The 56,649-nt window shown below is 66.5% G+C and carries 54 protein-coding genes (2 of these 54 only partly in view); 25 read left to right on the top strand and 29 right to left on the bottom strand.

All coding sequences use genetic code 11. From position 1 onward, the window contains the following. From EL337_RS28495 to EL337_RS28475, 5 genes are all read right to left on the bottom strand, one after another. Positions 1-516 carry the 5' portion of an amino acid ABC transporter ATP-binding protein gene (locus EL337_RS28495; RefSeq protein ID WP_048631500.1) on the bottom strand. The gene continues 225 nt to the left of window position 1, outside the view, so the window shows 516 of its 741 coding nt (coding positions 1-516); its start codon is at positions 514-516; its stop codon lies off the left edge, out of view. Next, a complete protein-coding gene (locus EL337_RS28490; RefSeq protein ID WP_048631592.1) occupies positions 516-2,282 on the bottom strand; it encodes an ABC transporter substrate-binding protein/permease in 1,767 nt (588 codons plus the stop codon). The genes EL337_RS28495 and EL337_RS28490 overlap by 1 nt, the downstream gene beginning before the upstream one ends. A 99-nt stretch (positions 2,283-2,381) precedes the next feature. Continuing rightward, positions 2,382-3,041, bottom strand: a complete 660-nt coding sequence (locus tag EL337_RS28485; RefSeq protein ID WP_048631499.1) for a GntR family transcriptional regulator — start codon at positions 3,039-3,041, stop codon at positions 2,382-2,384. 56 nt (positions 3,042-3,097) lie between these two features. Beyond that, a complete protein-coding gene (locus EL337_RS28480; RefSeq protein ID WP_048631591.1) occupies positions 3,098-3,892 on the bottom strand; it encodes an LLM class F420-dependent oxidoreductase in 795 nt (264 codons plus the stop codon). An 82-nt stretch (positions 3,893-3,974) separates the two neighbouring features. Next, positions 3,975-6,047, bottom strand: a complete 2,073-nt coding sequence (locus EL337_RS28475; RefSeq protein ID WP_048631498.1) for a PhoX family protein — start codon at positions 6,045-6,047, stop codon at positions 3,975-3,977. Between the two features lie 242 nt (positions 6,048-6,289). Here EL337_RS28475 and EL337_RS28470 point away from each other — a divergent pair, with 242 nt between their 5' ends. Both EL337_RS28470 and EL337_RS28870 read left to right on the top strand, forming a co-directional pair. Beyond that, on the top strand, positions 6,290-9,520 hold the full coding sequence (locus tag EL337_RS28470) for an Ig-like domain-containing protein (protein ID WP_048631497.1): 3,231 nt from the start codon (positions 6,290-6,292) through the stop codon (positions 9,518-9,520). A gap of 265 nt (positions 9,521-9,785) precedes the next feature. After that, the gene (locus EL337_RS28870) at positions 9,786-11,636 is read left to right on the top strand and encodes an Ig-like domain-containing protein (protein ID WP_048631496.1); all 1,851 of its coding nucleotides are present in this window, start codon (positions 9,786-9,788) and stop codon (positions 11,634-11,636) included. On the opposite strand, the gene EL337_RS28455 is transcribed toward EL337_RS28870, so the two are convergent. Continuing rightward, a complete protein-coding gene (locus EL337_RS28455; protein WP_048631495.1) occupies positions 11,626-12,522 on the bottom strand; it encodes an Rv0045c family esterase in 897 nt (298 codons plus the stop codon). The genes EL337_RS28870 and EL337_RS28455 overlap by 11 nt on opposite strands. A 26-nt stretch (positions 12,523-12,548) precedes the next feature. Here EL337_RS28455 and EL337_RS28450 point away from each other — a divergent pair, with 26 nt between their 5' ends. Continuing rightward, on the top strand, positions 12,549-13,787 hold the full coding sequence (locus EL337_RS28450; protein ID WP_048631494.1) for an enhanced intracellular survival protein Eis: 1,239 nt from the start codon (positions 12,549-12,551) through the stop codon (positions 13,785-13,787). Here EL337_RS28450 and EL337_RS28445 read toward each other — a convergent pair. Beyond that, complete coding sequence (locus EL337_RS28445; protein ID WP_048631493.1) at positions 13,775-14,401, bottom strand: TetR/AcrR family transcriptional regulator; 627 nt, start codon at positions 14,399-14,401, stop codon at positions 13,775-13,777. The genes EL337_RS28450 and EL337_RS28445 overlap by 13 nt on opposite strands. A gap of 97 nt (positions 14,402-14,498) precedes the next feature. Here EL337_RS28445 and EL337_RS28440 point away from each other — a divergent pair, with 97 nt between their 5' ends. Further along, positions 14,499-15,242, top strand: a complete 744-nt coding sequence (locus EL337_RS28440; RefSeq protein ID WP_048631492.1) for an SDR family NAD(P)-dependent oxidoreductase — start codon at positions 14,499-14,501, stop codon at positions 15,240-15,242. A gap of 88 nt (positions 15,243-15,330) precedes the next feature. After that, a complete protein-coding gene (locus EL337_RS28435) occupies positions 15,331-16,257 on the top strand; it encodes an alpha/beta hydrolase (protein ID WP_197724159.1) in 927 nt (308 codons plus the stop codon). 30 nt (positions 16,258-16,287) lie between these two features. Here the strand turns inward: EL337_RS28435 and EL337_RS28430 are convergent, their stop codons facing one another. The 4 genes from EL337_RS28430 to EL337_RS28415 all read right to left on the bottom strand — a co-directional run bounded on the left by EL337_RS28430 (position 16,288) and on the right by EL337_RS28415 (position 19,620). Continuing rightward, on the bottom strand, positions 16,288-16,812 hold the full coding sequence (locus EL337_RS28430) for a hypothetical protein (protein WP_109519812.1): 525 nt from the start codon (positions 16,810-16,812) through the stop codon (positions 16,288-16,290). Between the two features lie 101 nt (positions 16,813-16,913). Beyond that, entirely contained in the window at positions 16,914-18,002 is a 1,089-nt protein-coding gene (locus tag EL337_RS28425; protein ID WP_048631491.1) for an inositol-3-phosphate synthase, read from the bottom strand. A gap of 70 nt (positions 18,003-18,072) precedes the next feature. Further along, positions 18,073-18,618: a PadR family transcriptional regulator gene (locus tag EL337_RS28420; RefSeq protein WP_048631490.1), complete on the bottom strand. Its 546-nt coding sequence runs from the start codon at positions 18,616-18,618 to the stop codon at positions 18,073-18,075. Positions 18,619-18,744: 126 nt separating this feature from the next. Further along, complete coding sequence (locus tag EL337_RS28415) at positions 18,745-19,620, bottom strand: DUF1707 SHOCT-like domain-containing protein (protein ID WP_048631489.1); 876 nt, start codon at positions 19,618-19,620, stop codon at positions 18,745-18,747. 135 nt (positions 19,621-19,755) lie between these two features. Between EL337_RS28415 and EL337_RS28410 the strand changes: the two genes are divergently transcribed. From EL337_RS28410 to EL337_RS28400, 3 genes are all read left to right on the top strand, one after another. Next, positions 19,756-20,190, top strand: coding sequence for a DUF5318 domain-containing protein (locus tag EL337_RS28410; RefSeq protein ID WP_048631488.1), 435 nt, complete (start codon positions 19,756-19,758; stop codon positions 20,188-20,190). Positions 20,191-20,251: 61 nt separating this feature from the next. Then, positions 20,252-22,801, top strand: coding sequence for a transglycosylase domain-containing protein (locus EL337_RS28405; RefSeq protein ID WP_083443006.1), 2,550 nt, complete (start codon positions 20,252-20,254; stop codon positions 22,799-22,801). Positions 22,802-22,932: 131 nt separating this feature from the next. Beyond that, a complete protein-coding gene (locus EL337_RS28400; protein WP_048631588.1) occupies positions 22,933-24,495 on the top strand; it encodes a glycosyltransferase family 87 protein in 1,563 nt (520 codons plus the stop codon). Here EL337_RS28400 and EL337_RS28395 read toward each other — a convergent pair. Next, on the bottom strand, positions 24,489-25,055 hold the full coding sequence (locus EL337_RS28395; RefSeq protein ID WP_048631486.1) for a hypothetical protein: 567 nt from the start codon (positions 25,053-25,055) through the stop codon (positions 24,489-24,491). The two genes, EL337_RS28400 and EL337_RS28395, sit on opposite strands and share 7 nt — an antisense overlap. A gap of 187 nt (positions 25,056-25,242) precedes the next feature. Here EL337_RS28395 and rpsF point away from each other — a divergent pair, with 187 nt between their 5' ends. From rpsF to dnaB, 5 genes are all read left to right on the top strand, one after another. Continuing rightward, a complete protein-coding gene (rpsF, locus tag EL337_RS28390; protein WP_003931678.1) occupies positions 25,243-25,533 on the top strand; it encodes a 30S ribosomal protein S6 in 291 nt (96 codons plus the stop codon). 100 nt (positions 25,534-25,633) lie between these two features. After that, the gene (locus EL337_RS28385) at positions 25,634-26,143 is read left to right on the top strand and encodes a single-stranded DNA-binding protein (protein WP_048631485.1); all 510 of its coding nucleotides are present in this window, start codon (positions 25,634-25,636) and stop codon (positions 26,141-26,143) included. 34 nt (positions 26,144-26,177) lie between these two features. Beyond that, on the top strand, positions 26,178-26,444 hold the full coding sequence (gene rpsR / locus EL337_RS28380; RefSeq protein WP_048631484.1) for a 30S ribosomal protein S18: 267 nt from the start codon (positions 26,178-26,180) through the stop codon (positions 26,442-26,444). An 18-nt stretch (positions 26,445-26,462) separates the two neighbouring features. Further along, positions 26,463-26,918, top strand: a complete 456-nt coding sequence (rplI, locus tag EL337_RS28375; protein ID WP_048631483.1) for a 50S ribosomal protein L9 — start codon at positions 26,463-26,465, stop codon at positions 26,916-26,918. A gap of 497 nt (positions 26,919-27,415) precedes the next feature. Then, positions 27,416-30,031 (top strand): replicative DNA helicase, encoded by a 2,616-nt coding sequence (dnaB, locus tag EL337_RS28370; protein WP_083443020.1) that lies wholly within the window; start codon positions 27,416-27,418, stop codon positions 30,029-30,031. A 240-nt stretch (positions 30,032-30,271) separates the two neighbouring features. Here dnaB and EL337_RS28365 read toward each other — a convergent pair whose 3' ends face one another. The 3 genes from EL337_RS28365 to EL337_RS28355 all read right to left on the bottom strand — a co-directional run bounded on the left by EL337_RS28365 (position 30,272) and on the right by EL337_RS28355 (position 32,021). Next, complete coding sequence (locus EL337_RS28365) at positions 30,272-30,640, bottom strand: hypothetical protein (protein WP_048631482.1); 369 nt, start codon at positions 30,638-30,640, stop codon at positions 30,272-30,274. Between the two features lie 239 nt (positions 30,641-30,879). Then, positions 30,880-31,719 carry an SDR family NAD(P)-dependent oxidoreductase gene (locus tag EL337_RS28360; RefSeq protein ID WP_048631481.1) on the bottom strand — a complete coding sequence of 280 codons (840 nt, stop codon included), beginning with the start codon at positions 31,717-31,719 and terminating at the stop codon, positions 30,880-30,882. Beyond that, positions 31,716-32,021, bottom strand: a complete 306-nt coding sequence (locus EL337_RS28355) for a nuclear transport factor 2 family protein (protein ID WP_235666606.1) — start codon at positions 32,019-32,021, stop codon at positions 31,716-31,718. The genes EL337_RS28360 and EL337_RS28355 overlap by 4 nt, the downstream gene beginning before the upstream one ends. Positions 32,022-32,307: 286 nt before the next feature. Between EL337_RS28355 and EL337_RS28350 the strand changes: the two genes are divergently transcribed. Then, complete coding sequence (locus EL337_RS28350) at positions 32,308-33,135, top strand: MerR family transcriptional regulator (RefSeq protein ID WP_048631479.1); 828 nt, start codon at positions 32,308-32,310, stop codon at positions 33,133-33,135. Between the two features lie 161 nt (positions 33,136-33,296). Here EL337_RS28350 and EL337_RS28345 read toward each other — a convergent pair whose 3' ends face one another. After that, complete coding sequence (locus EL337_RS28345; RefSeq protein WP_048631478.1) at positions 33,297-33,854, bottom strand: TetR/AcrR family transcriptional regulator; 558 nt, start codon at positions 33,852-33,854, stop codon at positions 33,297-33,299. 118 nt (positions 33,855-33,972) lie between these two features. On the opposite strand from EL337_RS28345, the gene EL337_RS28340 reads away from it, so the two are divergent. The 7 genes from EL337_RS28340 (at position 33,973) to EL337_RS28310 (ending at position 41,392) form a co-directional block, all read left to right on the top strand. Continuing rightward, a complete protein-coding gene (locus EL337_RS28340) occupies positions 33,973-34,713 on the top strand; it encodes an SDR family NAD(P)-dependent oxidoreductase (RefSeq protein WP_048631477.1) in 741 nt (246 codons plus the stop codon). 74 nt (positions 34,714-34,787) lie between these two features. Then, positions 34,788-35,687 carry an aldo/keto reductase gene (locus tag EL337_RS28335; protein ID WP_048631476.1) on the top strand — a complete coding sequence of 300 codons (900 nt, stop codon included), beginning with the start codon at positions 34,788-34,790 and terminating at the stop codon, positions 35,685-35,687. A 95-nt stretch (positions 35,688-35,782) separates the two neighbouring features. Then, positions 35,783-36,724 (top strand): alpha/beta fold hydrolase, encoded by a 942-nt coding sequence (locus EL337_RS28330; RefSeq protein WP_109519810.1) that lies wholly within the window; start codon positions 35,783-35,785, stop codon positions 36,722-36,724. Between the two features lie 222 nt (positions 36,725-36,946). Beyond that, positions 36,947-37,387 (top strand): pyridoxamine 5'-phosphate oxidase family protein, encoded by a 441-nt coding sequence (locus EL337_RS28325; RefSeq protein ID WP_048631474.1) that lies wholly within the window; start codon positions 36,947-36,949, stop codon positions 37,385-37,387. Positions 37,388-37,664: 277 nt separating this feature from the next. Continuing rightward, complete coding sequence (locus tag EL337_RS28320) at positions 37,665-38,606, top strand: LLM class flavin-dependent oxidoreductase (RefSeq protein WP_053086825.1); 942 nt, start codon at positions 37,665-37,667, stop codon at positions 38,604-38,606. Positions 38,607-38,709: 103 nt separating this feature from the next. After that, positions 38,710-39,996 carry a spinster family MFS transporter gene (locus tag EL337_RS28315; protein WP_048631473.1) on the top strand — a complete coding sequence of 429 codons (1,287 nt, stop codon included), beginning with the start codon at positions 38,710-38,712 and terminating at the stop codon, positions 39,994-39,996. 142 nt (positions 39,997-40,138) lie between these two features. Further along, on the top strand, positions 40,139-41,392 hold the full coding sequence (locus EL337_RS28310) for an MgtC/SapB family protein (RefSeq protein ID WP_048631472.1): 1,254 nt from the start codon (positions 40,139-40,141) through the stop codon (positions 41,390-41,392). A 54-nt stretch (positions 41,393-41,446) separates the two neighbouring features. Here EL337_RS28310 and EL337_RS28865 read toward each other — a convergent pair whose 3' ends face one another. The 8 genes from EL337_RS28865 to EL337_RS28275 form a co-directional block, all read right to left on the bottom strand. Beyond that, the gene (locus EL337_RS28865; protein ID WP_170216944.1) at positions 41,447-41,596 is read right to left on the bottom strand and encodes a hypothetical protein; all 150 of its coding nucleotides are present in this window, start codon (positions 41,594-41,596) and stop codon (positions 41,447-41,449) included. Positions 41,597-41,715: 119 nt separating this feature from the next. Continuing rightward, positions 41,716-42,396 carry a CIA30 family protein gene (locus EL337_RS28305; RefSeq protein ID WP_048631585.1) on the bottom strand — a complete coding sequence of 227 codons (681 nt, stop codon included), beginning with the start codon at positions 42,394-42,396 and terminating at the stop codon, positions 41,716-41,718. Then, on the bottom strand, positions 42,396-42,815 hold the full coding sequence (locus tag EL337_RS28300; protein ID WP_232786755.1) for a DUF4174 domain-containing protein: 420 nt from the start codon (positions 42,813-42,815) through the stop codon (positions 42,396-42,398). Before EL337_RS28300 ends, EL337_RS28305 begins: the two co-directional genes overlap by 1 nt. Positions 42,816-42,970: 155 nt before the next feature. Next, entirely contained in the window at positions 42,971-43,885 is a 915-nt protein-coding gene (locus EL337_RS28295) for a TIGR03620 family F420-dependent LLM class oxidoreductase (protein WP_232786754.1), read from the bottom strand. 104 nt (positions 43,886-43,989) lie between these two features. Next, entirely contained in the window at positions 43,990-45,198 is a 1,209-nt protein-coding gene (locus EL337_RS28290) for a low temperature requirement protein A (protein ID WP_048631470.1), read from the bottom strand. A 336-nt stretch (positions 45,199-45,534) separates the two neighbouring features. Beyond that, positions 45,535-46,221: a class I SAM-dependent methyltransferase gene (locus EL337_RS28285; protein WP_048631469.1), complete on the bottom strand. Its 687-nt coding sequence runs from the start codon at positions 46,219-46,221 to the stop codon at positions 45,535-45,537. 112 nt (positions 46,222-46,333) lie between these two features. Next, positions 46,334-46,621: a DUF4873 domain-containing protein gene (locus tag EL337_RS28280; RefSeq protein ID WP_232786753.1), complete on the bottom strand. Its 288-nt coding sequence runs from the start codon at positions 46,619-46,621 to the stop codon at positions 46,334-46,336. Beyond that, the gene (locus tag EL337_RS28275; protein ID WP_048631468.1) at positions 46,618-47,529 is read right to left on the bottom strand and encodes an AurF N-oxygenase family protein; all 912 of its coding nucleotides are present in this window, start codon (positions 47,527-47,529) and stop codon (positions 46,618-46,620) included. The genes EL337_RS28280 and EL337_RS28275 overlap by 4 nt, the downstream gene beginning before the upstream one ends. A gap of 116 nt (positions 47,530-47,645) precedes the next feature. Between EL337_RS28275 and EL337_RS28270 the strand changes: the two genes are divergently transcribed. Next, on the top strand, positions 47,646-48,851 hold the full coding sequence (locus EL337_RS28270; protein ID WP_048631467.1) for a PucR-like N-terminal domain-containing protein: 1,206 nt from the start codon (positions 47,646-47,648) through the stop codon (positions 48,849-48,851). 22 nt (positions 48,852-48,873) lie between these two features. Here EL337_RS28270 and EL337_RS28265 read toward each other — a convergent pair whose 3' ends face one another. After that, the gene (locus EL337_RS28265) at positions 48,874-49,677 is read right to left on the bottom strand and encodes a bestrophin-like domain (RefSeq protein ID WP_048631466.1); all 804 of its coding nucleotides are present in this window, start codon (positions 49,675-49,677) and stop codon (positions 48,874-48,876) included. A gap of 183 nt (positions 49,678-49,860) precedes the next feature. Here EL337_RS28265 and EL337_RS28860 point away from each other — a divergent pair, with 183 nt between their 5' ends. Continuing rightward, complete coding sequence (locus tag EL337_RS28860; protein WP_048631465.1) at positions 49,861-50,364, top strand: nuclear transport factor 2 family protein; 504 nt, start codon at positions 49,861-49,863, stop codon at positions 50,362-50,364. 141 nt (positions 50,365-50,505) lie between these two features. Then, positions 50,506-51,576 carry an NAD(P)H-dependent amine dehydrogenase family protein gene (locus EL337_RS28255; protein ID WP_048631582.1) on the top strand — a complete coding sequence of 357 codons (1,071 nt, stop codon included), beginning with the start codon at positions 50,506-50,508 and terminating at the stop codon, positions 51,574-51,576. On the opposite strand, the gene EL337_RS28250 is transcribed toward EL337_RS28255, so the two are convergent. The 3 genes from EL337_RS28250 to EL337_RS28240 all read right to left on the bottom strand — a co-directional run bounded on the left by EL337_RS28250 (position 51,510) and on the right by EL337_RS28240 (position 53,627). After that, positions 51,510-52,025 (bottom strand): EXPERA domain-containing protein, encoded by a 516-nt coding sequence (locus EL337_RS28250; RefSeq protein WP_048631464.1) that lies wholly within the window; start codon positions 52,023-52,025, stop codon positions 51,510-51,512. The two genes, EL337_RS28255 and EL337_RS28250, sit on opposite strands and share 67 nt — an antisense overlap. After that, on the bottom strand, positions 52,022-52,702 hold the full coding sequence (locus EL337_RS28245; protein ID WP_048631581.1) for a TetR family transcriptional regulator: 681 nt from the start codon (positions 52,700-52,702) through the stop codon (positions 52,022-52,024). The genes EL337_RS28250 and EL337_RS28245 overlap by 4 nt, the downstream gene beginning before the upstream one ends. A 100-nt stretch (positions 52,703-52,802) precedes the next feature. After that, complete coding sequence (locus tag EL337_RS28240; protein ID WP_048631463.1) at positions 52,803-53,627, bottom strand: MOSC domain-containing protein; 825 nt, start codon at positions 53,625-53,627, stop codon at positions 52,803-52,805. Between the two features lie 101 nt (positions 53,628-53,728). On the opposite strand from EL337_RS28240, the gene EL337_RS28235 reads away from it, so the two are divergent. Beyond that, a complete protein-coding gene (locus tag EL337_RS28235; RefSeq protein WP_109519821.1) occupies positions 53,729-56,248 on the top strand; it encodes an excinuclease ABC subunit UvrA in 2,520 nt (839 codons plus the stop codon). Here EL337_RS28235 and EL337_RS28230 read toward each other — a convergent pair. After that, positions 56,245-56,649, bottom strand: partial view of a serine hydrolase domain-containing protein gene (locus EL337_RS28230; RefSeq protein WP_083443017.1) — the final stretch only. The gene runs 1,104 nt beyond the window's last position; only the last 405 of its 1,509 coding nucleotides appear in the window; its start codon lies off the right edge, out of view; it ends in the stop codon at positions 56,245-56,247. The two genes, EL337_RS28235 and EL337_RS28230, sit on opposite strands and share 4 nt — an antisense overlap.

The following is a 56,649-nucleotide window of genomic DNA, read 5'->3' as shown; positions in this document are numbered from 1 at the left end:
CGCCGACGTCGCTTCGTCGAAGAACATGACCTGGGGTGACATCGCCAGTGCCCGGGCGATCGCGACGCGCTGCTGCTGTCCGCCCGACAGAGTCGACGGCCGGGCATCCGCCTTGTGCCGCAGACCCACCCGGTCCAACTGGGCGAGGCCGAGGTCGCGCGCGTCGTCGGCGCTGAGGCGCTTGAGCTTGCGCGGAGCCAGCGCCACGTTGTCGAGGACGGTGCGATGCGGGAACAACTGAAAGTGCTGGAACACCATGCCGATCCGTTGCCGGAGCTGGTCGGGGTCGTCTTTGAGCACCGAACGTCCGTCCAGCAGGATGTCGCCCCGGTCGGGTTCGTACAGCCGGTTGAGCGTCCGCAGCAGGGTGGACTTTCCCGAGCCGGACGGTCCGATCACCGCGGTGCTGGATCCGGCGGCGACGTCGAGGTCGACTCCGCGCAGCACGGCGTTCTTCCCGAGGGACAGGTGAATGTCCTTGGCGGTCAGCGAAACCGCGTGCGTCTCGGTGGCCATCAGTTCATCTCCTGGGACTTGGCGAGCACCAGCGGATCTTCGTCGTCGGGACGACGTCCCCGGCGCAGCCGGGCATCGATGTAGTTCACCAGGTGGGTGAGCGGGATGGTCAGCGCCAGATAGAACAGGCCCGCGGCCACCAACGGCGACAGGTTCCCGGTCTGTGCGTTGAGGTCACGGCCCACCTGGAACAGCTCTCGCTGGTTGGCGATCAGACCGAGGAAATACACCAGCGACGACGCCTTCAACAGCGAGATGAACTGGTTCATCAGGGCGGGCAGCACCCGCCGGATACCCTGCGGGACGACCACCAGGCGCATCGATGTCGGGTAGCTGAACCCCAGCGCGCGTGAGGCTTCCAGCTGTCCGGCATCGACGCTCTGGATGCCGGACCGGAAGATCTCGCCGATGTAGGCGGCGGCCATCAGACCCAGTGCGGCGATGCCGAGAGGGAACGGGTTGTTCCCGGTGAGATGCCCGACGACGGGTCCGACACCGAGGCCGATCAGCAGGATGATGACGACCTCCGGCAGACCGCGGAAGATGTCGGTGTAGATGCGGGCCGGCCAGCGCAGCCATCGCTTCGTCGAGATCCCCGCCACCGCAAGGGCCATCCCGAGGATGATGCCGATGATGCTGGCGGCGATGGTCAGGATCAGTGTGTTCGGCAGGCCGGTCGTCAACAGGTCGGGGATGGCCTGCTTATAGAGATCCCAGTCCAGAAACGACGCGGCCAGTTGGGACAGCGTCGATCTCGGCTGTACGGGCGCCGCCGGGGCCTGGGTGCTCTGGTTCTCCTCGGCGATGGCGGTGAAGTCGGGAAGCACCGGTTCGGGGGCGGCCTTGGAGCCGGGCTTCCAGCCCGGCGGGAGCGCGCGCGGCACCCAGTCGGTGTATAGGCGCGCCCAGGTGCCGTCGGCGATGACCGCGTCCAGCCCGGTGTTGAGCGCATCGATCAGCGGCTGATTGTCGGGGGCCACCGCCCACGCGATGAAATTGTCCAGGCTGAACGTGTTTTCGATGATCTCGGCGGGGTCGCCGGGCTGGACGGTGCCCTGCGCCTGCTGCGACGGCGCCACCCAGGCATCGAGCTGCCCGGTCTTGAGGCTGGCGTAGACGGTGTTGTAGTCGGGGAACTTCACCGGCTGCAGGCCCAGGGTGTCGATGACGTAGGCCTCCTGCACGGTGCCCTGTACGACGCCGATGCGTTGACCCGCCGCCAGCGTGTCGAACCCGGTGATGGGTGAGCCCTGCGGGACGACGAGGGAGAAGTAGCCGAAGTCGTAGCCGTTGGTGAATCCGACGGTCTGACGCCGCGCATCGGTGGTGGTGATCGACGACGAACCCACGTCGAACCGCCGGGCCGCCACCTGGGCCAGCAGCCCGGAGAACTCCGTGCCCACAAAACTGATCTGGAGACCGAGCTTGTCGGCGACGGCACGCAGCAACTCGTTGTCGAAGCCGGTGAACTGGCCGGCGGAGTCGATGCAGATGCTCGGCGGCGCGTCCGACAGGGTGCCGACGGTCAACGTTCCGGGCCTGCTGAGTCCCAGAGCGTTCAGGTCCACCGAGTCCAAGGGCTCGACGGTGGCGGTGGTGTACTTGTCGGCGGCAGGACCGGTGGCGGCAGCGGCCAGGTTGGTCGGCAGGGCGCTGGCGCTCGCGATGCCGGGCGGCGCACATTGATCGGTTTGCGCACCTGCGGGTGCCGCCAGGCCCAGGGTGGCGACCATGCCCACGATCAGCGCGAGGACGAACGCCTTCATCGACGTCCTCACCACCGTCTTCGCCAGGGGACCGGGCACCTGCAAGAAGCTCATTCGAAGAAACGTAGCGCAGGCGGCGACTGCGGCGTCGCCGGCTGTTCAGTGCGACGGATGCAGCACACCGCGGCGGACCAGTTCGGTCAGCAGGATCTCGGCCATGAGCTCCGACCGCTGCAGGCACGCCGAGCGTGCGCCCTCGACATCGTTATCGCCGATTGCGGTCAGCTCAGCCTCGTAGGAAGGCAGCAACGTGTCGCGGTGCAGTGCGTAGGTCTGCCAGAAGCTGTGCGGGATGAAGGTCTGCGAGGATTCGATCGCCGCCTGCAGTCGCGGGCCGGCGTACTCGCCATTGACCGTTGCGCGGAAGCGGCGGGCGTGAGCGTCGAACTGCTTGGCGTCCCGGCCGCCCCGCATCTGCGCCACCTCCCCATCGAGCTCGGCGATCACCGTCGGGTCACTCGCGACGGCGGCGCGCCCGGACGCAAGGCCGCTGAGGAGGCCGTACAGCTCATGATGCTCGCGCACCGCTGACTCGTCGAACCGCTCCACGTAGGCGCCACGGTGATAGCGGGTCGACAGGATGCCGTCGTGCTCCAACTGGACGACCGCCTCTTGCACCGGCACCCGGCTCAGCCCGAGCTCTTGGGCAATCTCGTTGCGGTCCAAGCGATCTCCTGACCGAAGCTTACCGGTCAGCACCATATTGACCACGTGTGTGACCACGAGGTCCTTCTCCTTCACCCCGTACTTCTTGGGCATGGCGGCGCCAGTCTCTCACGGCACCGATGGCCCTCGGGGCTGTTCGGCAGCTTCGGCTACGCGTCAGCGCGCTCGTCCCGCCAGCGGCACAGCGCCTCGGCCTGCGACAGGTCGTAGTCGGGACCGTTGACGCCGACTGTCAGCATCGAGACGCCCAGTGCAGCCAAGGCTTCGGCGTTTGCGATCAGCTCGTCGGCGCTGTTGCCGTTGGCGCCGGCGGAATGTTCGATCTCGGCCGGGTCGCGGCCGACGTCGGCGCAGTGGCGGGCCAGGATCTCGGACTTGTCGGGGTAGCTGTCGGTGTCGGCGAAGGAGTGCCAGATGTGGGCGTGCTGGGCCACCAGTCGGAGCGTCTTCTTCTCGCCGCCGCCCCCGATCAGCACCGGGATGTCGCGGAGCGGCTTGGGATTCAGCGCCGCAAACCTGGTTTCGATACGCGGCATCGCGGCTGCGAGATCGTCGAGCCGGCTCCCCGCCGTGCCGAACTCGTAGCCGTACTCGTCGTAGTCCTTCTGCTTCCACCCGGATCCGATACCGAGGATCAGCCGGCCTTCGGAGATGTGATCGACGGTGCGAGCCATGTCGGCGAGCAACTCGGGGTTGCGGTAGGAGTTGCAGGTGACGAGCGCGCCGATCTCGATGCGCGACGTCTGCTCGGCCCAGGCGCCCAGCATCGTCCAGCATTCGAAGTGCGCGCCGTCGGGATCGCCGTACAGCGGGAAGAAGTGATCCCAGTTGAAGACGACGTCGACGCCCATGTCCTCGCAGCGGCGCACGGCGTCGCGGATCAGGTCGTAGCGCGGTGAGTGTTGCGGCTGCAGCTGTACGCCGATGCGCACGGGAAAGGTCATGGTGTCTACGTAACCCTCCACGAGCAGACACAAACGCGCTCACGAGCGCTCAGACGGCGCCGTCTCGTCTTCGCGCGAGCGCTCAGACGCCGATCTGCCCGCCGCTCTTCCACACCGCCACCACCGACGGCCGGGCGGTGCCGTTACCCCCCTCAGGCCATCGGGACTGCGGGCTGTCGAGGCTGTTCTCGTCGTTCTCGCCGGGATGTTGCACGCAGACCGTGACCAGGTCGTCGGTGATCACCGGGCCGCACGTCTCGGCGCCGAGCGGAACGGTCAGGAACTGTTTGGTCTCGCCCCGGTTGGGGCCGTCGAGCGCCACCGCGAACAGACCGTCGTTGCCGTCGAGTGCATTGCCGTCGGTGGAGATCCACAGGTTGCCGTGGCTGTCGAAGGCCAGGTTGTCGGGGCACGAGATCGGGCTGACCTGCGTCTTGTCGAAGCCGCCGTAGTAGGTGTCCGCGGCTTCGGGGTCACCGCAGACCAGCAGCAGGTCCCAGGTGAAGTCCGTGCCCGCGTGCTGATCGGTGATCTCGAGAATCTGCCCACTCTTGTTGTCGTTGCGCGGGTTCGGCGCATCCGGTGCGGCCTCCCCGGCAGCGCCGCGCTCGGAATTGTTGGTCAGGGCGACGTAGACCTTGCCGGTCCTGGGGTCGGCCTCGAAGTCCTCGGGCCGGTCCATCTTGGTGGCGCCGGCCTTGTCGGCGGCCATCCGGGTGAAGACCGCGGCCTCCTGGGCGGTGACGCCGTCGACCAGCGACTCCGCCTGCCCGTTCGGTCCGGAGCGCAGCAGCGGAAGCCAGGTGCCGGTGCCGGCGAATGACCCCTTCGACGGGAGCTTTCCGGAGCCGTCGATCTCGGTGGCCGGGATGTCGCTCGAGAGCTTGGCGACATACAGCGTGCCCTCGTCGAGGATCGCCATGTTGTTGGCCATCGCCGCGGCGTCCCGGCCCGGCTGGACCTTGCGGGTCGAGACGAATTTGTACATGTAGTCGAATCGTTCGTCGTCGCCGGTGTAGGCGACGACGGTGCCGTCGTCGGTGACGAAGATGTTGGCACCCTCGTGCTTGAACCGGCCCATCGCGCTGTGTTTGACCGGGGTCGAGTTCGGGTCCCACGGATTCAGTTCGACGACGTAGCCGAACCGGTTGACCTCATTGGGCGTCTTGGCCAGATCGAAGCGCGGATCGAAGGTTTCCCACCGCAATTCGGACGGCTCCAGTGAGACGCCGTAGCGGTCGTGCCGGTCCGCGTCCACCGGGCTGGGTGCGGGCGAGTCCTCCGCGGCGCCGAAGTAGGTGTGGAAGTTTTCTTCGCCTGAAAGCACTGTGCCCCAGGGGGTTACGCCACCGGCACAGTTGGCGATGGTGCCCAGCACGGTGCGGCCGTCAGGATCGGCTGCGGTGGTGACGAACTCGGTCCCTGCCGCGGGCCCGGTCAGCGTGAAGGGGGTGTCGGCGGTGATGCGGCGGTTGTACCGGCCCATCACCGGCCGCAGTCCACCTTCAGGGGTGCGCTCGACCTCGACGACGCCCATCCCCATGGCAGCGATCTCGACGTCGAACTGGTCGCGCGTCGGGGCGCCGGCCTGGTATCCGGGGAACATGAACTGCGGGGTGGCGTACTCGAAGTTGGTCACCAGCAGGAAGTGGCCGGGCTGTCCTTCGACGGGCAGCAACCCGGCGAAGTCGTTGTTGAAACCGAACTGGCCCCGCTGGGCGGCGCCGGTCTGGTTGGCGACGTCGAATGCCGGCGCGCCGGGCAACACGGGGTCACCCCAGCTGATCACGACCCCCTGGTCATAGCCGTCGGCGACGACGACGGCGTCTTCGCTGTTGGGTGCGACGGACGCGAAGTTCATCCCGGCCGGCGGCTCGGCCGGGGTGGCCGCCGACGACGTCGTCGGCGCGGGCTCGGAGGTGTTCGAGCAGGCGGCCAGCGCGGAACCGGCTCCGACCGCGAGGACGGCGACACCGCCGGCCTGCAGGATCGAGCGCCGCGACACGGCCTTGACCACGTCGCCGAAGTACTCGTTGTCACTCTTGTTCGGTGCCGGCTTGGAGCACGCGTCACCGCACTTGTGAACGCAGGTGACGTGCTGGCGCTTGGACTTTCCGTTGTGGGTGACAAGCAGATTCAGCGGCACCAGGGCCATGGCAACAGATTCCTTCCGGCATGAATCCCGGCCGCGGGCTGGGCGGCCGGACTCGCCAGAAGTTACGGCAATCGGGCAATCGGAAGGCGAGCATTGGGTGAACAGCAGCTGACGCACCTGTCGGGGATTCCTCGGCGCACCCGGCTCCCGGAAGCTAAAACTAAACTTATTCACAAATTTGCTGTGAAAACAGTCGTCGACGGTATAGCGTTCAGCAAACACTTACCAGGGGGTCAATAGGCATGCCGAAAAATCAAGATCAACTGCGTCAGAGCCGGTCTCGGCGTGCGCGTCGTTCGGATGACTTCCCGGTACGTCAGTGGCTCAAGGTGGGCGCCGCGTCGGCCGGTATGGGCGCGGCGTTGCTGGGGTTCTCCCTGATGGGTCCGTCGACCGGGACGGCGGCGGCGGACAGCACAGGGGAGTCGTCGCCCTCGGCGCAATCGACATCCTCGACCGGTGCCGAGAAGACCGCAGGCAAGACCTCGGACAGCGATGACGACTCGAGGGACGGGGCCGGAAGCGACGCGGCCGATGACGCCGACACCGATGACGCAGCCGACGAAGACGCCGACGTCGCAGACGACGACACAGACGAAGACGCCGGCGGCGACAGCGTCACCGGCACGCAAGGCAGTACCCGCCGCGACACCGTCGAGGCCGAGGACCCCGCTGAAGCCGATACCGTCACCGACGACCGCCCCGCAAAGATCAGGCTGGTGCAGGCACCGGCCGCGCCGACAGCCGCGGAGGAGGACGAGGCAGACGCGGGCGTCGACGACGAGGAGGAGGAGCCGCCCGCCGAGATCAAACAGCCGCCGGCGCCCGCGCCCCCGTCGCTGCTGCCACGCAAGACGTGGGATGACATCGTCGCCGATGTCCTCGACCGCTGGAGCGACGACACCATCTCGTGGATCAAGACGCTGCCCGCCTCCGACGACACGAAGGCCAACCTCGAGGCGACGATGTGGGCGGTGCGCCGCACCTTCTTCAACCAGGCACCGACCCTGGATCCCGTCCAGGTCGAGGGTCTGCTGGACGGCGAGATCAAGGGCAAGGTCAACGCCGACGACGCCGAAGGTGATCGGATTGTCTATCGTCTGGTCGGCAGGCCCCAGTTCGGCACGGTGGTCATCGACGACGAGGGCGAATACACCTATACCCCCGGCGAGGGTTTCCTCGGCGTCGACACATTCCGCGTGATGGCGATCGACGCGGGTCTGCATATCAACCTGCTCAACCCGTTCCGCGCGCTCGGCTCGAGCGCGTTCAACCTCATCAACCAGAACGCCATCAGGTTCGAGTTCACCTACGACGGCGACGAGTGGACCGACGAGCGCCGGGCGAAGCTGGAAGAGGTGGCGGCGAGCCTGCAGGAGTACTTCCGTGTCAAGAAGGCGGTCACGTTGACGTTCAACGTCAACGAGGAAGACGAGTCGGGGACTCTCGCGTCCGCGGACAGCGAGCGGATCTCGACGGCTCCCGGGTACTGGCGCACGGTGGTGCAGAACAAGCTGCAGACCGGCGAGGACGCCAACGGCAACGAGGCCGACGGCCTGATCTCGTGGAACTGGGGTGACGGCAACGTCTGGGAGCTGGGCGATGACGTGTCCGCGGAGGAGTTCGACTTCACGTCGGTGGCCATCCACGAATTGATGCACGCGTTCGGCTGGGGTTCGACGCTGAAGGCGCCCGGAGAGAACCAGGGAATGAATCGGGAAGAATACGACCGGTTCATCGTGACCGCCGATGGCGTCAACGTTCTGACGAACCTGCAGTGGTCGACGGTCAACGATCCGAAACTCACCGGCGGCGACCGCGGCCTCTACTTCGGCGGCAGCAACGCCGTCGAAGCCTACGGCGGGTACCTCGTTCCGCTGCGCACCTCCACGATCTGGAGCGGCGGCAGTTCGATTCATCACCTCAGCGACGCGACGTTTGCCGGCGACGACCAGAAGATCATGAACTCCGGGACCGAACAAGGGCCGGCCCCAAGAGTTTTCAGTGAACTCGAGCTTGCGATTCTGCGCGACCTCGGCTACGACACCGTCATGCCGGAGTCGCCGCCGTACGCTCCGGCCGACAGCGAAGAGGAGCAAAGCGAGGAGGACGAGGAGGCTGCAGCGCCACCAGCACCGCGCCCACCCGCGCCCGCCCCTGCGTCACTGGCGCCCCGAAAGACCTGGAACGAGGTCGTGGCCCAGATCGTGGACAGCTGGAGTGCCAGCAATCAGGCGTGGGTCGACTCGCTGGATGTCGACGAGGCCCGCAAGGCTGAGTTGGAAGCTTCGTTCGCGGCGTTCAAGCGCACCTTCCTGAATCAGGCCCCCACCGTCGATCCGGTTCAGGTGACCGGCTTGACCGGCGATGAGGCGATCACCGGCCGGATCGACGCCGAGGACGCCGACGGCGATGAGATCAGCTACCGACTGGTCAGCGGGCCGCGGCTGGGTTCGGTCGTGCTCAACGACGACGGGACCTACACCTACACCCCCGGTGCGCGCTTCGACGGCGTCGACTCCTTCCGCGTGATTGCCATCGACGCCGGGCTGCACGTCAACCTCCTGAACCCGTTGCGCGGCATCGGAACCAGTGCGTTCAACCTCATCAACCACAACGCCATCACGTTCGACTTCACCTTCGACGGCGAAGAATGGACCGTCGAACGCCAGGACAAGCTCAAAGAGGTCGCCGCGAACCTCGGCGAGTACTTCCGCGTGAATCGGCCGGTCACGCTGACCTTCGACGTGGATATCGAGAACTCGGATGACCTGCTGGCGTCGGCCGGTAGCCCGCACATCTCCAACCTGCCGGGGTACTGGCGCACCGTCGTACAGCAGAAACTGCTGACGGGTCGAGACGCCAACGGCTCCAAGGCCGATGGCACGATCTCGTGGAACTTCGAGGACCATCAGTGGTCCCTGGACGGGAGCCCCTCCGACGAGGAATACGATTTCGCCGCCACGGCCATCCACGAGCTCATGCACGCGTTCGGTTTCCTGTCCTCGTTGGGAGGACCCGAACAAGAGAGCGTCGGGGCCAACCGGAGCCAATTCGACCGCAACATCGTGACCGTGCGGGGGACCCGGGTCTTCTTCCTCGGTGGCGAGTGGGCCACGCTCAACGACCCCAAGCTGATCGGCGAGGACGGCGCCTTGTACTTCGGTGGACGCAACGCGGTCGCGGCGAACGGTGGATACCTGGTGCCGCTGTTCACGCCCGCGGAGTGGAGCCAGGGCAGTTCGATGTCGCATCTCGACGACGACACCTACACCGGTGACGATCACAAGATCATGAACTCCTCGGAAGGCAAGGGTCCCGCTACCACGGTGTTCAGTGAGCTCGAGCTCGCGATTCTCAGGGATCTGGGCTACCACGTGGTGATGCCGGAATCGCCGCCCTACGGTATGGCGCTGCTCGGTTTCCTATTCCTGGCCCGGCCGCGGCGCAAGGACAAGTCGGTGTCGCGCTAGGAGCCGGCGCCGTCGACGACGGACGCGGACATATGGCGTCCTGATTTGCCAGCAAACTCCCGAAGGTTGCGGTATAAACTTTCCCAGGAAAGTAACGCGGGGGACAATTGCGACACGGCACGCAGCGGCGTGTTCGGCCGGACTTGGCCGACAGGCGCCGGCTGCTGCTGCGCCGTCATCGTGATGCCTACGCCGGTACTTCCAAACCCACTGGTAGTCAGTTTGTTTCACCGACAAGGTGTCCGAGGGAATCGTTGGGGGATCCATGGCAGGGCATGCCGAGGAGTCGTCGTCCATCCGTAGAGCGGGCCGTCACCGCAAGTCGGAGAATTTCGCTGTCCGGCGCTGGCTGAGGCTGGGAGCCGCGTCCGCAGGCATGGGCGCGGCGTTGCTCGGGTTCAGTCTGCTGAGTCCTGACGTGGGCACAGCGACCGCTGACACGGGTAGCGAATCCTCCGCGTCGGCAGGGCCGTCCGAGTCGGGCGATGCGGCCCCCGCACGATCGTCGGGGCAGAGCGACGCGGCTGGCGCGGACGAGGCGAGTGAACCCGAGGACAGCGAGTCCGAAGACGCTGACGCCGCTGACGCCGCTGACGCCGCCGACGACGCTGACGCCGCCGACGCCGCTGACGCCGCCGACGCCGCTGAAGAAGACGCTGAAGAACCTGGCGACGCGGACGACGCCGGCGAGGGCGCCACGGAGATCGACGCCGTCGACGACGCCGTCGTCGTCGAGGATCTCACCGGCGTCGAGGTGGAGCTCGAGGTCGTCACCACCGCGGAACGCGAGTACACCGAACCCGAACCGGTCACGCGCGAAACCCACAGCGCCGCAGCCGTACCGGACTCGTCCGAGAGGGCAGCGGCGTCCGCGACGCAACCGCCGCCCTATGTGTCGGAGCAGAGCGAGTACCAGAAGAGAGTGGCCGCTGTTCTGCAGGCGTGGACGGACAAGCATCAGGCATGGGTGGATTCACTGCAGATCTCCGACGCCGGCAAGGAGCGGCTGCAGGCGTCCTTCCTGGCGATGCGCCGCACGTTCTTCAACCAGGCGCCCACGGTGGCACCCGTCCAGATCGCCGGCGTCATCACGGGTCCGGTGATCGGCAGCCTGGGTGGAGTGGATCCCGACGGTGACCGGCTGATCTACCTCATGACGAGGGCGCCGAAGACGGGCACGGTCACGATCAACGCCGACGGCACCTACACCTACACCCCTGGCGACGACTTCACCGGAGTGGACACGTTCTACATCGCCGCGATCGACCTCGGTCTGCACATCAACCTGCTGCAACCGCTGCGACCGCTGGCCAGTGGACGGGCCACGTCTCTGGTCAACCAGGGTGCCGTCGTCTTCGACTTCGCCTACACCTCCGGCCGCGACTACTGGAACGACGAAAGTCGGGGCGCGCTCCAGCGCGCCGCGAATCTGCTTATCGAGAATTTCCGGGTCGTCGCACCGGTAGTCCTCACCTACGACGTGGCAGGCTTCAGCGACGCGTCGTCGGCCACCCTCGCCAACGCCTTCGGACTGCTCACCAACGATCAGAACGGATTCTGGCGCACCCGGATTCAGCACGAGATCATCACCGGCGAAGACCTGAACGGCCCCCAGGCCGACGGCTACATCAACGTGAACTTCGCGAAGCCGTTCGCGTACGGCGATACCGTAGCCGGTAACCGGTACGACTTCACCACCACGATCATGCATGAGCTCCTGCACTCATTCGGCTTCGCCTTCGGAAGCGGCGTGAACGGGCGGTGGCACGACTTCGCGAGGTTCGTCGTGACAGATGACCGAAACAGTCTGTTCACCAACGACTTCACGATCAATCCGGACTATCAGCGCAACGTTGTCGGCGACAACGGCGGGCTGTTCTTCGGCGGCGCGAATGCCGTCGCGGCCAACGGCGGCGAACTTGTCCGGCTGTTCACGCCGAATCCGGTGGCGGCCGGCAGCTCTTTGACCCACCTCGACCTGTTCACCTTCGGCAACGTTCTGATGAACCCGAAGTTGGACGGCGGCAACGGGGTGCGAGTGTTGAGTCCGGTGGAGGTGGGCATCTTCAAGGACCTGGGCTACACCGTGGTGCCGGTGGTCGCGCTCACTCGCTGAGCACGCCGCGCAGCAGCTCCACCAGCGCGCGTGGCTGGTCGCTCTGCACCGAATGCCCGGAGTTCTCGACGATGTGGACGCGCCGGAATCCCGGCGCCGTCCTGGCGAACGCGTCGGCGTCGTCATCGTTGACGAAGAACGAGTTGGCGCCCCGGATCAGGGTGGTCGGCGTCGTGAGATTGGGGACGTCGTCCCACAACCCCTCGAACCCTTCGCCCTTGCGGATGCTGTCATAGCGCCACGTCCAGGTGCCGTCATCCAGGCGCTTGGCGTTGTGGAAGACGCCGCGACGCAGTGATTTACGGTCGCGGTGCGGTGCGGCGGCTACCGTCACCTCGAGCATCGCGTCGAACGACGGGAACGACCGGTCGCCCTGCACCAGGGCCACCGTGCCCTTCTGGGCGTCGGTCATCTCGGTGTGCCGTTCCGGCGCCGACGGCGTCACATCGACCATCACGAGCCGGCGGACCAGCTCGGACGCGGTCACCGCGAGCCGCAACGCGGTGAGGCCCCCCAGCGACATCCCCACGACCAGCTCGGCGTCGCCGGCGAGCTCACGTACCACCGGCTCGACGGCGCCGGCATTGAGCTTCGGCCCGTAGTCGCCGTCCTCGCGCCATGCGGACCGGCCATGGCCCGGCAGGTCGACAGCGAGTGCAGGCACCCCGAGTCCGACGATCACCGTGTCCCAGGTATGGGCGTTCTGGCCGCCGCCGTGCAGGAAGACCACCCGGGGCGCGTCGTCGCCGAATTTCAGCGCGCTGACGGGACCGGCATCGATACGTTCGGCGCTCGGAATCCTGGTGACCCCGGCCTGTTCGGCGTTCTCGGGCAGAAGGGCGAACTCACCGAGGCTCGGCAGTTCGTCGTCGGAGATCTCCACCATGGCTTGACAGTACGCACCCGGTGAAAATGGCGTGCGGTCCGACCGCGGGTGTGCCACCGTCGATCAACGTGACGCACACACAGCCACTGACGATCCGCACCGCCGACGACGCAGACTGGTCGGCGATGGCACTGGTTGCCGCGACGGGCTTCGGGGTCTTCCGCCCCCAGGAGACCAGTGAGGTCTGGCGTTCCATGGTGCCGCCCGACGGTGCGGTCGTCGCGTGCGACGGCGACGATGTGGTGGGCGTGGCACTGTTCCTCGACCTGGCGCTGACGGTGCCGGGAGGTGCGGTGCTGCCGATGGCCGGTGTGTCGTGGGTGGCCGTCGCCCCGACCCATCGCCGGCGCGGCGCCCTGCGCGGAATGTTCGCCGAATTGCACCGGCGCATGGGCAGTTATCCGATCGCCGGCCTGGAAGCCAGCGAGGGCGGCATCTACGGAAGGTTCGGCTACGGCCCGGCGACGGTCTGGGAGAGCATGGCCATCGATCGCGGGCAGGCGCGTTTCCATGCCGACGTTCCCGATCCCGGTGGTGTCCGGATCGTCCGTCCCGCCGAGCACCGCGGTGAACTCGCCGACATCTACGAGCGGTGGCGGCTGCAGACCCCGGGTGGGCTTCCCACCCCGGCGTCGCTGTGGGACGAGATCCTCGCCGACCGCGAGGCGTCCCGCCACGGCGGCAGCGAGTTCTTCTGCCTGCTGCACCCGAACGGGTTCGCGCTGTACCGGGTGCACACCGGAAAGCGCAAAGACACCGTCGAGATCACCAAGCTCGCCGCGGCGACACCGGAGGCGTACATCGCGTTGTGGCGGACACTGCTCGGGCTGGACCTGATGGAGACGGTCACGCTCGCGACCCATCCGGGCCACGTCCTGCCGTATCTGCTGACCGATTCCCGACTGGTGCGCACGACGGACAGTGAGGACGGGCTGTGGCTGCGAATACTCGACATCCCGGCCGCGGTGCAGGCGCGCACCTATTCTGCGGATCTTTCTGTGGTGCTGGACATTTCGGATCGGATCCTGGGCGGCGGCGGCCGATTCGCGCTGGACATCCGGGACGGCCGCGCCCGCTGTGCACCCACCGACACGGCTGCCGACGTGCAGATGGACCTGTCGGTGCTGGGCAGTCTGTATCTCGGCACGCACCGTGCGTCGTCGTTCGCGACGGCGGGCCGACTTCGTGCCGACCCGGCGCTCGTCGCGCAGCTGGACGCGGCGTTCGCGTCGGACGTCCCCGCCGAATTGGGCTATGGCTTCTGACGACCTCGGCGTGCGGGCGGAAGCATCGTCGCGAGGCCGGCCAACGCCACGTCGACCACGGCATCCAGCCTCGCCTGCGGCACACCGCCTGCGGCATCCACGGCGAGACCCTGTCCGATCGTGACGGCGTATCCCGCCAAGGCTGCGGTGTCGATGCCGGCCGCATCCTCGGTTCGGGCCAGTGCGTCCGCGACGGCGGCTTCGATACTGTGGCGGTATTCGGCGAGTAGTCGCGGTATGCGTGCGTTGTTCGGCCCGCAGGACAGGCCGCCCTGGATGGACAGGCACCCCGGCGCACTTCCCGCGCGCACAGCGTTCGCGGTGGCGCGCAGATATGACTCGAGCACCTGGTAGGCGCCGGGCCGCGACAGCAGTTGACCCAGATGCTCGTGGTAGGTCGTGCCGTAGCGCTGCAGAGCACGGATGAAAAGTTCTTCCTTGCTGCCGAAGACCGCGTACAGGCTGGGCCTATTGATACCCATGGCGTTCGTCAGTTCGGCGAGTGACGCACCTTCGTAGCCGAGACGCCAGAACACGTCGATGGCGCTGTCGAGCGCCTGATCCTCGTCGAAGGCGCGTGGCCGCCCGCCGGCAGACCTCTCTTCTGCGCCCATGCTCGCGATCCTAGCGCCGAACCCTCGACTACTACCGATCGGTACAAAACTGGTACGGTCGGGATGCAACCGATCGGTACAAAACAGGGGAGGACTCATGCCAGACCTGACAGGCAAGACAGCACTCGTCACCGGAGCGACGTCGGGAATCGGGCTCGCCGGAGCACGGGCACTCGCCGAGGAAGGGGCCTACGTCTTCCTGGTGGGTCGCCGCCAGGACGCCCTCGAGGACGCCGTCGCAGGTATCGGCGCCGAACACGCCAGTGCCATTCGGGCCGACGTCACCGTGCAGGCCGATCTCGACCGTGTCGCCGCCACCATCAAAGCCACCGGACGGCGCCTCGACGTCGTCTTCGCCAACGCGGGCATCAACGAGTTCGCGACGCTCGGGAATCTCACCTGGGAACACCACACCACGATCTTCAACACCAACGTCGGGGGAGTGATCTTCGCGGTGCAGGCTGCCCTTCCGCTGCTCAACGACGGCGCATCGATCATCCTGTGCGGTTCCAACGGCGACGTGAAAGCCGCGCCCGGGGCGAGCGTCTACGCGGCGTCGAAGGCCGCGATCAGATCTCTGGCGCGCAGCTGGGCCGCCGAGCTCGTCGACCGCGGTATCCGCGTCAACGTCGTCGCCCCGGGGCTCACGCAGACTCCGGGTCTGGCCGACCTGTTCTCCGAAGCCGACGACGCGCTGGCCGACCTGACCTCCACGGTGCCGATGAAGCGCCGGGCCCGCCCCGAGGAGATCGGCAGTGTGGTGGCCTTCCTCGCGTCCGACGGTAGCTCGTTCATGACCGGCGCCGAGGTCTACGTCGACGGCGGAGTCAGTCAATTCTGATCGTCGCCTCTGCCCCTGGCGCACGCCGGAATGGACGCGCCGTGAAGCCAGTTGCTCTACGAACCGTCGACCGGAAAGGCACCGAACTGTGACCACCTCGCCGATGACCATCCCGCGCGGACCGTTTGACCTCGCCGCCGTGCTGCACCTTCCGGACGACTTCGACGGGACACGCGAATTTCCTGCCGTGGTGCTGTCGACACCGGGCAGCAGCGTGAAGGAGCAGATCGGGGCGAACTACGCGTCGCGGCTCGCTGCCCGCGGTGTCGCCGCCCTCGTCTTCGATCCGGCATACCAGGGAGCCAGCGGCGGGGAGCCGCGAGACCTGGAGGATCCGTACCGGCGCGGGGAGGACATCTCTTACGTGATCGACGCACTGGAGACAGTTCCTGGCGTGGCACCGGACCGCATCGGCGTGCTCGGTATCTGCGCCGGCGGCGGGTACGCGGTACACACCGCACGCACCGACCACAGGATCCGGGCGGTCGGCACCGTGGTCGCCGGCAACATGGGCGACAGCTGGCGCTCCGAGGCTTTCGCACCCGACGGTCCCGCCGCTGCGCTGGACCGCCTCGCCGCCGAACGGTCTCGTGAAGCCCAGTCCGGCAACCTGGACCGTCTCAACTGGCTGCCCGACACGCTGGACGAGGCCGCGGCCGCCGGTATCACCGACATCGACAACACACAGGCGATCGAGTACTACCGGACGACGCGCGGGGGACACCCGCGCTCGACGAATCGACGCCTGGCGCGAAGTGACGCACTGCTGTTGGGCTACGACGCGTTCCACCTCGTCGAGCAGCTTCTGACCCAACCGCTGCAGGTCATCCTTGCCGGCCGCAAAGGGGTCACAGGATCGTATGAGGCGGGCATGAAGCTCTGGCAGCTCGCGCCGAACCCGGTCGATCTCATGATTGTCGAGGGTGCCGGGCACTACGAGATGTACGACGTTCCCGAGTACGTCGATCAGGCCGTCGACCGGCTGGCCGACTTCTACCGCGAACACCTTCCCTGACGGCGGGACAAGTAGTACCTCACCGGGCAGTCACCATCGCAGCATCGGGAGTGGTCTCAGCGGGTGTGTCGCTGCCCATCGAGCGCCGTTGCGAACCAGTAGTCCGTGGAATCCGTTGTAGGGAAAGGCTTTTACCACTGACCGGATGTCAGTACGCGTCAGTCCGCTGCGCAGGTGTCCTCTCGCGACGTCGATGCGATCGGCGATCCGGAAGGTTTCCACCCACTCGTCCTGGCATCGCCGGACCTTGTGGTGCTGCTCCACCATGTGCAGTGCGCGATCCACCTGGCGAAGTCCGTACCTGGGAGCCAACTCTGCGAGGTGCTTCATCGAGGGCGGGATGTAGTCCCAGCCGGAGGTCCACAGCCCCATGTCGTGCAGTGCCCAGGCAACGGCTACTTCGTCGGGAATGGCGTTGGTGGTGAGCAGCTTTCGCTGGTAGTTCAAGCCCCGGTAGACGTGGTTGCGGTAGCGGATCGTGTCGGCGCCCAGCGCGTCACCAAAGCCCTCGAGCACGTCGTCGACGATCTCGTGGTCGAGTATCAGGTCGTCCACCGCTACCGCCAATCCGTCGTTGCGTCAACGCGACAGTGCGGGGAGATCGCGATGTCACGAAGAAACGCGCTCTCCCCGCACTCTCGGCGGGAAAGCAGAAACTAGCCTTCGATGAACTTCTCCAGCTGCACGCGGGCGATGTCGTCGGCGAGCTGCTTGGGCGGGCTCTTCATCAGGTAGGCCGACGCGGCCTCGATCGGTCCGCCGATACCGCGATCCTTGGCGATCTTGGCCGCACGCACGGCATCGATGATGATGCCCGCCGAGTTCGGCGAGTCCCACACCTCGAGCTTGTACTCCAGGTTCAGCGGCACGTCACCGAAGGCGCGGCCTTCGAGGCGGACGTACGCCCACTTGCGGTCGTCGAGCCACGCGACGTGGTCGGACGGGCCGATGTGAACGTTCCTGTCCTCGATCTTGTCGGCCAGCGAGCCAGTGAGGTTGGACGTCACGGCCTGGGTCTTGGAGACCTTCTTGGACTGCAGACGGTCGCGCTCCAGCATGTTCTTGAAGTCCATGTTGCCGCCGACGTTGAGCTGGTAGGTGCGGTCCAGCGTGACGCCGCGGTCCTCGAACAGCTTGGCCATCACGCGGTGGGTGATGGTGGCGCCGACCTGGCTCTTGATGTCGTCGCCGACGATCGGGACGCCGGCGTCTTCGAACTTCTTGGCCCACTCGGGATCGGAGGCGATGAACACCGGGAGCGCGTTGACGAATGCCACGCCGGCGTCGATGGCGCACTGGGCGTAGAACTTGTCGGCCTCATCGGAGCCGACGGGCAGGTAGGACACCAGCACGTCGACGTTCGCGTCCTTGAGCACCTTCACGACGTCGACCGGATCGGAGTCGGACACCTCGATGGTCTCGGCGTAGTACTTGCCGATGCCGTCGAGCGTCGGGCCGCGCTGCACCGTCACGTCGGTCGGCGGCACGTCGGCGATCTTGATGGTGTTGTTCTCGGAGGCGAAGATGGCCTCGGAGAGGTCGAAGCCGACCTTCTTGGCGTCCACGTCGAACGCGGCGACGAACTTGACGTCGCGGACGTGGTACCGGCCCAGCTTGACGTGCATCAGGCCGGGAACGGTGGCGTTCTCGTCCGCGTCCTTGTAGTACTGCACGCCCTGTACGAGCGAGGACGCGCAGTTGCCCACGCCGACGATCGCGACCCGGACGTCAAAACTTTCGGTCATGACGGCTCTCTCCTCTGTCCTACTTCACTGCCTGTTTGGGAATTACGGTGTGCTCCAAGGGAGCGGCTTCTCACGTCTGTTCGGCGCGGCCCTGCGCCGACTTCTCCGCTGCGATCAACTCGTTGAGCCAATTCACTTCGCGCTCACTGGATTCCAGCCCCAGCTGGTGGAGCTGCTTGGTGTATCGATCGAGTGAGTTGCTGGCCCGTGCCACTGCTTCGCGCAGACCTTCGCGACGCTCCTCCACCTGGCGGCGACGGCCCTCCAGGATCCGCATCCGGGCCTCCGCAGGGGTCCGGTTGAAGAACGCGAGGTGCACCCCGAAGCCGTCGTCGGAGAAGTTCTGGGGACCGGTGTCGGCCACCAACTCGGTGAAGCGCTGCTTGCCGGACTCGGTGAGCTGGTACACCCGCCGAGCGCGTCGCACCTTCACCGAGCCCTCGGGGGCGGCATCCTCGACGATCAGTCCGTCGGTCTGCATCCGCCGCAACGCCGGATACAGCGAGCCGTAGGAAAAGGCGCGGAACGCCCCCAAAAGCCCCGTCAGCCGCTTGCGGAGCTCGTAGCCGTGCATCGGCGATTCCTGGAGCAGCCCCAGGATGGCGAGCTCAAGCATCCGGGCACCTCCTTCCGATGACGTCCACGTCTGCGCCGTTACGACGGCTCAACACCTCGCGCAACTGTATCGCGCCGATATATTGAGCGCCACATGGGTGCTCTGAGAGAACGCTGTCAGTGTGGTTCAGCGGTTGGCGGGCCAGATGGCCTTGGTGCTCCCGTCCGGGTACAGCTCGATGCGTCCGTTGCCGAAGTCGCTGCTCACGATGATCTCGACGGTCACAGCGTCCGGTGTGCCCGGATCCTCACCGGCTTCGATCCGCAACCAGGTGTCGGTGATGTCGGCACGGTCCATCCCGACGGTCTCCGGCGCACCCCGCAGGATGCCGAGGGTCTTCTCGTAGTCGAACGCCGCCAGGTCCACCAAGCGCTCGTCGGCGCTGACGGCCGATGGTGAGCCGCTCGGGTCACCCCAGCCGCCGCGGTAGTAGTAGGTGAGGCTGCGGCGGTTGTCCTGCGGATCCGGGCGGTCCAGGTAGGCCATGTCCTCGTGGATGTCCAGCTCGTAGCCCATCGTGCTGCCGAACTTCTTGCGCATCTGCTCGAACAGTCCGGTGAAGCCGCCGAGTGATTGCAGTTGCCTCGGCGGGGTGAGCACGGTCGCGGGAATTCCGTCGTCCTTGGCGCCCGGGTCGGTCTCGAAGCTGAGCGGGGACGAGGAGTTGCCGTAGAGACCCCAGCCGATCGCGATGCCGAGAACGACGAGCACACCGGCCATGGCCGCCTTGATCGCCCAGCCTCCGCCGGTGCCGGGGGTGCGTCGGTTGATGACCTTGGTGATCACCGGTGTCGCCGACTCTTTGGACTGCAGATCCGACACCAGGTCTTGGAGCTGCCCCAGCGTCGAGGCGGTGGTGGCGGTCTTGACCCGCTCGCCGTGCTCGGCCATCGACAGCTGTCCCTCGGCCAGGGCGGCGTCGAGGATCTGGCAGGTGTCGTTGCGGTCACTGTCTTTTGCCCGCATCCACGACGTGCGTCGTCCCGTGCTGCCCGTGGCCACGTTCAAGATCGTAAGAGTTCGCCCCGCGACGGCGCAGGCCAGACCGGATTCCGGCGGCACGCAGATTCCCGTCGTTGCGATCTCGGGACGCACGTCGAGCCTCGGTGCCCCAAGGGCCGACGTACTCTGGTCCTCGTGCGATTGCAGCGACAGGTGGTGGATTACGCCCTTCGGCGGCGGTCCCTGCTGGCCGAGGTCTACTCGGGACGCACCGGCGTCTCGGAGGTGTGCGACGCCAACCCGTACTTGCTGAGGGCGGCAAAATTCCACGGCAAGCCCAGCTCGGTGATGTGCCCGATCTGCCGGAAAGAACAACTGACGCTGGTGTCGTGGGTGTTCGGCGACCACCTCGGCGCGGTGTCGGGATCCGCGCGAACCGCAGAGGAGCTGGTCCTGCTGGCCACCAAGTACGACGAATTCTCGGTACACGTGGTGGAGGTATGTCGCACGTGCAGCTGGAACCATCTGGTCAAGTCCTACGTGCTCGGAGCGGTCCCGCCCCCGAAGGGGTCTCGCGGGCCGCGCCGCACCCAGACCGCGCGCGGTACTGCGCGGACGGCCAGTGAATAGCGACGGGCGCCACGACCGGTCAGCCGACGACGCCCGCGACGGGCAGAAGGCAGCCGAGAGCATGGGCGCGCGAAATCCCCAGAACCGACCTGACCCCGCCGGGCGCCGTCCCGGCGACAGTGGCCGTCATCGGCCACCGGCCCCGAGCCCGGGAGGACCGGGCGGGCCGCGTCCGGTGCCGCCGGACGACCGGCACACCGCGGTGTTGCCGCCGGTGCGCGACGGGGTGCCGCCGCACCTGCGGGACCCGATCGACGACGTCTCACGGGCACTGGGCGGACGCGGGCGGCACGAGCGAGGCAGCCAACGTCCGGGCAACCCGGGCCCGCCCAACCCGGGCCCGCCCAAGCAGCCACCGCCCCCACGCGGACCGGGCGGCGGACCCACCGGTGGCGGACCGACCGGGCCGAAGCGCACCATCCGCGAGCAGATCAACTGGAAGTGGGTGCGGCGCGGTGCCGCCGTGGCCGCGGTGGCGCTCATCGTGCTCCCGCTGCTGACGTTCGGGATGGCGTACATGATCGTCGACGTCCCCAAGCCCGGCGACGTCCGCACCGCGCAGGTGTCGACCATCCTTGCCAGCGACGGCAGCGAGATCGCGAGAATCGTTCCGCCGGAAGGTAACCGGATCGACGTCAAGATCGATCAGATCCCGGTGCACGTCCGCGACGCGGTGATGGCCGCCGAGGACAGGGACTTCTACTCCAACCCGGGGTTCTCGTTCACCGGGTTCCTGCGCGCGTTCAAGAACAACATCTTCGGTGGTGACCTGCAGGGCGGTTCGACCATCACGCAGCAGTACGTGAAGAACGCCCTCGTCGGCGACGCGCGGTCGGGTCTCGGCGGGGTGATCCGCAAGGCCAAGGAACTGGTGATCTCCACCAAGATGTCCAGCGAATGGTCCAAGGACCAGGTGCTGGAGTCCTACCTGAACATCATCTACTTCGGACGCGGCGCCTACGGCGTGGCAGCCGCGTCACAGGCGTACTTCAACAAACCGGTCGAACAGCTCACCGTCGCCGAAGGCGCACTGTTGGCGGCGCTGATCCAGCGGCCGTCGGGGCTCGATCCCGCCGTCGACCCCGACGGGGCTGCGGTGCGGTGGAACTGGGTGCTCGACGGAATGGTCGACATCGGTGCGCTGTCGGCGACCGACCGCGCCGCGCAGGTGTTTCCGCCGACGATTCCGCCAGATGCGGCGGGTACGCAGAACCAGACCACCGGCCCCAACGGCCTCATCGAGCGCCAGGTCGTCAATGAGCTGCTCGAGATCTTCAACATCAGCGAGCAGGCGCTCAACACCGAGGGCCTGCAGATCACCACGACGATCGATCCCAAGGCGCAGGCCGCGGCACTCGATGCGGTCGAGGAGTACATGGACGGTCAGCAGCCCGACATGCGCACCGCGGTGGTCTCGATCGACCCGAAGACCGGCGGCGTCAAGGCCTACTACGGCGGCTCGGACGCCAACGGATTCGACTTCGCCCAGGCGGGGTTGCCCACAGGGTCGTCGTTCAAGGTGTTCGCGCTCGTCGCGGCACTGCAGCAGGGGATGGGCCTGGGCTACCAGGTCGACAGCTCACCGGTCGAGGTCAACGGCATCAAGATCTCCAACGTCGAGGGCGGAAGTTGCGGTACCTGCAACATCGCCGAGGCGTTGAAGCGGTCACTGAACACCAGCTATTACCGGTTGATGCTGCAGCTCAAGAACGGGCCGCAGGACGTCGCCGACGCGGCACACCAGGCGGGTATCGCCGAGAGCATCCCCGGGGTGGAACACACGCTGTCCGAGGACGGCCAGGGCGGGCCGCCGAACAACGGGATCGTGCTGGGGCAGTACCAGTCCCGCGTGCTGGACATGGCGTCGGCGTACGCGACGATCGCCGCGTCGGGCACCTATCACAAGCCGCATTTCGTGCAGAAGGTCGTCAACGCCGAGGGCGATGTCCTCTTCGACGCGACGCAGGAGGACGGCAGCGGCGAGCAGCGCATCGACAAGAAGGTGGCCGACAACGTCATCGCCGCGATGCAGCCGATCGCCGGCTACTCGGGCAGGTCGCTGGCGGGTGGCCGCCCGTCGGCCGCCAAGACCGGCACCAATCAGCTCGGCGATACCGGCGACAACCGGGACGCGTGGATGGTCGGCTTCACGCCGTCGCTGTCCACGGCGGTCTGGGTGGGCACCACCGACGGCACCCAGCCGCTGGTGAACGAATCCGGTGGGGCGGTCTACGGCTCGGGTCTGCCTGGCCAGATCTGGAAGGCCACGATGGACGGTGCGCTGGACGGCACCGACAACGAGACGTTCCCCAAGCCCGAGGAGATCGGTGGTTACGCCGGGGTGCCCCAGGCGCCGCCGCCACCGCCGTCACCGACCGCGCCGCCACCGCCGTCGGAGACCGTGATTCAGCCGACGCTGGAGATCGCGCCGGGCATCACGATTCCGTGGGGTCCGCCGACCACCGTGCCCGCGACGCCACCTCCGGTGCCCGGCGCTGAACCGGCACCCGTGGGAGCGCCCGGTGCCCCGGTGCCTCCCGGCGCACCGCCGCCCGGCGCCCCGGTGGTACCCGGTGCGCCGGTGCCGCCCGGTCCTCCGCCGCCTCCGTGAGCGCGGCGGGCGTCGACGACGGGCATGCCGACGACCGGAGCGACCGGACCAACCAGATTGCCAGTGAGGACGGGCTGCGCACATCGCCCGCTCGACTCGCCGCAGATGTGCGCAGCCTCGACACCCGGGACATGCCGAGCCGCACCGACACTCTCGGCGCGGCGCTGTCGGGCACCGTCGGCGGCCCCGTCGGCCGCCACGCCCTGATCGGCCGTACCAGGTTCATGACCCCGCTGCGCGTGATGCTCATCATCGCGCTGGTGTTCCTGGCACTGGGCTACTCGACGAAGTCCGCGTGCCTGCAGACCACCGGCACCGGCACTGCCGATCAGCGGGTCGCCAACTGGGAGAACCAGCGCGCCTACTACGAGTTGTGTTACTCCGACACGGTTCCGCTGTACACCGCGGAGCTGTTGAACCTGGGCAAGTTCCCGTACAAGTCCAGCTGGGTGGAAACCGACGCCGAGGGCAAGCCGCGCGTCCAGTACGACGGTCAACCCGCGGTGCGCTACATGGAGTATCCGGTCCTGACCGGGCTCTACCAGTACCTGTCGATGACGGTGGCCAAGACCTACTCCGCGCTGACCAAGCTGGTTGCGGTGCCGGTGATCGCCGAGGTCGTGATGTTCTTCAACATCGCCGCGCTGGGTCTGGCGCTGGCGTGGTTGACCACCGTGTGGGCGACGGCGATGCTGGCCGGGCCGCGCCGCATCTGGGACGCCGCGCTGGTGGCCGCCTCGCCCATTGTGATCTTCCAGATCTTCACCAATTTCGACGCTCTGGCAACGGCTTTCGCGGCGTGTGCGCTGCTGGCGTGGGCGCGGCGAAGACCCGTGCTGGCCGGTGTCCTGATCGGTCTGGGGGTGGCGGCGAAGCTCTACCCGCTGCTGCTGCTCATCCCGCTGGTGCTGCTGGCGGTGCGCACGGGCCGGCTGCGGGAGGTCGGCAAGACGGCGGCGGCCGCAGTGGTGGCATGGCTGGTGGTGAACCTGCCGATCATGGTGTTGTTCCCGCGCGGGTGGTCGGAGTTCTTCCGGCTCAACACCCGCCGCGGCGACGACATGGATTCGATCTACAACGTGGTGAAGTCGTTCACCGGGTGGCCCGGTTTCGACCAGGATCTCGGGTTCTGGGAGCCGCCCGTCGTACTGAACACGGTGAGCGCCGCGCTGTTCGCGGCGTGCTGCATCGCGATCGGGTACATCGTGCTGACGGCGAATCGGCGGCCGCGGGTCGCGCAGATCGCGTTCCTGGTGGTCGCGGCGTTCCTGTTGACCAACAAGGTGTGGAGCCCGCAGTTCTCACTGTGGCTGGTTCCGCTGGCGGTGCTGGCGCTGCCGCATCGACGAATTCTGCTGGCGTGGATGACCGTCGACATGCTCGTCTGGGTGCCCCGGATGCTGTATCTGTTCGGCGAGCAGAAGATGGGCCTGCCCGAGCAGTGGTTCACCGCGACGGTGCTGCTACGGGACATCGCGGTGGTCGTCCTGTGCGGCTTCGTGATTCGCCAGATCTACCGGCCGCATCTGGACCTGGTCCGGCAGGGCGGTGTGGACGATCCGGCGGGTGGTGTCTTCGACCGCGCACCCGATGCGTTCCCGCGTCGGCTGCCCGACTGGCTGCGGCCACGACCCCGGATCGTGACCGCCGCGGAGCCCGACCGTGGCGTCTTGATCGGACGCCTGGGTCAGTAGGCGCTGGTCGGTTTACGTTTGGCGGTGATCCAGGCGGTGGTGGACGGCACCAGCACCAGCACCAGCGTCGCCATCGGGAAGATGAGGCCCAGGAGCGCGAATGTTGCGCCGCTGATGTAAGGGCCCGTCGCCGACGCGGCGTACCCGAGGCTGAGGAGGTTGGCCGCGATCGTGACCCCGCATCCACCCACGACAAGACGGCGACCTGCCATCTTGCGCTGCGCAAGTTTCACGGTTCCGGCGGCCAGAAGGAGCCCGGCCACGAAGGTCAGCAGGATTCCGAGGATCAGCACGGGCAGTACCGAGCCGGAAATGCCGACGGAGGTCTGGACTCTCGAGTCGGTGTCGAGCAGGCTGACGCCGAACAGACCGAGGAAGGCGAGAAGACTGACACCCAGGCATGCGACGGCGACGAGTCCGGCGAAGGCGACCGCCATGATCCCGGTGACACCGCTGGGCGGCGGCTGCGGGACCGGCTGGGGGAAGTGGTAGGTCGCGAAACCCGGCCGGGGCTGCTGGTCGGGGGAGCCGTCCCCGGAGGGCCCGTGCGGATGGTTCATCCAACCCCTCTCGCACGACGTGGGTGACGGTGAAGCACCAAGCCTAGCGGTCCACGGCGGCGTCGCGGTCTGACGATTTCGCAGATCAGGACCGGTCCCTGTAGCCTGGGCAGGTTGCCGACGCAGGCGACCCTCCTGCCACGGACACGCCGTGGCCGACCAGACCAGAGGAGGTGATGGGTTCCTTATGCGTCCATACGAAATCATGGTCATTCTCGACCCCACTCTCGACGAACGTACTGTTGCTCCGTCGTTGGAGACGTTTCTGAACGTCATCCGCAAGGACGGCGGCAGTGTCGACAAGGTTGACATCTGGGGACGACGCCGGCTGGCGTACGAGATCGCCAAGCATGCCGAGGGCATCTACGCGATCGTCGATGTGAAGGCCGAACCGGCCACCGTGTCCGAGCTGGATCGCCAGCTCAACCTGAACGAGTCCGTGCTGCGGACCAAGGTCATGCGGACGGACAAGCACTAAGAAGCTTGACCTCCTGTGCACGTCGGGGCTGTTCCGTAGGCTCGCCTGCGAGCTCTTTCCGACGCGCACTGCGCAGACCAACACAACTCAGGAGGACCACGTGGCTGGTGACACCGTCATCACGGTCATTGGAAACTTGACCGCCGACCCCGAACTGCGGTTCACGCCGTCGGGCGCGGCCGTCGCGAACTTCACGGTCGCGTCGACGCCCCGCATGTTCGACCGTCAGACCAATGAGTGGAAGGACGGCGAAGCGCTGTTCCTCCGCTGCAACATCTGGCGCGAAGCTGCCGAGAACGTCGCCGAGAGCCTCGTCCGCGGATCGCGGGTGATCGTCAGCGGCCGTCTGAAGCAGCGGTCGTTCGAAACCCGTGAGGGTGAGAAGCGCACGGTTATGGAGCTCGAGGTCGACGAGATCGGCCCGTCGCTCAAGTACGCGACGGCCAAGGTCAACAAGGCCAGCCGCAGCGGCGGCGGTGGTGGCGGCGGATTCGGCGGCGGAGGCGGGGGCGCGAGCTCGCGTCAGTCGGAGGCCCCCAAGGACGACCCGTGGGGCAGTGCGCCCGCGTCGGGCTCGTTCGGTGGCGCCGACGACGAACCGCCCTTCTGATCAACCCATTTTTCATTTGTAGAAAGAGATAGACATGGCCAAGTCCTCCTCCACGAAGAGGCGTCCGGCTCCCGAGAAGCCGGTCAAAACCCGCAAGTGCGTGTTCTGCTCGAAGAAGGGCAAGAACCAGGACATCGATTACAAGGACACGCAGCTGCTGCGTACCTACATCAGCGAGCGCGGCAAGATCCGCGCCCGCCGCGTCACCGGCAACTGCGTGCAGCACCAGCGTGACATCGCCATCGCGGTGAAGAACGCTCGCGAGGTCGCGTTGCTGCCGTTCAGCTCGGCGACGCGATAGTCAGGACAGGAACGAACAATGAAACTCATTCTGACCGCTGAGGTCGAGCACCTCGGCGTACCCGGTGACGCCGTCGAGGTCAAGGACGGCTACGGCCGTAACTACCTGCTGCCCCGTGGACTGGCGATCGTGGCCACCCGCGGCGCGGAGCGCCAGGCGGAGGAAATCCGCCGCGCTCAGGAGCTCAAGAGCGTCAAGGGTCTTGAGCACGCCAACGAGCTGAAGACCGCCATCGAGGGTCTCGGCGACGTCGACGTGGCCGTCAAGGCCGCGGGCGACTCCGGCAAGCTGTTCGGTTCCGTGACGGCGGCCGACGTCGTCAACGCCATCAAGAAGGCCGGCGGCCCGAACCTGGACAAGCGGACGGTCAGCTTGCCCAAGGCGCACATCAAGGCGCTGGGCACGCATCCCGTCACGGTGCGTTTGCATCCCGACGTGAACGCCACGGTGTCGGTCAACGTCGTCGCGAAGTAGCCGCGCGCCGGACACAGCAGTACTCACACGACCGGGCGACGACCTCTAGGGGTCTCGCCCGGTCGTTGCTGTCTTCTGGTAGCGAACCATTCGCCGCAAAGCGAACACAGCGAACCTAACCGGCTGTTAACCTGCGCGGCGCCGAGGCGCAACACAACACGCCCGAGTCGGAAACCGGACACGACACGCCGACGAATTTCCCATCCACAGAAGATCCACCGGCCTACCCTGCCTCCATCAGGGAAAACAGGGTCAACATCGATGGTTATCAACAGGTTCTCCCCAACCCCTCAACATGGTCCACCAGACCTATGCACACGCCATCCACAGGCTCATCCACAGCGGGCGGTTGCGCTACCGCCAGCAACGTCTAGCGTTGGCCGTCGCGGCAGCAGTGCGGCCGCCAACGAGCGAGTTGTCAGAGGCCGGATCTACAGTCGCGACATGCCGTTGTCGAATGTGCGTTCGATCGCGATATACAGGGGGTGGGTCTCGGCGTGGCCGTGGTAGATGACTTGGGTCGTCCCGGAGACCGTAGGGATTCCCGGCAGGCTGAGCCGCCCCCCAGCGAGGATTTCGGGCGCCAGCCCCCGCAGGATCTCGCCGCCGAGCAGGCGGTGCTGGGCGGCATGCTGCTGAGCAAGGATGCGATCGCCGACGTCCTGGAACGGCTGCGGCCCGGCGACTTCTACCGGCCCGGAAACCAACTCGTCTACGACGCCGTCCTGGATCTGTACAGCCGCGGGGAGCCGGCCGACGCCGTCACCGTCGCCGCTGAACTGGACCGGCGCGGGCTGCTGCGCCGCGTCGGCGGGGCGCCGTATCTGCACACGCTCATCTCGACGGTGCCGACCGCAGCCAATGCCGGCTATTACGCCGAGATCGTGGCCGAGAAGTCGCTGCTGCGCCGCCTCGTGGAGGCGGGCACCCGGGTGGTGCAGTACGGGTACGCAGGCGCCGACGGAGCCGACGTCAACGACGTCGTGGACCGCGCGCAGGCCGAGATCTACGACGTCACCGAGCGGCGGGCCTCCGAAGATTTCGTCGTCCTGGAGGAGCTGCTGCAGCCCACCATGGACGAGATCGACTCGATCGCGTCGTCGGGCGGCATCTCGAAAGGCGTGCCCACCGGTTTCCACGACCTCGACGAGCTGACCAACGGGCTGCACGCCGGCCAGATGATCGTCATCGCCGCGCGTCCCGGTATGGGGAAGGCGCTGAAGATCGATACGCTGCTGCCGACACCGACCGGGTGGACGACGATGGCCGACGTCGCCGTCGGCGAACAGCTGATCGGCGCGGACGGCCGGCCGACGCGGGTGGTGGCTGCCACCGAGGTCATGCTCGGGCGGCCTTGCTACGAGGTCGAATTCTCGGATGGCACAGTTCTGGTCGCCGACGAGCAGCACCAGTGGTTGACCGACACCCGTGCGTCCCGTCGATCCGCGGGCCAGGTGTCCGCCGCGGTGCGGACCACACGCGAGATCGCGGAGACCTTGCGGTGCCCGACGGCGGATCGCCGGCTCAACCACTCGGTCGTCAACACCGCGCCGCTGCAGGGCGAGGACGCCGACCTACTCGTGCCGCCGTACACGCTGGGGGCCTGGCTGGGGGACGGCACCTCGACGGCCGCGCAGATCACCACGGTTGACCCCGAGATCCTGATGCGGATCGAGGCGGAAGGGTTGGTCACCGTCCCAGCGCCCAGCGCGCCGATGCGATACGGACTGCAGTGGGCACCGGCCGAGCCGGTCGCCTCGCGAGAGTGCGTCGTGTGCGGTACTGCGTTCGTGCCGCAGACGAGCCAAGTTCGTACGTGTGGACGCTCGTGCGGGGGACGTGCTCGCTTCGTGTCAGAACCCGTTGCGGCGCCGACGTGTTCGCGATGCGGCGGACCGTCGTGTGGCCTCAGGATGTGCCAAGGTTGCCGCAACGCGGTGGGTACTGTTCAGGCACGGCTGCGGACGCTCGGCGTGCTCGGACAGAAGCACATCCCGATGCAGTATCTGCGCGCCTCCGAGGCGCAGCGGCGGGCGTTGCTCGCGGGCTTGCTCGACACGGACGGCACGGTGACCAACGGCGGTGCGGTGCAGTTCTGCGTCACCGATGAGCGCCTGGCGACCGACGTTGCGGAGTTGGTCGTCTCGCTGGGTTACCGCTGCCAGATGGCCACCAAGGCGGTAAAGGGTCGTACAGAAGCATCCTCGACGGCCTACCTGGTCAATTTCTCGGCGGCCGACTCGGTCTTCGGATTGCACCGTAAAGACCTGCTGCACAAGGAACGACGTGCTGCCAGCGCGGTGCGGTCGAACTCGCGGTTCATCGTCGACGTGCGTCCGGTGCCGAGCGTGCCTGTGCGGTGCGTAGAAGTCGACAATGACGATCACATGTACCTGGCCGGTCGATCGATGGTGCCGACGCACAACTCCACGCTGGGCCTGGACTTCCTGCGCTCGTGCTCGATCAAGCATCAGATGGCCAGCGTCGTGTTCTCCCTGGAAATGAGCAAGACCGAGATCGTCATGCGTCTGCTGTCGGCGGAGGCGAAGATCAAGCTTGCCGACATGCGGTCGGGTCGGATGAGCGACGACGACTGGACGCGCCTGGCCCGCCGGATGAGCGAGATCAGCGAAGCGCCGCTCTATATCGACGATTCGCCGAACCTGACGATGATGGAGATTCGCGCGAAGGCGCGCCGGCTCAGTCAGAAGGCTGGCCTTCGGTTGATCGTCATCGACTACCTCCAGCTGATGACGTCGGGTAAGAAGGTCGAGTCACGCCAGCAGGAAGTCTCGGAATTCTCCAGGCAGCTCAAGCTTCTGGCCAAGGAGCTGCAGGTGCCGGTGATCGCGATGAGTCAGCTCAACCGCGGTCCGGAACAGCGCACCGACAAGAAGCCGATGCTCGCCGATCTACGTGAGTCCGGCTCAATCGAGCAGGACGCCGACATGGTGATCCTGCTGCACCGCCCGGACGCGTTCGACAGCGACGACCCCCGCGGCGGCGAGGCGGATCTCATTGTGGCCAAACACCGTAACGGCCCGACCAGAACGGTCACCGTCACCAACCAGCTGCACCTGTCGAGGTTCGCGAACATGCCAAGGACGCAGTAGGGGGTTGTGGCCTTTCAAGTTTGAAGTCCAAATTCTCAAATGACATGTCCGTCTGATGTCCAGATGGACATGTCGGAGAGATTCCGCCCATCGAGCCAGCGGTAGCACTGGAGGCCGGCCTCTGGTCAGCGCCGAAATGGACCACTCCCACGGAAGCCGCGTGCCGGGTCTTTCGGACCCACGCCGGTCCAAGTGGCGGCCGACGACACTGACCGAGTGATCTACCCCAGCGGGGTGCGCCTACGCGTCACCCAAACTCGGCCGGTAGTCCGCCACTTCGGCCTCAGCAGCGAGCAACGCACCCAATTCGCCCTCCTGCTGGGCGACAAACACACCGACAACCTGCCGGCACACCTCCGGCACGCTCACCCCGCGCATACGAGCAATACGTGTCAACCCGACCAGCATTGACGTCGACACGTGAAACTGCACGGCGAACTGACCGCAAGAACCATCCTCGGGCGGTAACCCCGGACCAACGACCACCGGATGATCTGACCCGAATTCGTCAACATCAGCACCGCGAGCCCTCTCAACGGCCCCACCACTAGCGCCGCTAGCAACGCCCTCGTCCGGGTCGCGGAACTCTTCATGGCTGAACAAACCCATGCGCCCACGCTAGACCTTGCAGAATGCCGAAGCCGCCAAGTGAGCGGGTGCGGCCTGCCGGAGACCAAGGCGGCAGCGAGGCGCGAGCGGGCCGGAGGGTTGTGTCGGGTTCTCAGTGCGGCTGGAATGGGATTGTCACTGCGTGTCCGACTGGCCATTGCTCGAGTTCAGCCAACAGCGGCGCACACTAGTTGATGTAAGCACCTAGTCACCGACCTACCGTCCTGCGGTCAGCACATTCAGGCGGGGAAATCCGCACTGCGAGATAGAGTTTCGTTCCTCTGGATGTCGGCGAGGGTCTGCTGCAGCGCATCGGTGACAGCGTCGTAGCCGCTATTACCCAGGACCAGGCGGCGCGGAGGCGGATCTTGAGCCATCGCTGCGATCACCGCACGGGCACCGCGGTGCGGATCGCCGGGTTGCGTGCCGTCCATCTCGACGAAGGCGGCGCGGACCTGCTCCAGCATGTCGTGGTACTGCGGAATCGCCTCCTCGACGGGCTCGTTCGCGAAGCCGGCGTAGGCGTTGGTGCGGAACGCACCTGGTTCGACTGTCAAGACGGAGATGCCCTGAGCGGCCACCTCGTCGCGCAGGGCATCGGTGATCGCCTCGATGGCGTACTTCGTCGCGCTGTAGAAGCCGAATCCGGGCGCCGAAACCAGCCCCGCCACCGACGACACGTTGACGATCCACCCGTTCCCGCGGGCGCGCATTCCCGGCAGCACCGCACGGGTCACCGACAGCACGGCGAAGAAGTTCAGCTCGAACATCGCCCGCAACGAGGACTCGTCCATTCCTTCGATCGATCCGTACCAACCGCGTCCGGCGTTGTTGACCAGCACGTCGATGCCGCCGAAGTGCTCCTCTGCGTCACGCACCGCACGTTGCACCTGGGCCGCGTCGGTGAGTTCCAGCGGCACAACGAGAACGCGGTCGCCGTACTGCTGCGCCCAAGTGTCCAGCTCCTGCGGGCGCCGGGAGGTGAGTGCCACACGGTCGCCGGCCTCGAGTGCGGTCTCGGCGAACGCCATCCCGAAGTTGCCGGGGGTGCCTCCGGTGATGAACCAACGCCGCGTCATGGCTCGATCACCACCCGGCTGATCACAGCGCCGTCGAGGGTGAAGCGGTAGTGCAGGTCGGCGACCCCGCCCGGGAAGTTGCCCTCCAGGTGCTGCCCGACGTCGACAGTCGTACCGGTCTTCTGTTCGAGCACCGTCGCGCCGGTGAATGCGGTGGTGTAGGTGTACTCGGCGGCCGCGGTGGCCACCCACGCGCCGATCTCGTCATGTCCCTTGTAGTCGTGGCCTTCGTCGGTCACCACGGCATCAGTGGTGAGTGTGGCCAGCGCTGTGTCTACCTCACGGCCATCGATCGCGGTCATGAACGTTTTTATGGTGTCGGGGAGTGCATCCCATTCTGTGGTCATGACCCCACGTTGGATCTTCCCCCAAGGGGAAGGTCAAGCCTCGGCCGGAGAATTCTTTCCTGGGCGCCCGCCTGCCGCGCCTGAGGCTCTCCACGGAAGCATTTCGCTCGCTGCTGCCAGCCGATGGCGGCCTCGTACGCAATCACCGGACTCGCGCCGCAGACTTGACCTTGCCCTAGGGGGAAACTGCACGATGGCCATACCCGATAAGGCAGGGTGACAGATTGCACAGGAGGATGCCATGGGCGCACGGGTCTCGATCGGTGACTTCGCAGTGATGACCAGCCTGAGTAGGAAGGCGCTACGGCATTACCACGAGATCGGCATCCTCGAACCAGCCCACATCGACTCCCATACCGGCTACCGCGTCTACGACACCGGCCAGGTCGATTCTGCACACATCATCCGCCGGTTCCGGTCCCTGGGCATGTCCATTCCCGACATCAAGGCACTGCTGAGCACAGAAGACGCCGCGGCCCGTACCGAGATCATCACCACCCATCTCGAACAGATGGAGGAGCAGCTTCAGCAGACTCGTGACGCCGTTGGCGCGCTGCGCGAATTGCTCTCGCCCGTAACGACGCCCGCCCATGTGGAGTTGCATCTCAAGCCGGCGTTCGCGGTGTGGTCCGTAGGCGCCACCATCGACGTCTCCGAGATCGACAGCTGGTTCGGGATGGCGCTGGGTACGCTGCGGGAGGCAGTCGCGGCGGCAGGAAGCGCACCCCTCGGGTTCGTGCCGGGTGGCCTGTACGACCGAGCGCTGTTCCTCGAATCACGGGGGAGGGCAACGCTCTTCGTTCCCGCGCCACAGTCCGCGCACCCCCCGGAGGGCGTCCGCGCCGAGGTCCTTCCTCAGGCCGAGTTCGCGGTGCTCACCCACTCCGGCGGTCACGACGGCATCGACCGCAGCTACGGGGCTCTGGGAAAACACGTAAACGAGCATCTGATCAGCGACCAGGGACCGATCCGCGAACACTACATCGGCTCCACGCCCTCGGAGCCGTACAACTTCACCGCGACAGAGATCTGCTGGCCGATCTTCAGCACCACGCCACCGTCAGAATGAAGGCAACCCGCCGCCAGTCCCTCCGCGAAACACGCTGTCACACAGACCATCCCATACCGGACTCCCGACCAGAACGGCCACTTCTCCCAGTGGCACGGCCGCTGGCGAGTTGTCCCCGCGGGAGTCGCGTCGCCGCGCTGCGCCGTCCTGGCGTTGGCGCACTAGGCGCCCGTTCCCGGCCATCCCGCCATTGCCAGGTCGGCTACGGCGAAAAGTTCGGCGCGACTGGCGCCACTGCGGGCTTGAACCGAAATACCTTGGCCTACTGCAACAATCCAGCGCGCCAGCACCACAGTGTCGACGCCGAAGAGCTCGCCGTCGGCGACCGCAGCGTCGAATCGTTCGGCGAGTCGGCGCACAATCGCTTCCCGTAACTCGGCCAGACCGGGGGCTTCGCCGACGGTAGTCAGGCACCCGGGGATGGCGCCGCTGACGAGGTTGGCGGCACCGTGCACCATGGCTTCGGCGACCTCACGGGCCGTCGGCCGGGTCAGCGCATCAGTCACGTAGCCGCTCGGCCCCGCGAGGTAACGCTCCGCAGCCCGCATGAACAGCTTCTCCTTGCTTCCGAACTCGGCGTAAATGCTGCGTCGGTTGACGCCGGTCACAGCCGTCACGTCGGAGATCGATACCCCGTCGAAGCCGTGCTGCCAGAACAGTTTCATCGCCGCTTCTTCGACCTGGTCAGGATCGAATTCTCGCGGCCGCCCGACTGCCACGCCGCACCGCCCTTCTCCTGTGATGCCCGTCACACTGGGATTAAACCCGTCAGTCACCGGCCTTGAGCTCACTGTACTAAGTAACACATCGGTTCGTAATCGCAGAGAGGCGCGGACAATGAGCTCACTGTCGGGACGACGGGCACTGGTCACCGGGGGATCGCGGGGCATCGGAGCGGGGATCGTGCGGCGACTGACCGCCGACGGCGCCGCGGTGGCCTTCACCTTTTCGGCGTCAAAAGCGGAGGCGGACGAGCTCCTCGCCGACGTGACCGCGCACGGCGCGAAGGCCGTGGCGATCCACGCTGACGTTGCCGATCCGACTCAGGCTGCGGCCGCCGTCGACACCGCCGCCGCCGAGCTCGGTGGCATGGACATTGTGGTGAACAACGCCGGCATCGCTGTGAAGGCGCCGATCGAAGAGTTCACCCAGGAGCAGTACGACCGGCTGGTGGCAATCAACATCGGTGGCCCGTTCTGGACAACTCACAGCTCGCTCAAACATCTGGGCGACGGTGGGCGCATCATCAACATCGGCAGCATCAACGCCGACCGGGTCCCGGTTCCCGAACTGTCGGTGTACGCGATGACCAAGGGAGCGGTGTCGTCCTTCACCCGCGGGCTGGCCCGCGAGCTCGGCCCGCGCGGCATCACCGTGAACAACGTCCAGCCGGGTCCGATCAACACCGACATGAATCCGGACGAAGGCGATTTCGCCGCGGCCCTGAAGAATGTGACAGCGCTCGGGCGTTACGGACAGACCAGTGACGTGGCCGCCGTGGTGAGCTTCCTGGCGGGCCCCGAATCCAGCTACGTGACCGGTGCAAACCTGAACGTCGACGGCGGTCACAACGTATGACGGTCGAGCGTCCATGGTCGTGTCAACGTCACCGCGGGACCACCCAACCACCACACAGTGAAGGAGAACAACTCATGACTTCGACGATCGCCAACGCGGGCACGTTCGACATTGCCGGAAAGACGGTCGCCCGGCTCGGATTCGGCTCGATGCGTTTGACGGGCCGGGGGATCTGGGGTGAACCCGCCGACCGCGACGAGTGCATCGCCGTGGTACGCCGCGCTGTCGAGTTGGGCGTCCAATTCATCGACACCGCAGACTCTTACGGTCCTTTCGTCGCGGAGCAGATCATCAGCGAGGCGCTCTACCCCTATCCCCCTGACGTGGTGGTCGCGACCAAGGCGGGCCTGACCCGCAACGGGCCCGACGTGATCGACACCGAGGACGGCCCGAAACGTCTTGGCCCGGCGGCGTGGCCGCCGGTCGGACGGCCGGAGTACCTGCGGCAGCAGGTCCTGATGAGTCTGCGTCGGCTCAAGCTGGACCAGATCGACCTGATGCAGCTGCATCGCATCGATGAGAAGGTGCCGCTGGCCGATCAGGTGGGCGAGCTCAAGGCGCTGCAGGACGAGGGCAAGATCGTGTCTATCGGCCTGTCGCAGATCACCCCAGAACAGCTCGCCGAGGCCAGGCAGATCGCCGACATCGTCACGGTGCAAAGCAGATACAACGTGATCGACCGCAGCGCCCAGGCGGTTCTGGAGGTGTGCAACCGTGACGGGATCGGCTTCATCCCCTGGGCTCCCGTCGCCCAGGGCGGCCTCGACAAGGCCCACGACGCTCTCGCCGAAGTGGCCCGCCAGCATGGGAACACACCCGCGCAGGTGGCCATCGCCTGGCTCCTGCAGACATCACCGATCATGCTGCCCATTCCCGGTACGTCTAAGGTGGCGCACCTCGAGGAGAACCTTGCCGCCGCCGAATTGACGTTGTCGCCGGCCGAGCTCGAAACGCTCACTGCTGCAGCACGATAGGACCTTGGCGACAGGGCGGCTCGATGGCGCCCGTGAGGATCTCCGCGCTTGTGCATTCCTGGGAGAAGCCTTGACCAACAGTGGCATCAGCACCAATGGCCGTCGACACGGATAAACACGCAGAAAGGCGAGAGGGCATGACCACAGCGCGCGATATCGAGGTCCACCACGGTCGGGCCTGGGTTGACCCGGATCAGACGGTTCGTATCGGCTATACGGTTGCCACTCCACCTGAACCCACCAAGACCGTCGTGCTGCTCCACGGCGCCCCCCAAACGCGGTACGAGTGGCGCAAAGTCATGATGCCGCTAGCCGTCGCCGGCTATCGGGTGATCATGCCCGACTATCGCGGCGCCGGCGCGTCGGACAAACCTCGTGAGGGATACGACAAGTGGACCATGGCCGGTGATATCCACAGTCTCGTGCGCGGGACTCTGGGCGTCGCGGAGCCCGTCTCGCTTGTCGGCCATGATCTCGGGTCGACACTGGCTCTGAGTTTCGCGCTGCGGTACCGCGATGATGTCGTGAGCGCCACCTTCATGGAAGCTCCGCTGCCGGGCACTGCCTACTACGAATGGCGCGTGGCTCAGAAGTCAGCGTGGCAGTTCTCCTTTCATGCCAACACGGACGTCGCGGTGTACCTCACGCACGGACGTGAACGTTGGTACATCAACCGATTCTTCGACGAATTGACCTACCAACCGGATGCGATCTCCAACGACGACCTTGACGTTTACGCCCGCGCGTTCGAAGCCCCAGGAGCCATGCGCGCACTGTGTGAGATCTACCGCGAACTCGACCGCGACGCTGACGACAATCGCACCGCGCTCCAACAGAGCGGCAAGCTCACCATCCCGGTGTTGGCCTCTGGAGGAGCATCCGGGCCCCTCGCCGGAAACTTCCGGGCGATGTGTGAAGAGGTCGCTAATTCGGTGACAGATCAGCTTGTCCCAGACTGCGGGCACTGGGTTGCCGAAGAACAACCGGAGTACTTCACCACGATGTTCTGCGACTTCGACACGAGGGCTCGGTCCTAAAATCCTCGGTGCGGCTCGACCAGTCCAAGACGTGCTCCCCGATCCCGCGACCCGGCCTGAATTCCGGTCACAGACTTTGGACAGAACCCCCCGACACCTTCACCGCAGCGGCTTGTCAGCGACGCCGATCAGCTTCGCCTGAGGTCACCAATCACAGTTGCCGCCGAACCGACCAGAACGGCACCTATCCTGTGGCGATTGCCCGCCGCGTAACCTCGTCCCATGCCGCGCAAACTCACTGACGACGAAATCACGGCGCTTCTCGACAGCCGTCCCGGCTGGGCGATCCTGACGACCATCGACAAGGACGGATTCCCACACACCGTGCCGCTGGGATACTTCCGGCGGGGCGGTGATGTCGTCATGGGTGTGCGAGATGGCACCCACAAAGTGGCCAACATCGAGCGCAATCAGAACGTGAGCGTCATGCTCGAAAGTGGCTCGACCATGGCCGATATCCGTGGGGTGATGTTCCAAGGTCACGCACGCATCGTTCGGGAGGCCGATGAGACGCTGGAGCTCGCACGGCACGCTGCCAGGATGCGGGGCGTGCCGGAGTCGGAGTGGCCCACCGCGCCGAGGCCGGGTGCTACCTACATCTCTGTGACGCCCGTGCGAACCAGGTCGTGGGATTACGGCGACTCGGCGTCAGACCAGGGCTGACCTCCGCCGAACTCCTTCAGTCGCCTCAAAGCCCGCCGGGGTCGCCCAGGCGCTCATGAAACCCGTTGCAGGAAATGGTGATATCGCGATGTTGTCGTGAGCGTCACGACGTCCACTTCCTGCCACATACGCGCGGATTCAGGTCTAGCGTTGTGAAATTCAGTAAACAACGCAGAATGTCGTGGAGCAGACCCAACCGAGCGCGGAACTCAGCATCGTCGCAAGACACAAGGATCGGCTCCCTTGCTGACGCGGGACTGAAGGAGCAGATAAGCACATGACCACGACAGGCAACGGCTGCCGCATCGCCGTACGGTTCGAGCCAGACTGGCCGGCCGAGGAACTTCCCGACTTCGCCCGTTGGGTTGAGGAACACGGCTTCGAGGAACTGTGGTTCAGCGAAGATCTCGGGTGGTCCGGAGGACTGGTCATGGCAGCGACTGCTTTGGCTCACACACGACGACTCCGGGTTGGACTCGGTCTTGTGCCGGCCGTCTCCAGGAACGTCTCGACGCTCGCAATGGAAGTCGCTGCCCTAGCGCGGCTGGCGCCCGATCGCCTGACCCTGGCGATCGGGCATGGCGTCCCGGCGTGGATGGAACAGGTGGGTGCCCGATCGAATACGCCTCAGGCGGCACTTGAGGAGACCGTCGTCGCCCTGCGCGCGTTGCTCGCGGGTGAACGAGTGACCACCACGGGCCGCTACGTCCGACTTGATGACGTCGGTCTCGGCTTCCCGCCCGCGTCCATTCCCTCAATCCTGATCGGTACTACCGGACCGAAGGGACTTCGGGCGGCAGGCCGAAGCAGTGACGGCGTTGTGCTGCCCGAAGTCTGTACGCCTGAAGCAGTGCGCTGGGCGAAGTCGACGATGAACTCTGCGGGCGCGCTGGTTGTTTTCGCCATGCTGAACGTCTCAGACGACGCCAGTGAGGCACTCGCTCAAACTCGGAGCAAGATACTTCCCATACTGGACTTGGATATCTACCCACGAATGACCGAGATCGCCGGATTGAGCGATGCCGGCAACGACCTCACCGACGCAACGCTGCAGTCGATGGCCGCCGCGGGCACCCCCGCCGACTGTGCCCGTGCAATCGGCGATTGGGGCGACGCCGGCGCCGATTGCGTGGTCCTCATTGCTGGAGGCCCTGATCCACGAGCCATGTACGAGCGGCTCGCCAGAGACGTGCTGCCACTGGTGCCCACCGTCGCCTGACGCCGCAGTGCCCCCATGGCTATGCAGCCCCGCAACCAGGCCCGCCGACAAAGCTCACGGCCGTGCTGCAAAGCTGTTCGGCAGCGAATCACAGAGGAGACCGATGTCGACACCGCGGGATGGCGCTGCGCTCGAACCCCTGGACACTCACGGGCCCACTCGTGCATGGGCCGCCGTCGGGGTGCTCGCCCTCGTCGGCACCCTCAACTACGTCGACCGCTTTCTGCCCGGCGTGCTGGCCGAGCCCATCAAGCAGGAACTGGCGTTGTCCGACACCGCAATCGGTGTCATCAACGGGTTTGGGTTCCTCATCGTGTATGCCGTGCTGGGCATCGTGATCGCGCGCATCGCCGACCGTGGCGTGTTCGGCGCGGTCATCGCCGGCTGCCTGACACTGTGGGGTGCAATGACCATGCTGGGTGGCGCGGTTCAGTCCGGCCTGCAGCTCGCGCTGACCCGAGTCGGCGTGGCGGTCGGCGAGGCAGGCAGCTCACCCGCAGCGCACGCCTATGTGGCGCGCAACTTCGTCCCGGAGAAGCGTTCTGCGCCGCTGGCAGTCATCACCATGTCCATCCCGCTGGCCAGTGCCGCCAGCTTGCTCGGCGGCGGTCTGCTCGCCGAGAGCCTCGGCTGGCGGGCGGCTTTCGTGGTGATGGGCGGAATCAGCGTGCTGCTGGCACCTCTGGTGTTGTGGGTGGTCGGCAGCCGCCAGAGCCTGCCCACCCCACCGCCGCGTGAGCCCTCCGCCGCGCTGCATTGGTGGGATCTGCTGCGCAAACCCAGCTTCCTGGCCATGGTGGCCGGCACTGCGCTGGTGTCGGCGGCCGGATACTCGCTCACCACCTTTGCGCCCGCGTTCCTGATGCGCAGCCGAGGTATGTCACTCGGCGAGGTCGGAATCCAGTACGGCCTGGCCACCGGCGTGCTCGGAATTCTCGGCCTTCTGATCGTCGGGCGGATCGCCGACCGGCTCGCCACCCGCGACCCGCGCTGGTTGCTGTGGATCGTGGTCATTCTGATCACGGGCCTGCTGCCCGCCTCGGCGTTGGCATTCGTCGTCGAGAGCCAGACCTTGTGCGTATGGCTGCTGGCACTGGCCTATGTCATCGGCACCGCATATCTGGCGCCGTCCATCGCGGCGATCCAGCGCCTGGTGCTCCCCGAACAGCGCGCGACAGCGTCGGCCATCTTCTTGTTCTTCAACGCGACGCTGGGCGCAGTGGGTCCGTTCCTGACCGGCGTGATCAGCGATGCACTGACCGCAGAGCTAGGCCCGCAGGCGCTGGGCCGCGCACTGCTGATCCTTGTTCCGACGATGCAGCTGGTAGCGATCGGCTGTTACGCCCTTGCCGCGCAACGCTACCGCCGCGACATCATCGAGGAGTCCTGAAGGACCGCAATCGATTCGGCGAACATATGTGGCACTGTCGTCACGCCAGTCATTTGCGGATTGCCACTGCGTCGACGTAGAGGACCGGTGTTTCCACTCGGATCGACGTACTCTCCTTGTGGTTTGGCGAATAGGGGTCCTTGTGAGCTGGCTGCAGATCCAACCGTTCCTGGTGGCGCTGGCCATCGGGCTGCTTCTCGGCTTGGAGCGGGAACACAGCCACACCCGCAAGGTGCCCGCCGGATCGCGGTCGTTCGCTCTGTTGTCGCTGGTGGGGGCAGTTGCCGCGGGTATAGACACGTGGGCGGTCGTGGGAGGTCTCGTCGGAGTCGGGGCCATCCTGGCACTCGCCTACTTTCGCACCAGCAAAGAAGACCCTGGAACCACTACGGAGATCGCGGCACTCGTGGCCTACCTCCTGGGCGCACTCGCATACACCCGGCCGGCGGTCGCAGTCGCCCTCGCGGTGGTCGTCGCCGGCCTGCTGGTGTCGAAAGCACGCATTCACCGGTTCGCACGCGAGATTGTCAGCGAGGTCGAGCTCGAGGACGCCATCAAGTTCTTGGCCGTAGCTTTCGTCGTCCTGCCGCTGCTGCCCGATAGGGGGATGGGACCCTACGGCGTACTCAATCCGTCGAAGGTGTGGTTCCTCGTGGTGCTGCTTACCGGCATCGGCTGGGTGGGGTACATCGGCGTTCGCGCGCTCGGCCCCGAGCGAGGTCTGCTCGTCACCGGCTTGGCCGGCGGCTTCATCTCGGCGAGCGCAACGACGGCATCGATGGGTCGGCTCAGCAAGACGGCCACGAGCTGGCGGGCGCCGCTGGCCGGCGCGCTCCTCGCCAGCCTCGCCACCTTCGTACAGCTCATGATCGTGATCGGCCTCGTGGATGTCGACGTGCTGCGCCACCTATGGCCTCCTGTTGTCGCGGCCGCGTTGGTACTCGTCGCGATCGTCGCAGGCGTCTACCGGAGTGCCACCCGGGCGCATCAGGACAGCGGGGCAACCGCCGAGGCTGAAGCCGAGCCGGCGAGCCGGCCTTTCGCGCTGCGTCCCGCCATCGTCCTGGCCGCGGTGTTGACCCTCGCCCTGCTGGTGGGACGTTGGGGCGCACACGTTTTGGGACCCAACGGGGCAGTGCTTGCGGCGTTCGCCGCAGGCCTGGCCGACGCCCACGCGGGCTCGGTTGCCGCCGCCAGCCTCGCCGCCAAGGGTGCCATCACCGTAGGAACTGCGTTGATTGCGGTGGGTGCCGCGCTGGGGTCGAATCTGGTCGTCAAGGTGGTCCTGGCCTTCGCCGCCGGCGGCCGCCGCTTCGGCGTCGGATTTCTTGCGGGCATGGCCATACCCGCTGCCGTGTTCGGCATCGCCCTCGCCGCAACCGTCACCACGCTCTGAGTATCAGCGCGGGGCTTGGGCGATGAACTGTTGGCTAGAGCGACGCCCCTGAAGTCAGCTGGCCTCGTTGGCGTCACCGGGATGGGGCACGTTGTCCTCGTCGACGTAGGCGGCGTGCTCGGTGTCGACACCTTCGTGGTCGCGCGGACCTTCGTTGGCTCCGTCGGGTTGGCCCGCGTCCGCGGCGTCACTGGGCATCGTCATGTGCACGTCCTCCTACTCGCCCCGCCGGGTTCGTCCCGCCGGAATGTGCGTCGGTAGGCGGGGTGCCCAATCTGTGCTGTGCCGAACCGGAAAGAGCCTTGGGACCCGAGAAACTGGTCTCAGGATGTGGCGTCGATCGTGCTGACAGAGATCTCGAACGGGCCCTGCTGCTTGTCGAGAATGTAGACCGCCACCTCGTCGATGGTCGACGGGTCCAGCTTCTGCGGGGCGTCGGGTGCGGGATCGAGCCGCATGCCCACCGGCTCGAAGCCCCCGACGGGCAGATCGTAGATCCGCTGCACTCCGGCCTCGGTGGGGAAACGCTGGACGTAGGACCAGGGCTGCCCTTCGGTGCCCACCTTCAACAGGTAGGTCTTGCCGTCGCCCCGAGCGTGGACGCGCAGCGACGTCGCGGCAGCGGCCTTTCGTCCCATGTCGGGATCCTGCGGACTGCGGGCTGAGGCGAACCCGCCGTTGTTGTCCAACGAGATGGTGCCCGAGAACACCAGCGCTCCATCGCCGAACGTGATCGTCGACGCGGACTTGCCGCCCATGACGGGATCGTTGACCGTCGTCCAGGTGGCCACCTCGCCGGCGTCATCGAGGTCGACGAGCACGACGCCGGCCCCGTCAGGCACGGTGGGGGCTTCGGACGACTGAAGAGTCTCCGGCGTGTTCGTCGTCGCGTCCGCGTCGGCGGTTTGCCCGCTGCTGCCGCACGACACCGACAGAAACGCCACACCGGCGAAGGCGATGCTGAACAGCCCACGCGGTAACCGACGGCCTGTCTGCGCCGACATCAGCACTGACTCGGATCGGCAGTGATTTCGCGGCTTCGCATGGGCATGCCATCGATCAGGGCATAGATTGCCGACAGATCCGGGACCCCGGTGACGCGGCGCTTCTCGCCGCCATCCTTGCCGATCAACAGGGCGGTGAAGGCATTGCCGTCGATCCCGTACTGGTCCCACAACCGTTGTGCCTCATCGGCGTTGAGTATCCGACCATCGAGCGTGCTGGTGCCCTCGGTCACCACCACACCGAGCACCATGTCACGGCCGACGAACTCACATCGACTGGCGTCTATTCGGCCCAGCGTTTCCACAAGTTGCGGCTCGCTGTCGGTAGCCGCGAACAGAAGCAGAGGACGATGCGTCCAGCGGTAGTCGCCGAGGCCGGCAGCCGCGGCACTCCCTGACCCGAGCGCGATGCTCGCCATCAGAACACTGAGCGTGAGCGCGCTCAGGGTGATCAGCCGGGACCTGCGGATCCTTGTCATGGTACTTATCGACTGTACGTGGTCTGGCGCACGATCAGGTGACGGATCTGGTGACGTCGGCCGGCCGGCCGACGGGCTTGCGGGCGGACGTGGCCTCAGCCGGAAGTGCGGGCGGGAAGGTACTTCGCCAACGCGCGGTACTCCGCCATCGGCGAAGCGCCGTGTTGCTCTGTGAGCACCTGTATCGCAACGTGATTCGCCCCCGCCACCACATGGTCGGCAAGCTGGTCGAAGATCCTGGTCGGCGTTCCGTGCAGGACCATGGCATCGATGAGCCGGTCACTTCCCGAACCGGCGACATCTTCCTCGGTGAACCCGTGGCGCACCAGGTTGCTGGTGTAGTTGCGCAGCCGCAGGTACGGGTTCGCGATCATGGTCCTGCCGATCGAGCGCGCGTATTCGGCGTCCTCGGTCACCACAACCTTGTGCTCCACCGCCAGCAATGCGCTGGGGCCCATGATGTCTCGCGCGAAGCGCGTGTGCTCGGCAGTGGTGTTGTACGGATGGGCCCCAAGGGTGCGAGCACCGGCGAGCGCGAGGGTCTTCTGGCCCAGCGCGGCCACGACGATCTTCTCGGCGGGCACCCCCGAACTGCGCAGGGTGTCGACGTAGCCCACCATGTGGGTGTACGGCCGGCGGTAGGTCTGGGTGCTCTCGGGGTGACCCAGCCCGACGCCGAGCACCAGACGTGCGCCGAACGTGTCAGCCAGCCGGTGATAGTGGGTGGCGACGTCCTCGGCACGGTCCTGCCACATGTTGATGACCGCGGTGGCGACTGTCACCGTCTGCGTGGCATCCAGCACCCCCTCGACCAAGGACAGGTCACCGACGGGGTCGGCGCCGATTCCCAGCCAGATGGTGCCGAAACCGAGCTCCTCGAGCTCGGGGGCATAGTGGATGCGGGCCTGATCCCCGAGGGCCGGGTTCAGCCAAGCGCCGAACGCGCCGAATTGGTCGTACAAGGCAAATCCTCCATCACGTGTCGCGGCAGGCAGACGGTTCGTGGTCACCGGACTGCTGCTCAGGACCCAGCGTGGAAGTTCCCCCTGGGGGAAAGTCAACCTGATCGCCCCGCCACACGGCCCCAGGTCCATCGGATGGCGACGCCGGAGTGCTAGTGCACGGCTCCAGCTGTGCCGGTACCTATCTGCGGGCGGCGCCACAGCTCCCACGCGAGTCGCATGGCTCCGATCAAGGCAAGAATGATCAGCGACAAGCCCGCGGGGACGGAGATCGCCACCGGATACACCAGGACGGTCGCAGCGGCGGTGAGGAGCCGGTCGACTCTCAGCTGATGGTGGTCCCGCCACCGGTAGGCCACCTCGGCGGCGTAGAACAGCGCAATCCCCCCGGTAAGGGCAAGGGCGGGCAGCGGTGACAGCGGCTCATCGATGTGTTCCACCGAAACGCGTGCCCCGAGGGCGAAGAAGACGATGCCCGCAACCAGCGGCAGGTGCAGATAGCTGTAGGCGTCGCGCGCCAACAGTGCCCGGTCGGGCGCGGGTGTTCGACGCATGCGTTCTTCGGCGCCGGTGGTGAGGCCGAAGTAGGTCCACCACAGGGTGGCCGAGATCAGCACCCCGAGAACGACAGCGCCGAGGACACCGGGACGGTGCAGGTTTTCGGTTGCCCCCAACCCCAGGGAGATGATCGCCTCGCCCAGGGCGATGATGATGACCAACCCGTGGCGGTGGATGAAATACGAAGGCACGACTCGAAGTCCGTTGATCCCCGCTCTCAAGGGACTGCCGAAATCGGCCAGCGCCGCCGCGACCCACAACAACTCGCGGTACGGGGAGGGCGCAAAAGCGCCGGCAACGATCAGGACGGGCCCGACAAGCAAACCCGGCACCAGGCGGCGGACGGCCGCCGCCAATTCTTCCTCGTCCCGGGACGACGAGGCGAGGAACAATCCGACGTTGATGAGGCGGACGGCAAGCAGTGCGAACCCGAATACGAGGGCCCCAGTTGTGAATGCCGTTGGCAGCGCGATCGCCGCGATGAACATCGTCGCCATCGCGAGGATCATCAGCACCGTGTGGAACTCCCGCGCGATCTCGAACATGTTGGTCAGCCAGGCGTAGCACACCCAGGCCCACCAAAGAGCGAGCAGAGCAAGCACACCTCGGCCGAACCCCTGCCAGGAGATGTCATCGAGCATCAGATGGGTGACCTGCGACATCGCGAACACGAACGTGAGGTCGAAGAACAGCTCCAGGAAGCCCACCGACCGGCCATCCGGTGCCTGGGGCTCCCGCAACTCGGCGGTGCCAGTCTCGCGGTCAGCCGGTCCGCCGGCGGCGCTGCTGTCGCTGACCGTCATCGTCGACCGGTGCTCATGGTGGTCGCAACGTCCCATCTACCAGGGACCGAGTTGGATCCAGTGGTGGCCCACATGGTCGTCTGACCTGCCGCGGAGACCACACCGCGGTACTCGGGATTCCGCATTGGTGGCATCGCATCCTCCGGGGGTGAAGTCACGAGATCGGGATGGGCGCCGCAAGCGTCGCAACGTGCCAACCAGCTTGGACCGCGGGCCAGCCTGAGTCATCGTCACCGGAGGTCAACTCGGCGAGGAAAAGTCTGAACTGTCGGCATGGAGCCTTTTTCTCCGTCGCTGCCGTTCGACCTTCGGGGCGGATACCCGGTGTTGTCGGAATCAGGCGTAGCCGACCCAGCCGCGGAAGGTAAAAGCAGAATAGAACTCGGTGACGGCGGAGAACCCGGCGTCGTGCAGGATGGCCACGTCTTCATCGGGGGTCAGGAATGGGACATCGGAATTGACTGTGCTGCACATCTTTTTGGCGTCCTCCTGGCTGACGCCGGAGTCGACCGCATAGGCCGAGTAGCGGGACAGCCACTGTGCCCGCTGAGCTACATCGTGTTGCGGGACACTCATGTGTGCGACCACGAACGGTGCACCCGGCGCTAGTCGGCGGCGCACCGCCGCGGCAGTGCGACGACGCTCGTCCGGCGGCAGGAAGTGCAGCGTCAGCAGCGCGGTGGCCGCGTCGAAAGGCCCCTCCGGCGCGTCGTCGATGTATCCCTCGTGCAGTCGGGCGCGCGTGGCCAACGGTCCGAGGGTCTTCCTGGCGACCGCAAGCATGGGTGCCGCTGGGTCGACGCCATCGAACGTCCAGTCTGGCCGGGCATCGGCGAGTGCCTTCATTTCCAGTCCGCCGCCGGCGCCGAGCACCAGCACGCCGGCGTTCGCCGGCACCCGCTCGCTGATGAGAACCGCTGCCAACCGATGGATCTCGTGGTAGCCCGGCACAAACCGCGGCGGATTGCTGGTGTAGCCGGAGGCGAACTGCGCATCGTGGAACAGCTCAGAATTTCGACTCATGTGATCAGTGTCGGTACGGCTCCCGCGCACCGGCAAGTATCTTTGCTTTTCAGGCAAAGAGGGTGTCTCGTGAAGATCGATGGCAGGCCACGCGACGACACAACAGCCTCACCTACGCCGTACGGAACGGCGGCGGTCCCATCCCGCTGATCATCAGATGCCCTTCGGGGGTTCGCTCGACCAACCGCGCGGGTGCGTCACGGTCGTCCACGCACAACCGCACCGGAGCGCCACCTGACCGCACATCGGCGGGTGCGTCGTGGACGGTGCCCTGCCAGTGGTAGTGACCGTCGAACGGGTTGATCCGTCCCTTCAGACGCACCCGCACGACGTGTCGGATGTCGCCCACGACCAGGCTGGCCGGGCCGGCGTAGATGCCGTCGTCATTCACCGTGCTCACAGGAAGTGGTTGCGCTTCCACATCCGGCGGGCAATCGGACCCATAAGTCCGGCCTCGTCGAGGAACGCCGCCAGCGAGGCGAATCCCTCGCGCTGGACGGCATGAAAATTCGGGTTGGCGCGAGCTTGCCGCTGCGCCTCGGCGCTGTCGAGACCCACCCGGTGGTACAGGCCACGCCGGGTGAAGTTCTGAAAGTACAGGCGGGCGCCGAGACCGTGCAGATTCGCCAGCAGCCACCGTGTGCGCCGGGACAATGCGGGGATGTCCCGACGGATACCGTCGCGGGCGAACTGAATGTGCCGGGCTTCTTCGGTGACGTGAATCCGCATGACCCGCTGCACCAGCGGTTGCACATCGTCGCCGTCGTCGAGGATGCGGCGCTGGAGGGCATCGAAGATCTCTTCGCCCACCAGCGCTGCGATCCACAGCATCGGACCGCGGAAGATGAACGGCATGGCGTTGACCCTGCGGGCGTCAAGCCCCGTGGGCCAGAAGGGCTCGACGCCTGCTCGCTGGATGGCCTTGCCGAACATGAGCATGTGGCGGGCTTCGTCGCCCAGTTCCGTCAGTTCGTAGAAGGTGTCGTTCGACGTCGGCGAAGAGTGCATCATCCCGCGCAGCAGCGACTGGTTGAGCATGTTCTCGAACCAGATGCCCATCGACAGATAGTTGGCGAACTCATGGCGGGACAGGTCGATTCGCTGTTGCGCACTCATCTGTTCCCACATCGGGGTGCCGTACAGCGACGACATCTGTGGTGGCAGGAAATGCTTGTCGTCGGCCAGCGGAGCGTCCCAGTCGAGATCGACGACAGGCTCGTAGGACTTCTTGGCCGACCCCTTGAGCAGTCGCAGAGAGATGTCGTCCCGACTCCGCCCGCCGACGGCCGCCGCTGATGTGGTGGTCATGTCACCCATACTTCCTGACCTATGCGGGCAATTTCTGGTCCTCCATGTCCAAATCGAGCACGGCAGATTGTCCGTCTCGGTCAGTGCCGGGTCCTGGACCGCCTAGCATCGGCGGTATGTCGGTCACGCCGGACGAGGGTCCGAGGAGTCTCGAGCTGCCGCCGCACACGCTGGAAGCAATGCGTGCCGGATTGCCCGCCCTCATCGACAAGATGGTGAAGGCCGTCATCGCCGAGGTGCCCGCACTCGCCCAGGCTGCTCAAGAGTCCTGGCGTCCGGTGATCGACGCCTCGGCCGATCAGTTGCTCGGGGCCCTGCTGGACCAGTTGGACGTAACGATCGATCCGTACACCCCGCTGCCGATGCAGGACGTGTTGGACACCGCCCGTCGTTTCGGTCGACGGGAGGCGCGCAACGGCCGACCCACCGAAGTGCAGCTGGCAGCGTATCGTGTTGGCGCACGCGAGCTTTGGCGCGAGTGGAGCGCGCTAGCCGCGCGTGACGGGGCGGATCGCGATGACATCAGCACCTTCGCCGAGATGTTCTTCGCCTACCTCGATCGGATCTCGGCTGCCGGCGTGGCCGGGCATGCCGAGGAACAAGCCCGTTCGGGCCTGGACCGCGAGCGCCGACGTGAACGGCTGGTGCGGATGCTTCTGCGGCGGGCCTCCTCCGAAGAACTCGACGTGGCGGCTGAGCACGCGTCGTGGACCGCTCCCCGCACCCTGACTGCGGTCGCGTTACCGGGCCGGCAGCAGCGGGGCGCAGGGGCGATCACGTCGGACCCGCGCACACTGCACGTGCCCGAGGACGCCGTCACCGTGCCGTCCGGCGTACGGGTCGTCCTGGTCTGCGACGTCGGTGGTGGAGCGCGGGCACCGTTCCTGGCGTCGGTGGCCGCAACCGGTGCTGTGGTGGGACCCGCCCGGGAGTGGAAGCAGGCGCAGTCCTCGGTCCGCCGGGTGGTGCGGGCTGTGGAGATGCGGCGCCCGGAGGCCACCGACGTGCTCGACACCGACCAGTTTCTCCTCGAGTTGGTGCTCGATGCGGACGCCGAGGCCCACGCAGACCTGCGCGCGCGGGCGCTGGCTCCGCTGGCCGCACTGCCCGAGGCTGCTCGGGCTCGGCTCGTCGAGACGCTGCGGTCCTGGCTGCTGCACCATGGCCGCCGCGACGACGTGGCCGCCGATCTCGTCGTGTCGCCGTCGACGATCCGATACCGGTTGCGTCAGCTGCGCGACGCCTACGGAGACGGGCTCCGCGATCCGCGCGTGATCGCCGAACTCACCGCCGCACTGGCGGTCGCGCCTTCGCCCTCGTAGCGACGCAGTCGTCACCGCACCCCTATGTGGGGATTCCGTTCGCATCGCACGGCACCGGGTTGCCCTCGTCGATGAGCGTCAGCGTCACCCGCATCTCGTCGGGTTGCAGGCTGCCGGTCCAGTCGCGGTAGGGGTGATCGAGGAAGGCCACGACGAGCATCGCGGAGGTGACCAGGGCGGAGACGAACACGATCGGTACCGCCTGGACGACCGCTCCTTCGCGGCGATCGGCCTGCACGCACATGTAGATCAGGATGGCTGACGCGCCGATTCCGAGGACAATCCACAGCGGCTGCGGCACCGACGGTTCCGCCTCGGCGAGGCGTGCGCGGCGACCGTCTCTGCGTTGGGCCTGCTGATCGAACCACTGGCCGGCGGCTGCCTCCTGAGTGGCATTCGTCGGGGTGGTGGCCGCGAAGTCCTCCACCGTGGCGTCGACCCAGTCTTGCGTCGCGACAGACGATTCACCGCGCGCCATCGCCGGCCACTCATCGGAGACCACGGAGCGCGAGTAGCAGATCAGGTCGCCGTGCAGGCTCGTCCCGTCATGCCCTTCCAGCACGTCGGCCACATTGTGCAGTTCGGTGACCGCGATGGCCTCCATGCTGGCGCCGTCGCGGGCACGCTGATAGTTCTGCAGTGCGTAGAAGATGGTGAAGGCCATCAACACGGAGAACATGGTGCCGATCACCGTGAGCGCGCCTGCGGCGCGGGTGCTGTCGATGAACCAGCCGGGGTCGGGCGCGCGTCGACGCGCCAGCAGTTTGACGCCCGCGGCTACTGCCACGACAGTCACGAGTACCGCAGCCGCCAACCAGTTCAGCATTCGCAGGATCCTGCCATCGCGCGCAGCTTTTCAGCTCACCTGCAGCCCGGGTGGGTCGGCGAGTCGCCGAAGGCGCGGACAACCGTTGACGCCGACTCGTATCTTGAGGGGCGACTCGCGAACGGGCGGCAGCAGCTGACGTCGCCGGCCGTACGGGCACACAAGGATCCGAGGGAGAAGCCGGTGGCAATACTCGATGCGCGCGAAACGGAAGCTCTGGAGGCGTATCGGCGGTACGTCGCGCAGCGTGAACTCTGCGTTGCCGGGGACGCACCCTGGTCGACGATCGGCCAATGGTTCACCGACGACGCCGTCTTCATCGACCCGGCCTGGGGCCGTGTGCAGGGCCGCGACGAGATCACCCGATTCCTCGACCACTCGATGGCCGGTTTCGGCGGGTGGAGCTTCCCTGAGGAGTGGACGATGGTCGACGGCGACCGGCTGGTGACGTACTGGTGGAATCGCCTGCCCGGAGCCCGCACCGACGGGTCGGCCTATCAAGCGCCGGCGTTCTCGCTGCTCCACTATGCGGGTGGCGGATTGTTCGACTACGAGTTGGACGTACTGAACATCGCCGAAGTGGGTGCCCTGATCGCCGAATCCGGCTGGCTGCCCGGTGCGGGAATGGCGATTCCCGGTGCACACCCCGACCGGAACATCACCCCTCCGCGGCTGCCGTCACCGTGATCGGTGGACGGTGACCCACGTTCACCGAGTGACTGAATCGTTCTGGTGGCCAGGCGATTACAGCGCCGCCGCCAGACGCCGTGAAGTGTGGCAGTGACTTGAACCTTGACAGTGACTTTCACATTCGGCTTCAATGGCTCGGTGGCGATTCGCGTGGTGCAGTGGGCGACCGGTGGCGTGGGCAAGGCCGCGATCGAAGGGGTGTTGGCCCACCCTGACCTCGAGTTGGTGGGCGCGTGGGTCCACTCGGACAGCAAGCACGGCAAGGACGTCGGTGAACTGGTCGGTCTGGATCCGATCGGTGTCGTTGCGACCACCAGCGCGGCCGAGATCCTCGCGCTCGATGCGGACTGCGTGGTCTACAGCCCCCTGCTCCCGAACGAGGATGAGGTGGTCGCCCTGCTTCGGTCAGGCAAGAACGTCGTCACGCCGGTCGGATGGGTATACCCCGACCTGGCCAACTGCCAGGCCATCCTCGACGCCTGCGCCGAGGGTGGAACCACGTTGCACGGCACTGGTATTCACCCTGGCGGCATCACCGAGCGGTTCCCACTCATGGTCTCCGCCCTGACCGCGGGGGTGACCCACGTACGGTCGGAGGAGTTCAGCGACATCCGCACCTACAACGCACCGGACGTCGTGCGCCACATCATGGGTTTCGGTGTGACGCCGGAAGAAGCCATGGCCGGGCCGATCGTCGACCTTCTCGGCGCGGGCTTCAAGGCGTCGGTGCGCATGATCGTGTCAGAGATGGGTTTCGACGTCGATCCCGACCTCGACACGGTGCAGGAGGTGGCGGTCGCCACCGAGCCGATCGATACACCCGTGGGGGTGATCGAACGGGGTCAGGTCGCCGCCCGAAAGTTCCACTGGCGCGCGCTCGTGGACGGGACGCCGGTCGTCACCGCCAGTGTCAACTGGTTCATGGGGGAGGAAAACTTCGATCCGCCATGGAATTTCGGTCCGCAGGGCGAGCGGTTCGAGATCGAGATCAGCGGCGAACCCGACGTCCTGGTCACGTTCAAGGGGCTGCAGCCCGACACCATCGAAGAGGGCTTGATACGCAATCCCGGCATCGTTGTCACCGCGAACCACTGCGTCAGCGCGATCCCTTACGTCGTCGCCGCCGAACCCGGTATCAAGACCTACCTCGACCTTCCGTTGCTGGCAGGCCGCGCGGCGCCGCAGTTCGGACGCGGCCAGAATCGGTAGGCCACCAGCATCGGCACGATCGCCCACGGAAGATTCATCGGCAGATAGATCCAGAGGTGCGCAGGACTGTCAGGCCCGAGGAACGTCTGCATGAAGTAGAAGTACATGTTCATCACCGCGCTGACGGCGTAGACCAGAGCGAGGGTGTTCAGCCAGGGCCAGCCCTTGAGTTTCCACAGACCGATCGTGAGCACGACGAGCAGCGGAAGTTGCACGAAGGCGTCGTAGAGCAACGAGGCCTGCAGCGCGGGCGGCATGATCAGGTGCTGCGGTTCCTGCTCGACCGCCCAGGTGTGCAGCCAGCGTAGGACTGGCCACGGGCTGTCAGGAGCGATGGGCACGCCCAGCGCCTCGGGCAGGCTCAACGCGACCGCGTTGACGATGCCGAGTACGAAGGCCGGAAGCAGCAGATAGTCGATACGCCGCCGGACCAGAGGTCCGGACGTCATGCGCGTTCCTGTCTACGTCTGCGTCGCCGTGGTGGGGGGATGGGTCCGGCCAGCCCGCGGATGACCATCTGCAGTGCCTGCTCGGTGAGGTCGTGCAGCGACTCGCTCTGGCCATACGCCAACCACCACTCGTAGGTGTACTCGACCGCGGCGACGGCGGTGCGGACCAGGACGCCGGCCCGCATATCCGTCCCAATGTCGGCATTGCCCAGACGGTCCGCGACCGCGCCGATCAGTTCGTCGTACTCCTCGCGGCTCAGCAGTGACGCCCGCCGCAACTCCGTCGGCGCCGAAGACATGGCACGCCGCCACAACTCGATGGTCTCGTCGTCATTCACGAACTGCGAGGTGCGGGTGAGGATGGCAGCCGCGAGGGAGTCCGCGACGTCTTCATCGCGCGGACGCGCGTGAAAGTTGGCGACAATTCGCGCCCGACCGCGCTGGGTTGCTCCGAGCAGGAGGTGTTCCTTGCTCGAGACGTGCCGGAAGAACGTACTCGGCGAGATGCCGACCTCTTCGGCTATTGCTTCGGTGGTGACGTTGTCGAAGCCCTGCGCCGCGAACAACCGCAGCGCGGCCTGGTGAATCTCGGCGCGCAGTGCGATGCGCTGCCGTTCGCGCAGCGGAACAGAGGCGGTGTCCTCGGCCTGATCGGATGACGCCTGACTGGCCGGCATGTTCATCTCCTTGGGCGCGGTCCGTTTGGCGACGAGTCCCGGACCCATAATATGGGATCCACTGTCAAGTGCAATGTCACTCCTGTCTTGACGGTTATCGTCAAGTGAGCGCCTGCGAGAACGGGTCACCGGCGTTGACCACGCCTTCGCTGACCACCTCGAAATACGCCCCCGCACACGGCAGGCGTCCCAAGCCGAATGAGTCGACGAGGTTCTCCGCTGCCGGGGTGCGCAGTGCATGGGTCGCGCGACCGAGGTCACCGTGTTCGAGGGTCGGTATCACGCAGCGGGGCGTGGCACCCATGCCTTTGATCTGTGCCGAGCCCACGGCGAAAGTGCGTTCCGTCCAATCATTCTCGGTGTACGCGGGATAACCCGGCGGAGTCGCGACGACGATGTTGGGCCGGTACCGCAGCGCCTCGGTGCCGATGCGCTCGAGCGTCGCGGTGGTGATCACGTGCAGCGGTGCGAGATCGACGAAGGAATCTCCCGGCGTCGCCTCGCCCAACTCGAGCAGCGGAGCGTCCACCACCGCGTCGAGTCCGCGATCGAGAACCTGTTCGGGGTCCGCGCGTTCCAGGCTCGCCCCGGCAGGACGGCGGGTGGCCACTCGCACCGGTCGCGCCACCACCGCGCTGAGAGCGTCATCGAAATCGTCCTCCCCCGGGCTCACCTCGGTCCCGTCGGGCAGGCGGACTCGCACGCGCTCACCATCGATGCGCGCGGTGCACCTGAGGAGGTTGCGCCACAGACGAGCCTGTTTGGCGCTGGCCACCCGTCCCGTCTCGGCGTCGATCAGGGCCAGTCTCCGATCGCCCTCGGCGCCCTCGTAGCTGACAACCAAGGTGGGCAGAGCCTCACCGAGCATCGACTTGACGGGATAGCGGTGCAGGCTGCCCACGTGCAACTGGTCGCCGGTGGTCATGGTCGAACGATACGTACCTGCGGCCGACGCGGGATACCGTGGTCATCCGCTTGGGATCCTGACCCTCGATGATCTACGGGTATACCCCCACAATGGATCAGATGGACGGAACAGGCACACACGAACGGGACCCCTACATCCGCGTGTACGCCTCCCGTGTGCACAACCTGAAAACGGTGGACGTCGCCGCCCCGCGGGACTCTTTCGTGGCGTTCACCGGAGTGTCCGGATCCGGGAAGTCATCGCTGGCCTTCGGCACCATCTACGCCGAGGCGCAGCGCCGCTACTTCGAGTCGGTGGCGCCGTACGCACGCCGCCTGCTGCTGCCTCAGGACGCACCGAAGGTCGACGACATCACCGGGCTGCCGCCGGCGGTCGCGCTGCAGCAGCGCCGCGGTAACGCAACGTCGCGGTCGACCGTGGGCACCGTCACCACGCTGTCGAACCTGTTGCGGATGCTGTTCTCGCGCGCCGGCACTTTTCCGCCCGGCGCCACCGAGCGACTGGATTCCGATGCGTTCTCCCCGAACACCACCATCGGCGCATGCCCGCGATGCCACGGTCTCGGCCGCATCCACGAGGTGACCGAGCAGACGCTGGTGCCCGATCCATCGCTGACCATCCGCGACGGAGCGGTGGCTGCCTGGCCCGGCGCCTGGCAGGGGCAGAATCTGCGGGACATCCTCATCACGCTCGGCTATGACATCGACAAGCCGTGGCGCAAACTGCCCAAGCGGCACCGGGATTGGATCCTGTTCACCGAGGATCAGCCCACCGTCGAGATCGATCCCAGCCAGCATCCGGTCACCGCCGACTACTACTACAACGGCACCTTCTCCAGCGCCGAACGTCACGTCCGCCACACACTGGCCAACTCCCAGAGCGCGACGATGCGCCGTCGGGTGTTGCAGTACGTCCACAGCACCGAGTGCCCGGTCTGCGGCGGCTCCGGGCTGCGACCCGAAGCGCTCGCGGTCACGTTCGCCGGCCACAACATCGCCGAGTTGGTGGCGCTGCCGCTGACGCTGCTGGCCGAAGTCCTGGCGCCTGCTGCTGCCAGGACGGATTTCGCCGCGGCCTACGAGTCCACCGAGTCGGGTGAATTCACCGAAGTGGCAACGATGATCGCCGCCGATCTGGTGGCCCGCATCGGCGTCCTGGTCGACTTGGGGCTGGGCTATCTGAGCCTGCACCGCCGTACACCGACGGTGTCGCCCGGTGAGCTGCAGCGGCTGCGGCTGGCCACCCAGCTGCGGGCCGGGCTGTTCGGCGTCCTCTACGTGCTCGACGAGCCGTCGGCCGGTCTGCACCCGGCCGATGCCGAACCGCTGCTCGACGTGCTCGACCGGCTGCGGCGTGCCGGGAACTCGCTGTTCGTGGTCGAGCACGACATGGACGTGGTGCGCCGCGCCGACTGGGTCGTCGACGTGGGACCCGGCGCCGGTGAGCTGGGTGGCGACGTGCTCTACAGCGGGCCGGTGGCCGGCCTCGCAGACATCGCGCCGTCGGTCACCCGGCGATACCTGTTCGCCGACGGCGTGCGCCCCGACCGGGCCGTCCGTACGCCGATCGGCGTCATGCAGTTGCGCGGCATCACGTTCCACAATCTGCACGATGTCGACGTGGACATCCCGCTGGGCGCGTTCGTCGCGGTGACCGGGGTATCGGGGTCGGGCAAGTCGACCCTGGTCTGCAAGGTGCTCGGTGACGTGATGGCCAGGCAGCTGGGCGGATCCGCCGACCCCGTCGACGAGGCGGGCGATGGTGATGCCGAACTCCTGGACATCGATGTCGATTCCAGCGTGGGGGTGACCGTCGACGGCGCCGAGGTGATCGACCGTCTGGTGACCGTGGATCAGCGGCCCATCGGGCGAACTCCGCGGTCGAACCTCGCGACCTACACCGGGCTCTTCGACGCGGTCCGCAAGGCGTTCGCCGGCACCGCCGAGGCGCGGCGGCGGGGCTGGAGCGCCGGCCGCTTCTCGTTCAACGTCGCCGAGGGCCGCTGCCCCACCTGCCAGGGGGAGGGTTTCGTGGCGGTCGAGCTGCTGTTCCTGCCCGGCACGTACGCCACCTGTCCGGAGTGTCGTGGGGCCCGCTACTCCGACGAGACGCTGGAGATCACCTACCGGGACCGCACGATCGCCGACGTGCTGGCCCAAACGGTCGACGAGGCCGCCGAGTTCCTCGGTGATCTGCCCGGTGCGGCACGGAGTTTGGCGACGCTGCGAGATGTCGGTCTTGGGTATCTGCGGCTGGGGCAACCAGCGACCGAACTGTCCGGTGGGGAGGCGCAGCGCATCAAGCTGGCCACCGAGTTGCAGCGGGCCAAACGCGGCCACACGCTGTACGTCCTCGACGAGCCGACCACCGGGCTGCACCCGGCCGATGTCGAGCTGCTGGAACGTCAGCTGCACCGCCTCGTCGACGCCGGTAACACCGTCGTCGTGGCCGAGCACGACATGTCGGTGGTGGCGGGGGCCGATCACGTCATCGATCTGGGACCCGGCGGCGGGGACGACGGCGGTGCGGTCGTGGTGGCCGGGCCACCGGACATGGTCGCCGGCGACGGGGTGAGCCGCACGGCGCCGTATCTGGCCGCGCAGCTCCGTCCCACCTAGCTGCCGTACAGATGAAGGGCGCGTGCGGATTCAGTGGCAACGCGACCACTCAGCGCGGCGATCGGCGGACCACCGCGCTGATGGATCACGTTCGCGAGGACGATCACGTAGGTGTCCGACCCCGGATCCATCCACAGGGTGACCCCGGTGAAGCCGGTGTGACCGAAGGTGCCGACAGGAAAGACGGCGCCACGCGGTCGCGAGTGTGCGGTGTCGATGTCCCAGCCGAAGCCCCGCAGGTCTTGTCCCGATATCGCTGGGTACCGTGCAGCCAGTAGGGGATCGGTTGCGTTGGAGGAACTTTCGTCAGCCGCGTTCGCCGCCTCGACCTGACCGGCACGATGCCCGGGCTGCTGCGGAGTCGTCATCATCTGCACGCTCGCCTGGGTCAGCGGAAAAGG

This window comes from Mycolicibacterium aurum (assembly GCF_900637195.1).
Classification (GTDB): domain Bacteria; phylum Actinomycetota; class Actinomycetes; order Mycobacteriales; family Mycobacteriaceae; genus Mycobacterium; species Mycobacterium aurum.
Note: the sequence above shows the minus strand (reverse complement) of the source record. Positions and strands in the feature narration are given on the sequence as shown.

What these genes read in the sequence shown, in the direction of transcription:
- EL337_RS28395 (WP_048631486.1), bottom strand. Translation starts at nt 25,055, where the DNA reads ATGAACCATCCGCACGGGCCCTCCGGGGACGGCTCCCCCGACCAGCAG.
- EL337_RS28250 (WP_048631464.1), bottom strand. Translation starts at nt 52,025, where the DNA reads ATGACGTCCGGACCTCTGGTCCGGCGGCGTATCGACTATCTGCTGCTT.
- EL337_RS28325 (WP_048631474.1), top strand. Translation starts at nt 36,947, where the DNA reads ATGCCGCGCAAACTCACTGACGACGAAATCACGGCGCTTCTCGACAGC.
- EL337_RS28330 (WP_109519810.1), top strand. Translation starts at nt 35,783, where the DNA reads ATGGCCGTCGACACGGATAAACACGCAGAAAGGCGAGAGGGCATGACC.
- EL337_RS28315 (WP_048631473.1), top strand. Translation starts at nt 38,710, where the DNA reads ATGTCGACACCGCGGGATGGCGCTGCGCTCGAACCCCTGGACACTCAC.
- EL337_RS28425 (WP_048631491.1), bottom strand. Translation starts at nt 18,002, where the DNA reads ATGACCGAAAGTTTTGACGTCCGGGTCGCGATCGTCGGCGTGGGCAAC.
- rpsF (WP_003931678.1), top strand. Translation starts at nt 25,243, where the DNA reads ATGCGTCCATACGAAATCATGGTCATTCTCGACCCCACTCTCGACGAA.
- EL337_RS28305 (WP_048631585.1), bottom strand. Translation starts at nt 42,396, where the DNA reads ATGTCGGCGCAGACAGGCCGTCGGTTACCGCGTGGGCTGTTCAGCATC.
- EL337_RS28870 (WP_048631496.1), top strand. Translation starts at nt 9,786, where the DNA reads ATGGCAGGGCATGCCGAGGAGTCGTCGTCCATCCGTAGAGCGGGCCGT.
- EL337_RS28420 (WP_048631490.1), bottom strand. Translation starts at nt 18,618, where the DNA reads ATGCTTGAGCTCGCCATCCTGGGGCTGCTCCAGGAATCGCCGATGCAC.
- EL337_RS28245 (WP_048631581.1), bottom strand. Translation starts at nt 52,702, where the DNA reads ATGCCGGCCAGTCAGGCGTCATCCGATCAGGCCGAGGACACCGCCTCT.
- EL337_RS28485 (WP_048631499.1), bottom strand. Translation starts at nt 3,041, where the DNA reads ATGCCCAAGAAGTACGGGGTGAAGGAGAAGGACCTCGTGGTCACACAC.
- EL337_RS28240 (WP_048631463.1), bottom strand. Translation starts at nt 53,627, where the DNA reads ATGACCACCGGCGACCAGTTGCACGTGGGCAGCCTGCACCGCTATCCC.
- EL337_RS28320 (WP_053086825.1), top strand. Translation starts at nt 37,665, where the DNA reads ATGACCACGACAGGCAACGGCTGCCGCATCGCCGTACGGTTCGAGCCA.
- EL337_RS28445 (WP_048631493.1), bottom strand. Translation starts at nt 14,401, where the DNA reads ATGGGCGCAGAAGAGAGGTCTGCCGGCGGGCGGCCACGCGCCTTCGAC.
- EL337_RS28290 (WP_048631470.1), bottom strand. Translation starts at nt 45,198, where the DNA reads ATGACGGTCAGCGACAGCAGCGCCGCCGGCGGACCGGCTGACCGCGAG.
- EL337_RS28450 (WP_048631494.1), top strand. Translation starts at nt 12,549, where the DNA reads ATGGCGTGCGGTCCGACCGCGGGTGTGCCACCGTCGATCAACGTGACG.
- EL337_RS28865 (WP_170216944.1), bottom strand. Translation starts at nt 41,596, where the DNA reads ATGACGATGCCCAGTGACGCCGCGGACGCGGGCCAACCCGACGGAGCC.
- EL337_RS28480 (WP_048631591.1), bottom strand. Translation starts at nt 3,892, where the DNA reads ATGACCTTTCCCGTGCGCATCGGCGTACAGCTGCAGCCGCAACACTCA.
- EL337_RS28265 (WP_048631466.1), bottom strand. Translation starts at nt 49,677, where the DNA reads ATGCTGAACTGGTTGGCGGCTGCGGTACTCGTGACTGTCGTGGCAGTA.
- EL337_RS28270 (WP_048631467.1), top strand. Translation starts at nt 47,646, where the DNA reads ATGTCGGTCACGCCGGACGAGGGTCCGAGGAGTCTCGAGCTGCCGCCG.
- EL337_RS28400 (WP_048631588.1), top strand. Translation starts at nt 22,933, where the DNA reads ATGCCGAGCCGCACCGACACTCTCGGCGCGGCGCTGTCGGGCACCGTC.
- EL337_RS28440 (WP_048631492.1), top strand. Translation starts at nt 14,499, where the DNA reads ATGCCAGACCTGACAGGCAAGACAGCACTCGTCACCGGAGCGACGTCG.
- EL337_RS28285 (WP_048631469.1), bottom strand. Translation starts at nt 46,221, where the DNA reads ATGAGTCGAAATTCTGAGCTGTTCCACGATGCGCAGTTCGCCTCCGGC.
- EL337_RS28470 (WP_048631497.1), top strand. Translation starts at nt 6,290, where the DNA reads ATGCCGAAAAATCAAGATCAACTGCGTCAGAGCCGGTCTCGGCGTGCG.
- EL337_RS28335 (WP_048631476.1), top strand. Translation starts at nt 34,788, where the DNA reads ATGACTTCGACGATCGCCAACGCGGGCACGTTCGACATTGCCGGAAAG.
- EL337_RS28355 (WP_235666606.1), bottom strand. Translation starts at nt 32,021, where the DNA reads ATGACCGCGATCGATGGCCGTGAGGTAGACACAGCGCTGGCCACACTC.
- EL337_RS28365 (WP_048631482.1), bottom strand. Translation starts at nt 30,640, where the DNA reads ATGGGTTTGTTCAGCCATGAAGAGTTCCGCGACCCGGACGAGGGCGTT.
- EL337_RS28405 (WP_083443006.1), top strand. Translation starts at nt 20,252, where the DNA reads ATGGGCGCGCGAAATCCCCAGAACCGACCTGACCCCGCCGGGCGCCGT.
- EL337_RS28350 (WP_048631479.1), top strand. Translation starts at nt 32,308, where the DNA reads ATGGGCGCACGGGTCTCGATCGGTGACTTCGCAGTGATGACCAGCCTG.
- EL337_RS28300 (WP_232786755.1), bottom strand. Translation starts at nt 42,815, where the DNA reads ATGGCGAGCATCGCGCTCGGGTCAGGGAGTGCCGCGGCTGCCGGCCTC.
- rpsR (WP_048631484.1), top strand. Translation starts at nt 26,178, where the DNA reads ATGGCCAAGTCCTCCTCCACGAAGAGGCGTCCGGCTCCCGAGAAGCCG.
- EL337_RS28455 (WP_048631495.1), bottom strand. Translation starts at nt 12,522, where the DNA reads ATGGTGGAGATCTCCGACGACGAACTGCCGAGCCTCGGTGAGTTCGCC.
- EL337_RS28275 (WP_048631468.1), bottom strand. Translation starts at nt 47,529, where the DNA reads ATGACCACCACATCAGCGGCGGCCGTCGGCGGGCGGAGTCGGGACGAC.
- EL337_RS28235 (WP_109519821.1), top strand. Translation starts at nt 53,729, where the DNA reads ATGGACGGAACAGGCACACACGAACGGGACCCCTACATCCGCGTGTAC.
- EL337_RS28360 (WP_048631481.1), bottom strand. Translation starts at nt 31,719, where the DNA reads ATGACGCGGCGTTGGTTCATCACCGGAGGCACCCCCGGCAACTTCGGG.
- EL337_RS28340 (WP_048631477.1), top strand. Translation starts at nt 33,973, where the DNA reads ATGAGCTCACTGTCGGGACGACGGGCACTGGTCACCGGGGGATCGCGG.
- EL337_RS28475 (WP_048631498.1), bottom strand. Translation starts at nt 6,047, where the DNA reads ATGGCCCTGGTGCCGCTGAATCTGCTTGTCACCCACAACGGAAAGTCC.
- EL337_RS28490 (WP_048631592.1), bottom strand. Translation starts at nt 2,282, where the DNA reads ATGAAGGCGTTCGTCCTCGCGCTGATCGTGGGCATGGTCGCCACCCTG.
- rplI (WP_048631483.1), top strand. Translation starts at nt 26,463, where the DNA reads ATGAAACTCATTCTGACCGCTGAGGTCGAGCACCTCGGCGTACCCGGT.